General features: G+C 60.4%; 45 protein-coding genes, 1 tRNA gene and 2 pseudogenes (1 of these 48 only partly in view). 21 read left to right on the forward strand and 27 right to left on the reverse strand.

Annotation, left to right across the window (positions count from 1 at the left end; all coding sequences use genetic code 11):
• Window positions 1–313: the 5' portion of an START-like domain-containing protein gene (locus tag BEN47_RS11675; RefSeq protein WP_070728590.1), read on the reverse strand. It extends 101 nt beyond the left edge of the window; only the first 313 of its 414 coding nucleotides appear in the window; its start codon is at window positions 311–313; the stop codon falls past the left edge of the window.
• Between the two features lie 135 nt (window positions 314–448).
• Between BEN47_RS11675 and BEN47_RS11680 the strand changes: the two genes are divergently transcribed.
• A tRNA-Met gene (locus BEN47_RS11680) sits at window positions 449–522 on the forward strand.
• Between the two features lie 199 nt (window positions 523–721).
• On the opposite strand, the gene rplT is transcribed toward BEN47_RS11680, so the two are convergent.
• The 9 genes and pseudogenes from rplT to BEN47_RS11725 form a co-directional block, all read right to left on the reverse strand.
• The gene (rplT, locus tag BEN47_RS11685) at window positions 722–1,066 is read right to left on the reverse strand and encodes a 50S ribosomal protein L20 (protein WP_070728591.1); all 345 of its coding nucleotides are present in this window, start codon (window positions 1,064–1,066) and stop codon (window positions 722–724) included.
• A gap of 75 nt (window positions 1,067–1,141) precedes the next feature.
• On the reverse strand, window positions 1,142–1,336 hold the full coding sequence (gene rpmI, locus BEN47_RS11690) for a 50S ribosomal protein L35 (protein WP_070728592.1): 195 nt from the start codon (window positions 1,334–1,336) through the stop codon (window positions 1,142–1,144).
• 216 nt (window positions 1,337–1,552) lie between these two features.
• A pseudogene (gene infC, locus BEN47_RS11695) lies at window positions 1,553–2,110 on the reverse strand (translation initiation factor IF-3); the annotation flags it as partial.
• A gap of 282 nt (window positions 2,111–2,392) precedes the next feature.
• Complete coding sequence (thrS, locus tag BEN47_RS11700) at window positions 2,393–4,327, reverse strand: threonine--tRNA ligase (RefSeq protein WP_070728594.1); 1,935 nt, start codon at window positions 4,325–4,327, stop codon at window positions 2,393–2,395.
• A 99-nt stretch (window positions 4,328–4,426) separates the two neighbouring features.
• A complete protein-coding gene (locus tag BEN47_RS11705; protein WP_070728595.1) occupies window positions 4,427–5,527 on the reverse strand; it encodes a tetratricopeptide repeat protein in 1,101 nt (366 codons plus the stop codon).
• 156 nt (window positions 5,528–5,683) lie between these two features.
• Window positions 5,684–6,616: a tetratricopeptide repeat protein gene (locus BEN47_RS11710; RefSeq protein WP_070728596.1), complete on the reverse strand. Its 933-nt coding sequence runs from the start codon at window positions 6,614–6,616 to the stop codon at window positions 5,684–5,686.
• Window positions 6,617–6,959: 343 nt separating this feature from the next.
• Window positions 6,960–9,719 carry a DNA gyrase/topoisomerase IV subunit A gene (locus BEN47_RS11715; RefSeq protein WP_438830503.1) on the reverse strand — a complete coding sequence of 920 codons (2,760 nt, stop codon included), beginning with the start codon at window positions 9,717–9,719 and terminating at the stop codon, window positions 6,960–6,962.
• A 912-nt stretch (window positions 9,720–10,631) separates the two neighbouring features.
• A complete protein-coding gene (locus BEN47_RS11720; RefSeq protein WP_125921640.1) occupies window positions 10,632–12,455 on the reverse strand; it encodes a tetratricopeptide repeat-containing sensor histidine kinase in 1,824 nt (607 codons plus the stop codon).
• A 480-nt stretch (window positions 12,456–12,935) separates the two neighbouring features.
• Window positions 12,936–14,879 carry a DNA topoisomerase IV subunit B gene (locus BEN47_RS11725; protein WP_070728598.1) on the reverse strand — a complete coding sequence of 648 codons (1,944 nt, stop codon included), beginning with the start codon at window positions 14,877–14,879 and terminating at the stop codon, window positions 12,936–12,938.
• A gap of 182 nt (window positions 14,880–15,061) precedes the next feature.
• Between BEN47_RS11725 and BEN47_RS11730 the strand changes: the two genes are divergently transcribed.
• The 5 genes and pseudogenes from BEN47_RS11730 to BEN47_RS22070 all read left to right on the forward strand — a co-directional run bounded on the left by BEN47_RS11730 (window position 15,062) and on the right by BEN47_RS22070 (window position 18,589).
• Window positions 15,062–16,255 (forward strand): AI-2E family transporter, encoded by a 1,194-nt coding sequence (locus tag BEN47_RS11730; RefSeq protein ID WP_083322354.1) that lies wholly within the window; start codon window positions 15,062–15,064, stop codon window positions 16,253–16,255.
• Window positions 16,256–16,351: 96 nt separating this feature from the next.
• Window positions 16,352–16,825, forward strand: a complete 474-nt coding sequence (locus BEN47_RS11735; RefSeq protein WP_070728599.1) for a ferritin-like domain-containing protein — start codon at window positions 16,352–16,354, stop codon at window positions 16,823–16,825.
• Window positions 16,826–16,835: 10 nt separating this feature from the next.
• Window positions 16,836–17,063 (forward strand): hypothetical protein, encoded by a 228-nt coding sequence (locus tag BEN47_RS21465; RefSeq protein ID WP_125921641.1) that lies wholly within the window; start codon window positions 16,836–16,838, stop codon window positions 17,061–17,063.
• Window positions 17,064–17,105: 42 nt separating this feature from the next.
• Window positions 17,106–17,515 (forward strand): annotated as a pseudogene (locus BEN47_RS22065) (3'-5' exonuclease); the annotation flags it as partial.
• Window positions 17,516–17,722: 207 nt separating this feature from the next.
• Window positions 17,723–18,589, forward strand: a complete 867-nt coding sequence (locus BEN47_RS22070; protein WP_239691583.1) for a GIY-YIG nuclease family protein — start codon at window positions 17,723–17,725, stop codon at window positions 18,587–18,589.
• Window positions 18,590–18,677: 88 nt separating this feature from the next.
• On the opposite strand, the gene acs is transcribed toward BEN47_RS22070, so the two are convergent.
• The 9 genes from acs to BEN47_RS11780 form a co-directional block, all read right to left on the reverse strand.
• The gene (gene acs, locus BEN47_RS11745; protein ID WP_070728600.1) at window positions 18,678–20,606 is read right to left on the reverse strand and encodes an acetate--CoA ligase; all 1,929 of its coding nucleotides are present in this window, start codon (window positions 20,604–20,606) and stop codon (window positions 18,678–18,680) included.
• A gap of 46 nt (window positions 20,607–20,652) precedes the next feature.
• A complete protein-coding gene (locus BEN47_RS11750; RefSeq protein WP_317039512.1) occupies window positions 20,653–22,317 on the reverse strand; it encodes an AMP-binding protein in 1,665 nt (554 codons plus the stop codon).
• Window positions 22,305–22,595: an acetyl-coenzyme A synthetase N-terminal domain-containing protein gene (locus tag BEN47_RS22675; RefSeq protein ID WP_317039511.1), complete on the reverse strand. Its 291-nt coding sequence runs from the start codon at window positions 22,593–22,595 to the stop codon at window positions 22,305–22,307. Before BEN47_RS22675 ends, BEN47_RS11750 begins: the two co-directional genes overlap by 13 nt.
• A gap of 94 nt (window positions 22,596–22,689) precedes the next feature.
• The gene (locus tag BEN47_RS11755; protein WP_070728601.1) at window positions 22,690–23,073 is read right to left on the reverse strand and encodes a response regulator transcription factor; all 384 of its coding nucleotides are present in this window, start codon (window positions 23,071–23,073) and stop codon (window positions 22,690–22,692) included.
• 104 nt (window positions 23,074–23,177) lie between these two features.
• Window positions 23,178–25,982, reverse strand: a complete 2,805-nt coding sequence (locus BEN47_RS11760; RefSeq protein WP_070728602.1) for a sensor histidine kinase — start codon at window positions 25,980–25,982, stop codon at window positions 23,178–23,180.
• A 60-nt stretch (window positions 25,983–26,042) separates the two neighbouring features.
• Window positions 26,043–26,294 carry a hypothetical protein gene (locus BEN47_RS11765; protein ID WP_239691573.1) on the reverse strand — a complete coding sequence of 84 codons (252 nt, stop codon included), beginning with the start codon at window positions 26,292–26,294 and terminating at the stop codon, window positions 26,043–26,045.
• 108 nt (window positions 26,295–26,402) lie between these two features.
• Window positions 26,403–27,911 carry an MFS transporter gene (locus BEN47_RS11770; protein WP_083322355.1) on the reverse strand — a complete coding sequence of 503 codons (1,509 nt, stop codon included), beginning with the start codon at window positions 27,909–27,911 and terminating at the stop codon, window positions 26,403–26,405.
• Between the two features lie 51 nt (window positions 27,912–27,962).
• Window positions 27,963–29,510, reverse strand: a complete 1,548-nt coding sequence (locus tag BEN47_RS11775) for a hypothetical protein (RefSeq protein WP_239691574.1) — start codon at window positions 29,508–29,510, stop codon at window positions 27,963–27,965.
• Window positions 29,511–29,661: 151 nt separating this feature from the next.
• On the reverse strand, window positions 29,662–30,084 hold the full coding sequence (locus BEN47_RS11780) for an IS1/IS1595 family N-terminal zinc-binding domain-containing protein (protein WP_070728604.1): 423 nt from the start codon (window positions 30,082–30,084) through the stop codon (window positions 29,662–29,664).
• A gap of 329 nt (window positions 30,085–30,413) precedes the next feature.
• Here BEN47_RS11780 and BEN47_RS11785 point away from each other — a divergent pair, with 329 nt between their 5' ends.
• The 3 genes from BEN47_RS11785 to BEN47_RS11800 all read left to right on the forward strand — a co-directional run bounded on the left by BEN47_RS11785 (window position 30,414) and on the right by BEN47_RS11800 (window position 32,835).
• Complete coding sequence (locus BEN47_RS11785; protein WP_070728605.1) at window positions 30,414–31,346, forward strand: flavin reductase family protein; 933 nt, start codon at window positions 30,414–30,416, stop codon at window positions 31,344–31,346.
• A 143-nt stretch (window positions 31,347–31,489) separates the two neighbouring features.
• Complete coding sequence (locus BEN47_RS11790; protein ID WP_070728606.1) at window positions 31,490–31,801, forward strand: universal stress protein; 312 nt, start codon at window positions 31,490–31,492, stop codon at window positions 31,799–31,801.
• A 212-nt stretch (window positions 31,802–32,013) separates the two neighbouring features.
• Window positions 32,014–32,835: a universal stress protein gene (locus BEN47_RS11800; RefSeq protein ID WP_070728608.1), complete on the forward strand. Its 822-nt coding sequence runs from the start codon at window positions 32,014–32,016 to the stop codon at window positions 32,833–32,835.
• 262 nt (window positions 32,836–33,097) lie between these two features.
• Here the strand turns inward: BEN47_RS11800 and BEN47_RS11805 are convergent, their stop codons facing one another.
• On the reverse strand, window positions 33,098–33,730 hold the full coding sequence (locus BEN47_RS11805; RefSeq protein WP_070728609.1) for a F0F1 ATP synthase subunit gamma: 633 nt from the start codon (window positions 33,728–33,730) through the stop codon (window positions 33,098–33,100).
• A 188-nt stretch (window positions 33,731–33,918) separates the two neighbouring features.
• On the reverse strand, window positions 33,919–34,260 hold the full coding sequence (locus tag BEN47_RS11810) for a YbbN family protein (protein ID WP_070728610.1): 342 nt from the start codon (window positions 34,258–34,260) through the stop codon (window positions 33,919–33,921).
• A 306-nt stretch (window positions 34,261–34,566) separates the two neighbouring features.
• On the opposite strand from BEN47_RS11810, the gene BEN47_RS11815 reads away from it, so the two are divergent.
• The 4 genes from BEN47_RS11815 to BEN47_RS11825 all read left to right on the forward strand — a co-directional run bounded on the left by BEN47_RS11815 (window position 34,567) and on the right by BEN47_RS11825 (window position 38,000).
• Complete coding sequence (locus BEN47_RS11815; protein WP_239691575.1) at window positions 34,567–35,619, forward strand: PAS domain-containing protein; 1,053 nt, start codon at window positions 34,567–34,569, stop codon at window positions 35,617–35,619.
• 26 nt (window positions 35,620–35,645) lie between these two features.
• Entirely contained in the window at window positions 35,646–36,176 is a 531-nt protein-coding gene (locus tag BEN47_RS22075; protein WP_239691576.1) for a sensor histidine kinase, read from the forward strand.
• 85 nt (window positions 36,177–36,261) lie between these two features.
• Entirely contained in the window at window positions 36,262–37,320 is a 1,059-nt protein-coding gene (locus BEN47_RS11820) for a response regulator (protein ID WP_070728611.1), read from the forward strand.
• Window positions 37,321–37,550: 230 nt separating this feature from the next.
• Window positions 37,551–38,000: a hypothetical protein gene (locus BEN47_RS11825; RefSeq protein ID WP_070728612.1), complete on the forward strand. Its 450-nt coding sequence runs from the start codon at window positions 37,551–37,553 to the stop codon at window positions 37,998–38,000.
• 28 nt (window positions 38,001–38,028) lie between these two features.
• Here BEN47_RS11825 and nhaA read toward each other — a convergent pair whose 3' ends face one another.
• The 4 genes from nhaA to tsaE all read right to left on the reverse strand — a co-directional run bounded on the left by nhaA (window position 38,029) and on the right by tsaE (window position 44,442).
• The gene (gene nhaA / locus BEN47_RS11830; RefSeq protein WP_070728613.1) at window positions 38,029–39,342 is read right to left on the reverse strand and encodes a Na+/H+ antiporter NhaA; all 1,314 of its coding nucleotides are present in this window, start codon (window positions 39,340–39,342) and stop codon (window positions 38,029–38,031) included.
• Between the two features lie 72 nt (window positions 39,343–39,414).
• Window positions 39,415–42,045 (reverse strand): cation-translocating P-type ATPase, encoded by a 2,631-nt coding sequence (locus BEN47_RS11835; protein WP_070728614.1) that lies wholly within the window; start codon window positions 42,043–42,045, stop codon window positions 39,415–39,417.
• A 640-nt stretch (window positions 42,046–42,685) separates the two neighbouring features.
• Window positions 42,686–43,912, reverse strand: a complete 1,227-nt coding sequence (locus BEN47_RS11840; protein ID WP_070728615.1) for an alanine dehydrogenase — start codon at window positions 43,910–43,912, stop codon at window positions 42,686–42,688.
• 92 nt (window positions 43,913–44,004) lie between these two features.
• Complete coding sequence (gene tsaE / locus BEN47_RS11845) at window positions 44,005–44,442, reverse strand: tRNA (adenosine(37)-N6)-threonylcarbamoyltransferase complex ATPase subunit type 1 TsaE (protein ID WP_070728616.1); 438 nt, start codon at window positions 44,440–44,442, stop codon at window positions 44,005–44,007.
• Window positions 44,443–44,660: 218 nt separating this feature from the next.
• On the opposite strand from tsaE, the gene BEN47_RS11850 reads away from it, so the two are divergent.
• Both BEN47_RS11850 and BEN47_RS11855 read left to right on the forward strand, forming a co-directional pair.
• Window positions 44,661–47,129, forward strand: a complete 2,469-nt coding sequence (locus BEN47_RS11850; RefSeq protein WP_083322356.1) for a TonB-dependent receptor — start codon at window positions 44,661–44,663, stop codon at window positions 47,127–47,129.
• 107 nt (window positions 47,130–47,236) lie between these two features.
• The gene (locus BEN47_RS11855; protein ID WP_070728644.1) at window positions 47,237–48,493 is read left to right on the forward strand and encodes a pyridoxal phosphate-dependent aminotransferase; all 1,257 of its coding nucleotides are present in this window, start codon (window positions 47,237–47,239) and stop codon (window positions 48,491–48,493) included.
• A gap of 100 nt (window positions 48,494–48,593) precedes the next feature.
• Here BEN47_RS11855 and porX read toward each other — a convergent pair whose 3' ends face one another.
• On the reverse strand, window positions 48,594–50,162 hold the full coding sequence (gene porX, locus BEN47_RS11860; protein ID WP_070728617.1) for a T9SS response regulator signal transducer PorX: 1,569 nt from the start codon (window positions 50,160–50,162) through the stop codon (window positions 48,594–48,596).
• Window positions 50,163–50,523: 361 nt separating this feature from the next.
• Here porX and BEN47_RS11865 point away from each other — a divergent pair, with 361 nt between their 5' ends.
• The 6 genes from BEN47_RS11865 to BEN47_RS11890 all read left to right on the forward strand — a co-directional run bounded on the left by BEN47_RS11865 (window position 50,524) and on the right by BEN47_RS11890 (window position 56,573).
• Complete coding sequence (locus BEN47_RS11865; RefSeq protein ID WP_070728618.1) at window positions 50,524–51,753, forward strand: HD domain-containing protein; 1,230 nt, start codon at window positions 50,524–50,526, stop codon at window positions 51,751–51,753.
• A 156-nt stretch (window positions 51,754–51,909) separates the two neighbouring features.
• Window positions 51,910–52,950 (forward strand): UDP-3-O-(3-hydroxymyristoyl)glucosamine N-acyltransferase, encoded by a 1,041-nt coding sequence (lpxD, locus tag BEN47_RS11870; RefSeq protein WP_070728619.1) that lies wholly within the window; start codon window positions 51,910–51,912, stop codon window positions 52,948–52,950.
• Window positions 52,951–53,049: 99 nt separating this feature from the next.
• A complete protein-coding gene (locus BEN47_RS11875) occupies window positions 53,050–54,444 on the forward strand; it encodes a bifunctional UDP-3-O-[3-hydroxymyristoyl] N-acetylglucosamine deacetylase/3-hydroxyacyl-ACP dehydratase (RefSeq protein ID WP_070728620.1) in 1,395 nt (464 codons plus the stop codon).
• 106 nt (window positions 54,445–54,550) lie between these two features.
• Window positions 54,551–55,360: an acyl-ACP--UDP-N-acetylglucosamine O-acyltransferase gene (gene lpxA, locus BEN47_RS11880; RefSeq protein WP_070728621.1), complete on the forward strand. Its 810-nt coding sequence runs from the start codon at window positions 54,551–54,553 to the stop codon at window positions 55,358–55,360.
• A 12-nt stretch (window positions 55,361–55,372) separates the two neighbouring features.
• A complete protein-coding gene (locus tag BEN47_RS11885) occupies window positions 55,373–56,002 on the forward strand; it encodes an ABC transporter ATP-binding protein (protein ID WP_070728622.1) in 630 nt (209 codons plus the stop codon).
• Window positions 56,003–56,207: 205 nt separating this feature from the next.
• Complete coding sequence (locus tag BEN47_RS11890; protein WP_070728623.1) at window positions 56,208–56,573, forward strand: hypothetical protein; 366 nt, start codon at window positions 56,208–56,210, stop codon at window positions 56,571–56,573.
• A 176-nt stretch (window positions 56,574–56,749) separates the two neighbouring features.
• Here BEN47_RS11890 and BEN47_RS11895 read toward each other — a convergent pair whose 3' ends face one another.
• A complete protein-coding gene (locus BEN47_RS11895) occupies window positions 56,750–57,601 on the reverse strand; it encodes a DUF4197 domain-containing protein (protein ID WP_083322357.1) in 852 nt (283 codons plus the stop codon).
• Window positions 57,602–57,671 lie beyond the last annotated feature (70 nt).

Below are 57,671 nucleotides of genomic sequence, written 5' to 3' on the forward strand. Positions count from 1 at the left end.
ACACTTCGTCTGTTACTTGCGAGGAATCAAGCGTGAATTCCAAAAAGCTGGGGTCAGCCACCATTTGACGGTTTTCGCCAAGAAAAACAAAGCGCACGGCGCGGTTCAGGCGCTGACCCGAGATTTCGGCGTAATGATTTTCCTGGTCCCAGATAAAGTTGAGGCGTTGGCCTTCCACATACCGCACGTCGTCGCAAAACCATTGCGACAGGCCCGAAGCCGTGGCCAGATAAGGAAAAAGTATTTTGGGCGAAGCGTTGATGGGGAATTCCACCAAGAAGCGCGTTTTTGCTTGGATATCAGGCAGAGCCATAAGATTTAAAAACGAAGGGGCTTGGTCAAACCGCAGCTTGAACCGGCCACAAGGGAGAAATACAGCATTTTTTACCCCAGCACCTTGCGTCGGGGCTATTTGTAGCGTTACCTTTGCACCCACAAAAAATACCCCGGCGGGGTAGCTCAGTTGGTTAGAGCACAGGATTCATAACCCTGAGGTCACGAGTTCAACTCTCGTCCCCGCTACTTCGGAAACCGTTTCAGCTGCGTGCTGAAGCGGTTTTTTTGTATCTGGTGGGGTTAGAATTAGAAGAACAATCGTTATTCCAATCAACATGGAGGGGGCTGGCAACGCCCCCCTCCGAAGCGGGTAGGTTAAAAACCAAGAAAACGCTGGACCCTAAAAAAGGCCAGCGTTTTCTTGGTTTTTAACGAACAAAGGCAATTATTTTGCCTTTTCCACGATGCCTTTGAAAGCAGCAGGATGATTCAGAGCCAAGTCAGCCAGCACTTTGCGGTTGAGTTCAATGCCAGCCTTTTTCAGGCCGCCCATCAACTGCGAGTACGACAGGCCGTGCTCCCGAGCACCGGCGTTGATACGTTGAATCCAAAGAGCACGGAACTCGCGCTTCTTTACTTTACGGTCGCGGTAGGCATACAAGAGGCCTTTTTCAACGGCGTTCTTGGCTACGGTCCATACGTTTTTGCGACGGCCGTAATAGCCTTTCGCCAAACGCATGATTTTCTTGCGGCGGTGGCGCGAGGCCACATGGTTGACACTTCTTGGCATAACCTAGAGAGTTTTTGGCAGCCGGCGACGGGTTAAGTCTTAAAGCCGGAAGCCTGGTGAAATTTTTATGACAAATTAGAAATTCAACATCTGGCGCACGCGGTTCATGTCGGCGCTGCTCACAAGACCGGTGCGGGTCAAATTACGCTTCTGCTTGGTCGTCTTCTTGGTGAGGATGTGTGATTTGAAGGCGTGCTTCCGCTTCACCTTGCCCGTTCCGGTGAGCGCAAAGCGCTTCTTAGCACCGGATTTCGTCTTTACTTTCGGCATTGTAGTAAGTGTTGGAGGGTTGGTTGTTGATTGTTGATTGCTGACTGACCGGTGGTCGGGAAGCCATCTTCAACCGAGTAAAATCTATTCGGCGGCGTCGGCAGCGGGTGCTGGTGCCGTTTCGGCGTTCTGTTCAGTGGCTTCGGCTTTGGGCTCAGCAATAGGTTTTGAAGCTTTGGGCTTGGCATCTGCCGGGGCGGCAGGCTTGGCGGCGGCTTTGGCTACTACCGCAGCTTTGGGCGCGAGGTAGAGAAACATGCGTTTGCCTTCAAGCTTAGGCAACTGCTCTACTTTAGCCAGGTCCTCAAGAGCCTGGGCAAATTTGAGCAGCAGGATTTCGCCCCGCTCTTTGAACACGATGCTACGGCCCACAAAGTGCACGTAGCTCTTGATTTTGGCGCCTTCACGGAGAAATTCCTGGGCGTGCTTTACCTTGAAGGCAAAGTCATGCTCGTCGGTGTTAGGACCGAAACGAATTTCTTTGAGCACGACCTTGGTCTGCTTGGCCTTGAGCTCGCGGGTTTTCTTCTTCTGCTCGTACTTAAATTTCGAGTAGTCGATGACGCGGCAAACGGGGGGCGTGGCCGTGGGCGAAATCTCAACGAGGTCGAGATTCTGGTCCTGGGCCATTTTCCGGGCTTGGTCGGTGGGATACACACCTTGTTCGACGTTATCGCCAACAAGGCGGACTTCCCGCGCGAGGATTTTCTGGTTGATTTTGAACGGCTCTTCCACCTGCTGGCGGGGCACGTACCGACGATTCGGGGCTGCTATGGTATGGTCCTCCTCCTAAAAAAAGTGGCGGGAAATGAGATTCTGGGCGTTTTAGGCCGGGTAAGGCCTGGCAATCAGGGGGCAAATATCGGTATTTTTAATTGAAAAGGCAAGCGAGTTGCCCAATCTATTTGCCTGTCAGGGCAAAAAGGACGTCACGCTGGGCGAAGCCGTAGCACCTCTATTGTTCAACTATTCCAAGTCACATGAATTAGCATTGCGGTAGAGATGCTTCGGCTTTGCTCAGCATGACGACCTCTTTACCCTGACGGGAAAGCTTGGTTAATAGGCTTCTACTATCTGGCTTTGCACGCTTTTTACGAAGGCATCAAGTGGCATGGAGCCGAGGTCGCCTTCGCCGTGCTTGCGCACCGAAATGATGTTATCCTGGGCTTCCTTCTCCCCCACCACGAGTAGGTAAGGGATTTTGCCCATTTCGGCATCCCGGATTTTGCGGCCAATACGCTCGTCGCGGGCATCTACAGTGCCGCGCAGCTCGCGCTGCTCCAGTTGGGCTTTCACCTCGTTGGCGTAGTCGATGTACTTATCCGAGATGGGCAGCACAATGAACTGCTCGGGCGTGAGCCAGAGGGGGAAGTTGCCGGCACAATGCTCGATGAGCACGGCCACGAAGCGCTCCAGCGAACCGAAGGGCGCGCGGTGCAGCATCACGGGGCGCTGCTTGGTGTTGTCGGGGGCCACGTACTCGAGGTCGAACCGCTCGGGCAGGTTGTAGTCGACCTGGATGGTGCCGAGCTGCCAGCGGCGGCCCAGGGCGTCGCGCACCATGAAGTCGAGCTTAGGGCCGTAGAAGGCGGCCTCGCCCAGCTCGGTGGTGGTGCTGAGGCCTTTTTCGGCGGCAGCTTCCTGAATGGCGCTTTCGGCCAGAGCCCAGTTTTCGTCGGAACCGATGTACTTGGTTTTGTTCTCGGGGTCGCGCAGGCTGATTTGAGCCGTGTAGTCTTCAAAACCGAGGTTTTTGAAAACGTAGAGCACCAGGTCAATCACCTTCTTGAACTCGTCCTTCACTTGGTCGGGACGGCAGAAGATGTGGGCGTCGTCCTGCGTGAAGCCGCGCACGCGGGTGAGGCCGTGCAGCTCGCCCGACTGCTCGTAGCGGTACACGGTGCCGAATTCGGCGTAGCGCACGGGCAGGTCGCGGTAGCTGCGGGGCTCGGTTTTATAGATTTCGCAGTGGTGGGGGCAGTTCATCGGCTTGAGGAAGAATTCCTCGCCGGGGTTGGGTGTTTTGATGGGCTGGAAAGAATCAGCGCCGTATTTCTCGTAGTGGCCGCTGGTCACGTACAGCTCCTTAGAGCCGATATGGGGCGTGACGACGGGCTGGTAGCCAGCTTTCACCTGGGCTTTGCGCAGGAACTGCTCGAGGCGCTCGCGCAGGGCCGTGCCTTTGGGCAGCCACAGGGGTAGGCCCGCCCCTACTTTCTCGGAGAAAGCAAACAGCTTCAGCTCTTTGCCGAGCTTGCGGTGGTCGCGGCGCTTGGCTTCTTCAAGGCGTTCGAGGTATTCAGTGAGGTCCTTGGCCTTGGGGAAAGTGATGCCGTAGAGGCGCGTGAGCTGCTTGTTTTTCTCATCGCCGCGCCAGTAGGCCCCGGCCACGTTCATCAGCTTAGCGGCCTTGATGGTGCTGGTGTCGGGGATGTGCGGGCCGCGGCAGAGGTCGGTGAAGCCGCCCTGGGTGTAGAAGGTGATTTGGCCGTCTTCGAGGCCGTCAATCAGCTCCAGCTTGTAGGGGTCCTGCTTTTCGGTGAAGTAGGTAATGGCATCGGCTTTGGAAACGTCCTTGCGTTCGTAACGGCTTTTGTTTTTGGCCAGCTCCAGCATCTTTTTCTCGATTTCCGGGAAGTCCTCGCTGCTGATGCTGCGGCCTTCGCCGAGGTCCACATCGTAGTAGAAGCCGTTTTCGATAGCGGGGCCAATGGCCAGCTTCACGCCGGGGTACAGCGCCTCCAGGGCTTCGGCCATGAGATGAGCCGAGGAGTGCCAGTAGGTTGATTTGCCAGCGGTGTCGTTCCAGGTCAGGATTTCGACGGTGGCATCATCGGTAAAGGGGCGGTGGAGGTCGCGGACTTCGCCGTTGACGCGTACGGCGAGGGCATTGCGGGCGAGGCCTTCGCTGATGCTGCTGGCCAAGGCGTGGCCCGTAGAGCCGGACTCGACCTGGCGAACCGAGCCGTCGGGGAGGGTGATGTTGAGCATAAGAATGGGAGTGATGCGCCCAGGGGGCAAAGCAGGGCGCAAGTTAGCACCCCTGAATGGAGTGGCCCTATTTTCGGAACGGAAGAAAGTAGTACGCGACTATCTGGCCTCAGGGCGCAGCGGGGGCAACGGACTGATGGGCAGGAGTCTGGTGGGCGCAGCCGGCCGGCGGTAGTACCGCGGGGAGGTGCGGAGGCTGTCGGGGAGCTGCGCCTGGACGCGGTCTGCGGTTTTCCATACTTTATACGTCCAGTGCTGGTTGCCGGGGTTTTCGGCTACCAGCCGGCGGAACTGCACCAGGGCTTCGGGCAGGCGGTTCTGGGATTCCAGGGCCTCGGCAAGTAAGGCGCGGGCCTGGGGCAGGCGGGGATTGCGACGCAGGGCCCGCTGGAAGTGCTGAATAAGAGCGGCGGGCTTGCGCTCCCGGGCGGCGGCCAGGCCCAGGCGGTAGTCGGCCCGGTACACGGTGCTGTCGAGAACCAAGGCCTGGCGGTAATACCATAGGGCACTATCCGGGCGGCCCTGCAGTTCCAGTTGCCGGCCGTAATCGTACTTTAAGAGCCCGGAAGTGGTGTCGAGCCGCATGCCCAATGCCGCGAAACGGGCGGCATCGGTGGGCATGCGCCAAGCGTTGAGCAGAAAGGCCAGCTGGTGCAGAATTTCGGGTTGGCGCGGGTCGCGGGCTAAAGCATCCTGCAGGTACTGAACGGCCGTTGAGGTATCGGCAATGGCGGCATAGGCCAATCCTTTGTAGAAAAGAGCGGCAGGCTGGTCGGGGTCGAGGCGCAGGGTGCGGTCTAAGTTGTCGAGCGCGGCCGTGTAGTTGCGGGAGGCTAGCTGGGTTTCGCCCACGAGCAGCGGCAGCTCGGGACCCGAAAACCCGCGCTGCGCGGCCTGGCGAGCAGCAGCTAGTGCCGTTGGGAGCTGGCCCAGGGCGCGCAAAACCCGGGCCTGCAGAAAGTACAGGCTCCCGTCCGAATCATCAATTTCGAGCGCGGCAGCTACGTCGCGCAGGGCAGCTTGCGGCTGGCCGGCCGCCAACAGCAGCGAGGCCCGACGCGCCAGCAGCGCCGTATTGCGCGGCTCACGGGCAATGGCGCCGTTGAGCTCTTCGGCCTGAACCCGGGGCCCGCTTTGCACCGTCGCCAAATCGACGAGAGTATCGGGCCGCTCACTGGGCTCATTGGAGCACGCAGTCATTATCGAGACCGACAAAAGGCCCAGAATACACTTAAATAGCCGCAATTTAATCATGTGAGTAACCGGAATTGCTGCCTTGACATAAGCTGGTAGTTGTCGCTGTTCCTCTGGCGAAAAAGCGAACAGCACGAGTGGTTGAAGTGTCTCAATCTTGCGCTATTCTTTTTGGCTAACGCTGGGCGTGGGCGTCCGCAAGGTATCCAGGGTTGAGCCCCTGGGAACTGAAGGGACTGAATTTTGCCGCTTCTGCCGCCGCGCATCGGCCCGAAGCAGCGGAGGGAGCATTTGACGGCATAGCCTACTCACAACGAGTTCTTCGCTGGTGATGGGAGGAATCTTTTCGGCGGCGCGCAGTACTTCAATGGCCCGCCGGCGTCTGCCCTGGTACCGGCACATGCGGGCCAAGTCGTAGCACACCTGCAGGTTGCCGGGGGCAATTTTATGGGCTTGTTCGAGGGATTCAATGGCTTGACGGCTACTGCCCCCTTCGGGCACGCCCCCCAGCACCAGCTTACTATACAGACGTTCGAGCAGGTTGTAGTGTGCTACCCGGTACTGCCAGCGGCCAAGCAGCTGCCAGGTTTCCGCCAGGTCGGGCCGGTGCTCGGTGGCGAGGTACACGTTTGAGCGGAGGTCGCGGAAAGCCGCCAGGCGAGCCCCGGCTTTGTACAGAGTGGCTTGATTGAACAGCGCCAGGGCAACAGCGTAGTTGCTTTCGCCGCCCTCCGGCCGCAGCAGCAGGGCGCGGTCGGCGTAGGAACGGGCCGCGTTGAAGTAGGCCGTTTTGCGCGTTTCGTCCGAGTACCGAGCCCCAATTTTTACACTCAGCACGGCCGCCTGGCAGAGCGAAAGGTAATGAGTGGGCGCCGTTTTCAGGATTTCCTGGTACACGGCCAGAGCTTCGGACTCTTTGAAGCTTGTGGTGAGGCTGGCAGCCTGCAGCAACTGCTGCTGAATAGCCGGCGGGTCGGCGAGGGCTGGGGTTTCAGGGCGTTTGGAAAGCGTAGGCGCGGGCTTGCGCGTCGGTACTAGAAACTGCGCCTCAGCCGCTGGCGCGGCGGCCAGGCACAGCAAACCTACCCCCAGCATCCAAACCCGAAATAGGCTGAAAAACTGGGCTAAGCAGACTTGAAAAGGGACTGGCGCACGCATGAGGGCAAAGAAACGTCGCATCGGCAAGTAGGAGCTGCTTGCCTACTCCTACATTAAATCCTGGTTGAATTGGTGCGAATGCGCGAACTGCAAAATACGCCTTATCATTCACGGCATCATTTTGGATGCTGAATTACCTGGCGTTACGCAGCGCTGTTTTTGGGACCCTGGCACACGCCGTTCACCGGCGAGATTCACGCCCAAAGCCAGTCGGGATGGTGTCGCAATCGCGAGCCAGCCAACAACTACCAAGCACTACCGGATAATTATAGGACCCAGCCTAAAATAACCCAAGCTGCGCTTTGGGCCGCTTGAGCAGCTCACGCGCTTGGGCTACTTCTTCGGCCGTCACGTCAACGGGGCCGGTGGCCTCGGGGCGGGGAGCGGCCGTTTCGGCGGGCGCATCGGTGCTTTTGGGGGCAACGGGAGCTATTCGCTTCTTGGCTACTTCCCGGCGCTGGGGCTCGGGGCCTTCGTCGGTAAGCAGGCCCAGGCCGTGGATTTTGTAGTAGTTGAGCTTATTGCCCATGGCCTTCCAGCCTTTCACGTCGATGAACTCGTGCAAGCTGATTTTTTCCGTTTCCTTGTCGGCCTTTTTGTCTTTCTGAATTTTCAGTTCCACCAGCGGCTCCGGGTTGGCCGTGACGGCCAGCAGCTTCGAGCCTTTGGTTTCGGAGATAAACAGGAAGCGCTTTTCAAGCGTGCTGGTTTCAATCTTGAACCGCTTCACGTAGTGGATTTTGGTTTCACCCTCCATGTACACCGCCGAGAGCACCGTTTCGGGCTCGTACTTACGCAACAGCAGGATATTGGGCACGTCGTAGTGGTTGGTGGGGTTGGGCGCAGTCAGCTCGTAGCTGCCGTCCTTAAACACCACCAGCACGTGGTTTTCGGTATCGAAAGTACCCAGGTAGCGGCCGTGGCCGGCGGTGTTGAGGCGGCCCACCACACTATCGAAAAACACTTCGCGGCCGCCCAGCGTGGAGTCGCCCAGGGCCTGACGCTTGATGTTTTTGATGGGCTGCTTCGTGACAATGTTGCCCATCGAGCCTTTCCCCTTAATGCCCAACTCAGCAAAGTCAAAGTCGAACTGCTTCACACGGGCCGGGGCTTTGTCGCTGAGCTGAATGCTCACAATTTCCGACTCAGAGTTGGGGTTGGCCGTGAGGTACAGTGTTTTGGTACCCTTGGTGCCTTTGGTGAGGTCGTAGGTTTTGTCGCGGGTGATGCCCGACACCAGGAAGCGCTTGGCAAAGCTGATGCCCGAGGCCCCGTCCAGGTACACCATGTTGTACACCAGCCGGTCGTCGTTCTTGTTGTACACGCCCACGTGGAGCACGTCTTTGCCCACAAAGGTCTTCTCCGCGATTCTGCTCACCACAAACGTGCCGTCACGCTTGATGGCAATGATGTCGTCCAGGTCCGAGCAGTCGCAGATGGTCACTGCGTTTTCGTCTTTCTTCAGGCCGAAGCCCACAAAGCCGTCGGCGTAGTTCACATACAGCTTCTGGTTGGCCACGGCTACTTTCTGGGCCGTCACCACGTCGAAGGTGCGCAGCTGCGTTTTGCGCTCGCGGCCGGCGCCGTACTTCTTCAGCAGTCCCTCGAAATACGCAATGGCGTAGCGGGTGAGGTTGGCAAGGTGGTCGGCCACTTCGGCCAGTTCCACCTCCAGCTTTTGCAGGTATTCATCGGCCTTGAAACCGTCGAACTTCGAAATGCGCTTGATGCGAATTTCCGTCAGGCGGGTCAGGTCGTCTTCCACAATGGGCCGGCGGAGCAGAATCCGGGTATCGTCGGCCTTGACCTTCTCCCCTGCTATGCGCACAAATTTCTTCAGGCCCTTGTCGATGGTCTCCAAGATTTCGGCCCAGGTTTCGCATTCTTCAATGCGGCGATAGATGCGGTTTTCGATGAAAATCTTCTCCAGCGAAGCATTGTGCCACCGCTCCCACAGTTCGTCCTGCCGGATTTCCAGCTCGCGCTCCAGCAAGCGCACCGTGGCCTTGGTGCTCTGGCGCAACACGTCCTCCACGCCCACAAAACGGGGCTTGTCGTCGATGATAACGCAGGTGTTGGGCGAGATACTGATTTCACAATCCGTGAAAGCATAAAGCGCGTCCATGGTCAGGTCGGGCGAGACGCCGGTGGGCAGCTGCACCTGAATTTCCACGTTGGCGGCCGTGTTGTCGACCACCTTCTTAATCTTGATTTTATTCGCTTCCGAGGCCTTCACAATGCTCTCCATCAGCGCCGTGGTGGTGGAGCCGTAGGGAATGTCGCGAATAATGAGCAGGGTTTTGTCGACCTTCTCGATGGTGGCGCGCAGGCGGATTTTCGCGCCGCGCATGCCCGAGTTATAGTTGCTCACATCGCAGAGTCCGCCCGTCGAAAAGTCCGGAAACAGCTGCACCTCGCGGCCCCGCAGCACGTCGATGCTGGCCTTGCACAGCTCGCGGAAGTTGTGGGGCATAATCTTGGTGCTCAAGCCCACGGCAATGCCCTCCACGCCCTGCGCGAGCAGCAGCGGGAATTTCACGGGCAGCGTAGTAGGCTCGCGCTTGCGGCCGTCGTAGCTGAGCTGCCACTCGGTGGTGTCGGGGTTGAACACCACGTCAAGCGCAAACTTGCTCAGGCGCGCCTCGATGTAGCGGGCCGCGGCGGCGCCGTCGCCGGTGCGCACGTCGCCCCAGTTGCCCTGGGTCTCGATGAGCAGGTCTTTCTGGCCCAAGTTCACCATGGCATCGCCGATGCTGGCGTCGCCGTGCGGGTGGTACTGCATGGTCTGGCCAATGACGTTGGCCACCTTGTTGAAGCGGCCGTCGTCCATCTCCTTCATGGCGTGCAGAATACGCCGCTGCACGGGCTTCAGGCCGTCTTCAATGGCGGGCACGGCCCGTTCCAAAATTACGTAGGAGGCATAATCCAGAAACCAGTTCTGGTACATGCCCTTCACGGTAGCCACGTCGTGGATAGTTTCGCCGGGTGCGAACTTGGGCTCCTCCTCGGTCTCGGGCTCGGGAACGGTATCGGCGGCGATGTGCACCCCGGCCGTTTCCCCAAATAAACTATCGGCCCTGGCCGCTACGGCGGCGGCATCGGCAGCTAGCGCGGCGTCCTGCTCGGCAAAGCTGGCAGGCTCGGCCGCGTCCTCGGCAGCGGCGGGCGAAAAAGCAGCTAGGTCAAAATTAACCGAATCACCGGGCTGAAGAAAATCTTGGTCAGGGGCGTCGGAAGCAGGAATATCAGGTGTGGCCACAGAGGGAGAGAAAGAGGTCGGCGAAGTGCCATCAAAAATACCGTAATCGACGCGGAGCGCAACAATTTATAAGTAGCACAGGAAGCAAAAGGTTCCCAATTATTTTAGCTAAATAGTATAACTCCGAGTCAGGCTTGCAGCATTTTTATGGCGAATCTGCCCAAATTTAGGCAATCCGAAGCTTATTTACAAGCTAAACACAATAGTCATCAATAACCCGAACTGGCTTGCCAATGCTCGGCAATTAGCTGTAATTCTCCCAAACGAAAAAAGCCCGAACCAAAGGCGCGGGCTTTTCCGTGGAATGTGCCGACTAGTCTACCCCTAGGCGGCGATTCAAACCTACGAAAAAAAATATACAATGCAAAACCTTTAATGTTTTTAAACCGCTGATTTCTACAATTTCGGGGCCGTGAAAGCACTGTTACGGCCGACTCCTCTCCTATTTCCAATAGTGGGATTATGATTCACATTTTGGCTGCAGAAGCAGCTGAAGCAGCTTCAAAAGCGGAATTATAAGCTTAATAATATTGATTAAATTCGCTATCACTTTCTTTGTAAAAGGCAATAATAGATTACGCCCGGGTACTTGAACCAAGCCGGACCGTAGATTTTGGCAATTCGGTCTTGTTTTTCTTAAAGCCTGTGTAATTAGAACAGGTCATACTCATCCGGCGCGGAGTGGGTGAACCCTCAGGCAGATGGCAATGGAGCCGCAATCCTTACCCGGAATCCGGTGACTTTGCCTTCGGCGCTGATGATGGGGCCGGTAGTAGCCGCGCCCCCCATGGCAGCGGCGCGAACATCCACGTTCTCCAGGCCGTGCGTGGCGCGCCCGAGGGTGGCCTTGGCGGTGGCGGGGGAAGCGGGCTGGCCGTTGTCGATAACGTCGAGTAGCAGTTGAGGGCCTTCCAAGCGGACGCGCACCGTGGTGCGCGTGGCGCCGTGGGCATGATTGAGCACGTTTTGCAGGCACTCTTTGTAAATCAGGTACAGGTTGCGTCGCAGACGGGCGGGCAGGCGGAAAGTGGGCAGCTCATCGGGCACTTCAAAGCACAGAGCCACCCGGCGCGGGGTGAGAACTTCGTAACCGTAGTCGCGCATGCGGATAAACAGGTCCCCCATGTTGTCGTTTTGGGTGTCGAGGCTCCAGACCACGTCGTTGAGTTGGCGCACGGCATAGCGGCTGTTGTCCGACAAACGACTTATTTGCAGACGCTGGCCGGCGGCGTCGGCCAGGCCTTCCTGCAGCAGGTTGCTTTGCAGGCTGATTTGGCGGAGCAGCGTGCCCACGTCGTCGCGCAGGTCGGCGGCGAGCCGGGCGCGCAGGTCTTTTTCGCGTGAAAGATGGCGCTGGCGGTACTGCCAGAAAAAGAAACCCGCCACCATCGCGGCCAACACGCCCAGCCCGCCTAGGCCAATGAGCTGGTTTTGCTGGCGCAGGCGGCTCAGCTCGCGCTGCTGATTTTGGAGGCGCGCCTGCTGGGTGAGCACTTTAATCTGGGCTTGTTGCTTGCCGAGCTCGTAGTTCAGCTGCAGGGCGGCGGTGCGGCGGGTAGTGGCTTCGCTGAGCAGGCTGTCGTTGAATGCCTTGCGTCCGATGGAGGCAACGTAGGCCTGGGCAAAATTCTTTTGCTTGGCGTAAGCCAGCGCCAGCACTTCATTGGCCGCGCGGCTGCCCTCGATGTAGCGAACGCGCTGGCTGGAAGTGAGGCTGCGGTGGCCGTAAACAATAGCGCTATCGGTCTGGCCCTGGCGCAGGAAGACCCGCGCCAGCAGGCCCTCGGCCCGCGGAATATCCAGGAGCCGGCCCGTGGCCACCGATTGCCGCAGGGCTGGATGCCCCAGCGCAAAGGCTTCGGTGAGCTTGCCCTGCCGCTCGCTTATTTCGGCCAAGTTGAGCTGCATGGCCAGCGCCTCGGGGGCGTTGCCCAGCCGCTGGCTTACGGCCAGACTTTGCTGGTAGTATACGCGCGCCGCCACCCATTGCCGCTGGCTGCGGCACACATCGCCAAGGCCCCCCAGGGCCAGGTTGATGCGGTCGGGATAGTCCTGACGGTGCGCCACTTGGAGGGCATCGAGGAAGTAGTTTCTTGCGTGGGCGTAGTCGCCGAGCTTGTTGAAGGTATTGCCCGCCTGAATTTTCAGGCTGGTGTTGAAGCGCCGGGTGTTGCTGGTGACGGGAATGGCCAGGCCCTGCAGGCAGTGGGCCAGGCTGGCGGCGTATTGCCCCTGCTGCTCGGCTACCAGGGCCAGGCGGCCCAGGCACCGCACCTCCCCGCCCAGGTCTTGCGATGTGGCAAACTGCGCACGCGCTTCAGCCAGGCGCTCGGTAGCGGGCTGGTATTCGGCCAGCACAATGTGGTAGTCGGCCAGGTCCAGCAGGGTTTCCGCAATCAGCTTGTCGTTGTTGAGGCTGCGGGACAGGGCTACTGCTTCTTTGAGCACCGGCAGCGCAGCGTTCACATTCTGCAGTTTGATTTCGCTGGCCAGTTTTGTGAGGAGGACTACGCGCATGGAATCCCGCTGTGGGCTGGCGCTGAGGAGGGCTTTAATGCTGTCGATGCGGACCTGCTGGCGCCGCCACAGCCTGGTGGGCAGCTTAGGGGCCGATGCACCAAAGCTAGTCGAGGTAAGAAGGTCTTTGGGAGGAGGCTGGTTTTGCGCACCTGCGGGCGGCGGGCTCCACGCACAGAGCGCCGCCGCAACCAACATCTTCCGCATTATGGCCTCAATAGAATACCGCATTCAACTATGTGATTCAGCAGCTAAAACTACTACCGCTAAATTCAAATTTCTACATCAACACCGCTTCTATTCGGAAACACAGCAGGCTCTGGATTGAAATCGCAATAAAAAATATCAAAATATTCAATAACGGTATTATAAAGTTTAAGGCACTTAACCACAAGCTTTACAGCGAAAACAGATAAAAGCCAAAAGCCCCATCGGGCCAGAGCCAAACGGGGCTTTTTGTTGACAAATGAAAAAGCAAGGTTACGCCAAGTCCTCCCCTATTGCTTCAGCCACCGGGAGTACATCGCTGGTCACTAGGTCTTTTTCGAGGCGCAGGTTGTCGATGATGAAATTCTGGCGGTCGGGCGTGTTTTTGCCCATGTAGTAGGTGAGTACCTGCTGAATGCTGCGGTCTGATTGCAGAATAACCGGCTCCAGCTTGATGTTCTCGCCGATGAACTTGCCAAACTCCTCGGGCGAAATCTCGCCAAGACCCTTAAACCGCGTGATTTCGGGATTTTTGCCCAGCTTGCGCATGGCGGCCTGCTTCTCCTGCTCGTTGTAGCAGTAGATGGTTTCTTTCTTATTGCGGACGCGGAAGAGCGGCGTTTCGAGGATGAACACGTGGCCGTTGCGCACCAAATCGGGGAAGAACTGCAGGAAGAACGTGAGCAGCAGCAGGCGGATGTGCATGCCGTCCACGTCGGCATCGGTGGCTACTACCACGCGGTTGTAGCGCAGGTGCTCAATGCCTTCCTCAATATTGAGGGCGTGCTGCAGCAGGTTAAGCTCCTCGTTTTCGTACACAATCTTCTTCTTCAGCCCGAAGCAGTTCAGCGGCTTGCCCCGCAGGCTGAACACAGCCTCCAACTCCACATTGCGGCTCTTGGTGATGCTGCCGGAGGCCGAGTCGCCCTCCGTGATAAAGAGCGTGGTGAGCAACTCTTTTTCGGCGCCGTCCTTCGCATTTTCGCCCAGGTGGAAGCGGCAGTCGCGCAGCTTGCGGTTGTGCAGGTTGGCCTTTTTAGCGCGCTGGTTGGCCAGTTTTTTCACGCCAGCCATGTCCTTGCGCTCCCTTTCGCTCTGCATGATGCGCTTGAGCAGGGCATCGGCGGCGGCGGGGTTTTTGTGCAGGTAGTTGTCGAGGTGCTCCTTGACAAAGTCAACGATAAAGCCGCGCACCGAAGGGCCGTCCTCGCCCATGTTGATGGAGCCGAGCTTGGTTTTGGTCTGGCTCTCAAACACGGGCTCCTGCACCCGAATGGACACCGCGGCAATGATGGAGCCGCGCACGTCGGCGGCGTCAAAGTCCTTCTTGTAGAACTCGCGCACGGCCTTCACCACCGCCTCGCGGAACGCCGCCAGGTGGGTGCCGCCCTGGGTGGTGTACTGCCCGTTCACGAAGGAATAGTACTCTTCGCCGTAGTCGTTGCCGTGGGTCAGGGCCAACTCAATGTCGTCCCCTTTCAGGTGAATAATGGGGTATCGCAGGTGCTCCACATCGGCTTTGCGGGCCAGCAGGTCGAGCAGGCCGTTTTCGGAGTAGTACTTCTGGCCGTTGAAGTTGATGGTCAGCCCGGCGTTGAGGTAAACGTAGTTCCAGATTTGATTTTCGAGATATTCCGGGATGAAGCGGTAATTCTTGAAAATCGTGTCGTCGGGCTGGAACGTGACGAGCGTGCCGTTGCGCTGGCTGGTTTTCTGGGGCTTGGGGTCGCTCACGAGCTGGCCCTGGGCAAACTCGGCGGCCTTGAGGATGCCTTCGCGCACGCTTTGCACCAGGAAGTAACCGCTTAGCGCGTTAACGGCTTTGGTGCCCACGCCGTTGAGGCCCACCGACTTCTGGAATACTTTGGAGTCGTACTTGCCGCCGGTGTTGATTTTGCTCACCACGTCCACCACCTTGCCCAGGGGGATGCCGCGGCCGTAGTCGCGCACCTGCACCCGGGAGTCGGAAATCTTGATATCGATGGTGCGGCCGTGGCCCATTACGTGCTCGTCGATGCAATTATCGACCACTTCCTTCACCAATACGTAGATGCCGTCGTCGTAGGCGGAGCCGTCGCCCAGCTTGCCGATGTACATGCCGGGCCGCAACCGGATGTGCTCGCGCCAGTCCAGCGAGCGGATGCTGTCTTCGTTGTACCCGTGGTCGGGGGCTTTGGCCGTGGCTTCGGGGGCTTCCGTGAGGAGGTCTTCTTTCATTAGGACAACTGTTATCCAGTTTTTGGGTAAAATAACGCAGAAATTAGCAGCAGGGCAAGAAATATTGCCAGCTCTTTTAGTATCAACCGACTAATTTATTTAGTTTCCAACACCATCTACCCGCCTCGGGTTCACTCCCGTTTGTACGGCTTCCCGGCACTCACTTTCTTAATTCCCTTCGCATGTTTCCTTCTTTAATCAACCGCGGTTCGGCGCGCGCTAACGTGTCTCAACAAAGCGGCGCCACGCCCGAGGCTAAGCTGGCGCCGGTGGTCCACTACACTTTTTTACTGATAGGGCTGTCGTTACTGGTTTTCGTGCTGCACAAGCTCGATGGTATTTTGCTGCCGCTCTTCTTCTCGGCGCTCCTCTCCACCCTGCTTCTGCCCGTGGTCACCCGCCTCGAAAAGTTACGGTGGCCGCGGTCCCTCGCCATCCTCACGGCTATTTTGCTGCTGGTTGGGGGCATCGTGGGACTGGTCATTGTTTTTGGCGCCCAAATGCTGGACCTGAAGGCCGAGCTGCCGCTCATTCAAAAAAAGCTGGTGGTGATGTTTGACCAGGGCCAGGCGTGGCTGCACGACCGGTTTGGCATGCGGGTGATGAGCAAGGACGAAATCATCGACTCGTCGCTCAGCTCGGCCAAGAAGTCGGCCGGGGGCTTTCTGGGCAGTACGCTCAGCACCACCGCCGGCGTGCTGAGCGTGCTAACGCTGGTGCCCATCTACATTTTTTGCTTTCTCTACTACCGGGACCACATGCGGCAGTTCATGTTCCGGTTTGTGTCGCCGGACAAGCGCACGGCCGTGCTGCACACCATAGACAATATCCAAACGGTGGTTCAGGCCTACATTTCCGGCCTGCTCACGGTCATTGTCATCGTAGCAATTCTCAACGGCATCGGCTTGCTGGTATTGGGGGTCAAGTTTGCCATTTTCTTCGCCATTTTTGCTTCCGTGCTGGCCGTCATTCCCTACATCGGCATCCTGGTGGGAGCCACTATACCGGCCCTGATTACCTTGGTGGAAACCGGTTCGCCGGGCAAAGCGGCGGCGGTAGTGGGCGTGTTTGTGTTTGTGCAGTTTCTGGAAGGCAATTTCATTACGCCCATGATTACGGGCTCGAAAGTGAGCATAAACCCCATGGCCGCCATCATCGCCCTCATTTTGGGTGGGGAGCTTTGGGGAACGCCGGGCATGATTCTGAGCATTCCGCTGGTGGCGGTGCTCAAGGTGGTGTTCGACTCCAGCAAAAGCACGGAGCCCTGGGGATTTCTACTGGGCGACGTGACCGATGGCGAGGACACCGCCAAAACCAAACCCACCACCAAACCCGGCACGCTGGGCAAGTTCTGGCACATGTTGAAGCGCATCTAGCTGACCGGCCCGGCTGGGCACGCAACGCAACCCAGCGGGCCACTTCGCAGTATAGTTTTAAGAAACCTTTCCGTTTAACCAAACTCACCATAGTCCATGGCTACGACCACCGAAAACACCGCACGCGCATTTAATGACCTTGTTGAAATCAATAAAACGGGCGCCAAAGGCTACCAGGAAGCTGCTGAAGGCGTAACTAGCCCAGAGTTGAAATCGGAATTGAGCCGCTTCTCCCAGCAACGGGCCAAGTTTGCCGCCGAGCTATCTCAGCATGCCAGCAAGCTGGGGGTTAGTGTTGAGAACGAAACCACCGCGGAAGGCTTGCTAACGGACGCCGCCGCCGCCGTGCACCGGGGCTGGATTAACATCAAGTCGGTCGTAACCGGCCAAAACGACAACGCCATCCTCGGCGAGTGCGAAACCGGTGATTCTGTGGCATTGAAAGCTTACGAAACCGCTTTGAAGTCGGGTGACCTTCCCGCCGAAGCCAAATCGGTGCTTGAGCAGCAGCATAGCCAGGTGCTCGAAGCCAAGAACTGGGTAACCCAGCAGAAGGGCTCAGCCAACTAAAACCACTAGCATGCCCTTCAGCCACGTATTTGGCTGGACTAGATTAAGTAAAAAAGCCCCGTCGGCCGCAGATAATGCAGGTGATGGGGCTTTTTTGCTTGACAGCGGTTGGCTCAATTATTACGGCTACACCCGCTGGAAACCTGGCAGCAATACGGGTCACACACCTTTTGAACAGGCTTGGGCTGGGACGACTTCCGATGCAATCGAAAAAAACTGCAACCTAAAGCCTGACTAAATTTGTTAGTCTTTCCTCCGACCACCTTCCCGGCTCCGCGATTTGTACGCCATTATCGACCTTGAAACCACCGGCGGGCAGCCCACCCAGGACCGCATCACCGAAATAGCCATCTACATCCACGATGGCGAGAAAATTGTGGACGAGTACGCGACGCTACTCAATCCCGGCCGTTCCATTCCGCCGTTTATTACCCAACTCACGGGCATCACCAACGACATGGTGAGCGACGCTCCAAAGTTCCACGAAGTGCCCGCAAGGTGGTGGAAATGACCGAAGGCTGTGTTTTTGTGGCCCACAACGTCCGGTTCGATTATTCGTTTCTGAAGAAGGAATTTGCGGATTTGGGCTATAATTATTCGCGCAAAACGCTGTGCACCGTGCGCCTGAGCCGCTCCCTCATTCCCGGGCAGCCCAGCTACAGCCTGGGCAAGCTGTGCCAGAACATTGGCATTCCGCTGGAAAACCGCCACCGCGCCGCCGGCGATGCCCACGCCACGGCCGTGCTCTTTGGCCGCCTCCTCAAGATTACCCAGGAAAGCGAAAGCGTGCCCCACGGCACCGACACCAGCCACACGCTGGCCCGCGTGGATGCCCTGGCCCCGGCGGGCCGCCGCCCCGATGGCACCAAAGTTCCCTCGCCCAAGCGCGTAACGGCCATGCAGGAAGCCATTCGCACGGCGCTGATTCCGCCGCTGGTGTCGCCCGCGCTGGTGGCCAGCCTGCCGCAGGCCACGGGCGTCTATTATTTCCACAACGAGGCCGGGGAAGTGATTTATGTGGGCAAGAGCATCAACATCTACAAGCGAATTCAGCAGCACTTCGCGGTGGATGTGAAGTCCCGCAAAAGCCTGGAATTCAAGAATTCAATTGCTGACATTACCTGGGAGCTCACCGGCTCGGAGTTGGTGGCGCTGCTGTATGAATCGCACCTGATTAAGCAGTTGAAGCCGGCCTACAACCGCGCCCAGCGCCGCTCGGTGTTCCCGGCTGGCATCTACCTGCGCGTAGATGAGCAGGGCTACAAGCGCCTGGCCTACGGGCGCGCCGACGTGCGCAACGCCGAAATTCCCATCATTGCACTGGGCAATCAGTACAAGGCCCAGGGCTTTCTCTACCACAAAGTAGCCAAGTACAACCTGTGCCAGAAGCTCTGCGGCCTCTACAAAACCCAGGGCGCCTGCTTCGACTACCAGGTGCACCGCTGCCAAGGCGCCTGCGTGGGTCTGGAAGCCCCCGAAACCTACAACCTGCGGGTGGACGAGGCCATCGACAGCATCAGCTACGAACACGAAACCTTCGTGGTCATCGGGGCCGGGCGTACGGAGCTGGAAAAGAGCATCGTGCTCATTGAAAACGGCAGCTACCGGGGCTTCGCCTTCGTCGACGAGACTTTTTCGGCCCGCAAGCTGGCCGATTTCCGGGACGTTATCAAGCCCTACAATGATAACAAGGACACCCAGCAGATTATTCGGCTGCACCTGCGCACCAAGCACAAAGGGGAAAAGGTGAAGGTGTTCGGGTAGGCGAATGAGTATAGACCATTGCCAACACGCAAAAGCGGCCCTTCGAAATCATTCGAAGGGCGCTTTTGCGTGTTGAAATCAGGAAATCCTACTTCTTCCCCGCCACAATCTCATCTACCACCAGCGGGTCGAGCAAGGTCGTAACATCGCCGAGGTTGCTGGTTTCGCCTTCGGCGACTTTGCGGAGGATGCGGCGCATGATTTTGCCTGAGCGGGTTTTGGGCAGGCCCGATACCAGCTGGATTTTGTCGGGCTTGGCGATGCGGCCGATTTGGGCCACTACGGCTTCGATGATGCTGGCTTCGGTGCGCTGAATGTCGATGTCCGTGGTGGGGACGCCGTTTTGGCAAATGACGTAGGCGTAGATGCCCTGGCCTTTCACGTCGTGCGGGTAGCCCACCACGGCGCTTTCCACCACGAACTCGCTTTCGTTGATGGCATTCTCAATTTCGGCGGTGCCGAAGCGGTGGCCGCTCACGTTAATGACGTCATCGACGCGGCCGATGATACGGTAGAGGCCGTTTTCGTCGCGCCGGGCGCCGTCGCCGGTGAAATAGTAGCCGGGATAGGGCTGAAAATAGGTTTGGCGGGCGCGCTCGTGGTCGCCCCACGTGGTGCGGATGATGCCCGGCCAGCTGCCCTTAATGGCCAGGTAGCCTTCCTGGTCGTTGCCCGCAATCTCGCTGCCGTCCTGGTTGAGGAGCACGGGCTGCACGCCTGGCAGCGGCAGGCCCGCGCGGGCCGGCACCGAGGGCGTGATGCCCGCCATGGCCGAAATCATGATGCCGCCGGTTTCAGTCTGCCACCACGTATCCACGATGGGGCAACGGCCCTTGCCCACGTGCTGGTGGTACCAGTGCCAGGCTTCCTCGTTGATGGGCTCGCCCACCGAGCCCAGGATGCGCAGGCTGCTGAGGGAGTAGCTCAGCACGTTGTCGAGCGGCGTGGCCATGAGGCTGCGGATGGCCGTGGGTGCGGTGTAGAAAATGGTGACGTGGTGCTTGTCAATAACCTCCCAAAAACGGCCGGCGCTGGGGAAGGTGGGCACGCCTTCAAACAGCAGCGTGGTGCTGCCGGCCAGCAGCGGACCGTACAGGCCGTAGGTGTGGCCCGTGACCCAGCCGATGTCGGCGGTGCACCAGTATACGTCGTTTTCCTCCACCTGAAACACGTTGCGGAAGGTGTAATCGGCCCACACCATGTAGCCGGCTTGGCTGTGCACCACGCCCTTGGGCTTGCCGGTGCTGCCGCTGGTGTATAGGATAAAGAGCGGGTCTTCGGCCGCCATTTCTTCGGCGGGGCACTCTTTTTCCACGTCTTTTACTTCGTCGTGGTACCACACGTCCCGGCCTTCTTTCAACTGCACGGGCCAGTTGGTGTGCTCTATTACGATGACGCGGCGCACGCTGGGGCACTGTTCAAGGGCTTCGTCCACCACGCTTTTCACGGGAATTTGCTTGGCGCCGCGGTTCAGGCCGTCGGCGGTGAGGACAAAGGCCGCTTCCGCATCGTTGATGCGGTCGGCGATGGCGGTGGCCGAAAAGCCCGCGAAGATGACGCCGTGCACCGCCCCAATGCGGGCACAGGCCAGCACGGCAATGGCCAATTGCGGAATCATGGGCATGTAGAGCACCACCCGGTCGCCCTTCTGCACGCCGTTTTTCTTGAGCACGTTGGCAAACTGGCATACCTGCGTGTAGAGCTCGCGGTAGGTTAGGCGGAGGTGGCGCGTTTTGGGGTCGTTGGGCTCGAAGATGATGGCCAGCTTGTTGGCGCGCTGTTCGAGGTGGCGGTCCAGGCAGTTTTCGGTGATGTTGAGCCGCGCGCCTTCGTACCAGGTGCTTTGGCCTTCGGGCGAGAACTGCCCCCCCCGCACGGTGTCCCATCTCCGGCGCCAGGTGAAAGATTCGGCAGCGGCGGCCCAGAACGCGTCGGGGTGGGCTACCGACTGCTGGTAGGCGGCGTGGTATTCCTCTAGGGTGCGCACCCGGGCGGGAAGCGTGCTGATTTCTGACATGGGATTGGGCGAATGAATGTGGGCGAAATGAAAGGCGATGCGAATACTAGCGGGCAGTTTCAGGGGTGCTTTCGGCGGTGTTTTCGAACGCGGCACCCAGGCTTCGCCGCCGGAAAGCGCGGCTGATTTCTTCAATAATCAGCGGGTCATCGATGGTGGATGGGATGGCAAATCCTTCGCCGTCGGCGAGCTGGCGCAGGGTTTTGCGCAGGATTTTGCCGGAGCGGGTTTTGGGCAGGCGGGCTACCACCACAACCGTCCGGAAACAGGCCAGCGCGCCAATCTGGCCGCGCACACTACTCACCAGCTCCAGCTCTACCTGTTCTTCAGCCAGGGGGTGGCCGTCTTTGAGTACCACGAGGCCCACCGGCACCTGGCCCCGCAGGCTGTCGCTGATGCCCAGCACGGCGCACTCCGCAACGGCCGGGTGGCTGGCCAGGATTTCTTCCATCTCGCCGGTGCTCAGGCGGTGGCCGGCCACGTTGATAACGTCATCGACCCGGCCCATAATGTAGACGTAGCCCTCGCTGTCGCGGTAGCCCCCATCGCCACTGAAGTAGTATCCCGGAAAAGTGCTGAGGTAGCTTTCCCTAAATCGAGCGTCGTCGTTCCACAGCGTGGGGAAGCAGCCCGGGGGCAGCGGAAGCTTCACGGTTACCAGCCCGGTGGTGCCGGCGGGCACCGGCTGGCCGTCTTCGTCCAGAATCTGCACGTCGTAGCCGGGCACGGGATGGCCAGCGCTGCCGGCGCGCGGGGCCGGCATGCCTTCCAGGCCCACCAGCGTGGCCAGCATGGGCCAGCCTGACTCGGTTTGCCACCAATGGTCGATTACCGGCACGCCCAGCAATTCCTGCGCCCAGGTGTAGGTGGCGGAGTCGCAGCGCTCGCCGGCCACAAACAATTGGCGCAAAGAGCTCAGGTCGTATTGTTTGGCCAGTTTCCCTTCGGGGTCTTCCTTCTTGATGGCCCGAATGGCCGTGGGCGCGGTGAACATTGCTTGCACTTTGTGCTGGGCAATGAGCCGCCAGAAGGTGCCGGCGTCGGGAGTGCGCACGGGCTTGCCTTCAAACAAAACCGATGTGCAGCCCTGCAGCAGCGGCCCGTACACGATGTAGGAGTGGCCCACCGCCCAGCCAATATCAGAGCCGGAAAAAATGGTTTCGCCGGGCGCCAGCCCATACACGGCCTCCATGCTGAAGCGCAGGGCCACGGCGTGGCCGCCGTGGTCCCGCAGCACGCCTTTGGGCCGGCCGGTGGTGCCGCTGGTGTACAGAATGTAGAGCGGGTGCGTGGCGGGCACGGGCACGGCCGGCACGGCTTCTGCCTGCAGCAGCTCCTGGTAGTCAATATCACGGCCCGACTGCAGGGTACCCTGCACAAATTCGCGCTGAAACACGACTACTTTGGCCGTTTTATGGGCCGCTTTGACAAGGGCGTCGTCTACCAGGGGCTTGTAGGGCACCACGCGGTCGAATTCCATGCCGCCCGAAGCGCAGATAATCACGCGGGGCTGCGCATCGTCGATGCGCAGGGCCAGCTCGTGGGGCGCAAACCCGCCAAACACCACCGAATGCACCGCCCCGATGCGGGCACAGGCCAGCATTGCGACCACCGCTTCGGGCAGGTTGGGCATGTAGATGATAACCCGGTCGCCGAGGCCTACGCCGAGCTGCCGCAGGCCGCCCGCAAAGCGGGCGGTCAGGTCCAGCAGCTCGCGTAGGTGTAAGTGCGCAACGTGTTGGTGACGGGCGAATCATAAATCAGCGCCGGCTGCTGGCCCCGCCCCTGTTGCACGTGGTAGTCCAGGCACAGGAAAGACGTGTTCAGCTCCCCGCCCCGAAACCACCGGTAGAAGCCGTTGGCATCCTGCGTAAGCGCTTGCTGCGGGGGCGTGTCCCAGGGCAGCTGCTGGGCCTGGCGCAGCCAAAAGGCGGCCGGGTCGGCCAGGCTGGCGGCATGCGTGGCGGCATAAGAGCAGGCGTGTTTCATGGCGGGTGGGAATTGGGTGGGAAGGAAGGGTGACGAGCTGGCCGGCGCTGGACACAGGCGCCGGCTGATATACGCGGGCGTGCTGGTGGCGAGCCTATCGGCTCACGGGGGTTGCGAGGAGCTCGCGCACTTTTTCCATGAGTTGGCGGGTGCTGAACGGTTTGGAAATATAGAGGTCGGCCCCCACTTCGTAGCCTTTTTGCACATCGGCCTCCCGGCTTTTGGCCGACAGAAAGATGACTCTGGTATTCTCGTTCCCGGGGCGCTGCCGGAGCTCCCTGCACACCTGGTAGCCGTCCACATCGGGCATCATTACATCAAGCAGCACCAGGTCGTAGCTGATTTGCGCAATGGCGGCCAGGGCTTCGGCGCCGTTGCGGGCAATGCCCACTTGGTAGCCGTTTTTGCGCATCAGGAATTCCAGGGACATGACGATGTTGGGCTCGTCATCAACAATCAGAATGTGGGGTACTTTCATAGCAGGTGGGTGAAGTGGCAGAAAAGAAAGGAGTACTTGGTGGTTAATGATGAGCGGTTAATTATTTATTGTCAGCTATTTAGTTGGTATACCGTTAACCCCTGTTAATAACTGGTGAGTTCGGGGACGGGCTCCACGGGTAGCTCCACGTAGAACCTTGCGCCGTGGTCGGGCTGGCTTTCCACCCACAGGCGCCCGTGGTGGAGCTCCACAATCTTTTTGGTGATGGCCAGACCCAGACCGGTTCCTTCGGGCTTGCGGGTGGTTTGGTGGCGGGCCTGGAAAAATTTCTCAAAAATGTGTTCCTGCTCCGCCGTGGGGATGCCCTTGCCGTTGTCGGCGATAATGAGCGTTAGCATTGACGTCGCACCCTCGGCATTCAGACCATCAACAGGTGCGGTGTAGCTCACCGCAAGGCTGATGCGACCGGAGCCATCGGACCGGCAGGCTTTAATAGCGTTGGAAAGCAGGTTTACCAGCACCTGCATCAGGCGGTCGCGGTCGGCGGGCAGGTCGGGCAGGGCGGCGGGCACGGCCAGGTCAAGGGCAATATGCTTGTCGCGCAGGAGCTGCTCTACGGCCTCCACGGACTCGTGTAGCAAGTCGGCCACGGCCACCGGGGCGCGCTCCAGAATGGCCTGTCCGGATTCAAATTTCTCCAAATCCAGCACCAGCGAAATGAGGCGCGTCAGGCGCTCGGCTTCGCGGGTGATGGTGAGCTGAAAGCGCTGCCGCTCGGCTTCCTCCAGGTCGGGGTTGTCGGCCAGGATTTCGGCCAGCGCCCGGATGCTGGTGAGCGGCGTGCGCAGCTCGTGCGTCACGGTGTACAGGAACTCGTCTTTGCGCTGGTCCAGGGCCTGCAGCTGGCCGTAGGCGGCGCGCAGCTCATCGGTGAGGCGCTGCAGCTGGCGCGACTGTTTCTGGAGCTGCCGGTTGGCCTCCAGCAGCTGCTGGCTTTCCTTGAGAATGCCCACCACGTTGTCGTAGCTGATTTGCTCCACCCCCGCCACCGAGGCCAGCAGCAACCGGGCCGACGCCGGGCCCAGGCTGCCTGCCAGCAGTTTCTCGGCGTAAGTCAGCAAGCGCGGGTCGGCGGAGGTGAGGTCCGGGCCGGGGGCTTGTTCCGTGGGCAGCGGCAGGGCATCGGGGAAGCGCGCGGCGAAAGCGCGCAGGGCCTGGTTGGTCCGCTTCTTTCCCAGAAAGCCTAACAGCAGCGCCCGCACATCCGGAAACGGGGTCTGCCCCTGCCAGCCGGCTACTTCCTCGGCCAGGCTGCGGCGCTGGAATACGTCCACAAAGACGTCGGCCTGGCGCAGCTCCAGGGCCGTGGGTGGCACGGCCAGCGAGACGCCCACGTATAACCCAATGTTGAAAAACCAGCTCCAGAACAAGCCGTGTGACAGGTAATCGAGGCCATCGAGCCCAAAAAGCGCGAACGGGCGCAGCCATGCCACCCCCGCCACGCCCTCGGTGAGAATGGAAGCCGGTAGCTTGCCCGGCCCCACCATGGTGGGGAGCACCAGCGTAAAGAACCACACGCCGAACCCCACCAGCAGGCCCACCGTGGCCCCGCGCCGGGTGCCGCCTTTCCAGTACAGCCCCCCCAGCACGGCTGGCACAAACTGCGCTACCGCCGCAAACGACACCAGGCCCGTATTCACCAGCGGCAGCTCCTTGCCCACGCCCACGTAGTAGCCGTAGGCCAGCAGCAGCACCGCCACCACGGCCAGGCGCCGGCTTTGCAGCGCCACCCGGCCCAGGTAGGCAAACCAGCGGGTCTGGAGCGCGGGCTGGGCCGCGGGCACCCGCACCAGCACCGGCATGAGCAGGTGGTTGCTCATCATCACGCTCAGGGCAATGGTCTCGACGATAATCATGCTGCTGGCCGCCGATATGCCGCCCAGGTAAGTAAACAGCGCCAGCCCCGACTGACCCGCCGCCAGCGGCAGGGCCAGCACGTAGGTGTCGGCGTCGATGCCACTGGCCCCCAGCTTCAGCATGCCCCCAAAGGCCACGGGCAGCACAAACAGATTAATGATAATCAGGTACAGCGGAAACAGCCACATGGCCTTGCGCAGGTGGTTTTCGTCCACATTTTCCACCACTGATACCTGGAACTGCCGGGGCAGCAGCAGCACCGCCGACATGCTGAGCACCAGCAGCGTGAACCACTCCGCGCCGCTCGTGCCCGACCCCTGCAGGGTGAACAGCCGCCGCAGCGCCGGCACCGCCGCGGCTTGGTTAAAGACATCGGTGAAGCCATTAAAGAGCCCAAACGTGACGAAGATGCCGAGGGCCAAAAACGCCACCAGCTTGAGCACGCTCTCCGCGGCCACGGCCAGCACAATGCCCTCATGCCGCTCGGTGGCTTCTACCGAGCGCACCCCAAACAGAATGGTGAACACGGCCAGTGCGCCGGTGGTGTAGAGCGCCGTGCCCGCCGCCGGGCCGTCGGCCCCGGCCGGGCTGCCCGTCATGGTCACAAACGAGGCCGCAATAGCTTTGATTTGCAGCGCGATATACGGCACAATGCCCAGCACGCACACCACCGTGACCAATGCCCCAAGCGAAGCGCTTTTACCGTAGCGGGCCGAGATAAAATCGGCAATGGAAGTGAGGCGCTGCTGCCGGCATACCCGAATTATCTTGCGCAGCACCAGCCACCAGAGCGGGGCCATAAGCGTGGGCCCCAGGTAGATGCTCACAAACTCCAGCCCGTAGCTGGCCGCGCGGCCCACGCTGCCATAGTACGTCCAGGCGGTACAGTACACGGCCATGCTCAGGGCGTACACGTAGGGGTTGCTCACCAAGCTTTTGCGGGCGGCCGAGCGGCGCTCCGCCGCGTAGGCCACGCCGAAAAGCAGGGCCAGGTAGCCGAACGAAAAAGCTATAACGAGCAGCTTGGACATGGATGGATGTGAAAAGCAGCACAACCGGCTGGCTGAAACAAAACAGACGCTACAGCGAAGTCAGTCACCGGATGATTTGCGAACCAGAAACCCGGTGATGCCCACCAGCAGCACCCAGATGAGCAGGATGTAGAGATACAAGCCAGGCACGCCGCCCACCCGGGTTTCGTGGTCGAATACCCCAAGCAACGGAAAGCTGAGCAGCACCCCAAACAGAACCGATAAAAACAGGAGCCGCTGCCCCAGGCGGGGCTCGGTACGGGTGGCGCGCCGGCGGGTAGGCATGGGCTCGTGGGGCTTTAGGTCGGGCATGAGGCGGGCGCGCTGCCAGGGAGCAGCAGCCCTCCAATTTAATGCAAAAGCCGCTGGCCCAATGGACCAGCGGCTTTTTACCCGACCCAAAGTCGGTTGGATAGTCGGCTAGGCACCCGCCGATGGATTTTCGTCCATCAGCTTCACATTGCGAATGTCCTTCATATTGGCCGAGCCGTAAAGGAAGCAAATCGCGGCAATGACCACCGGGTACACCAGGCCAAAATAAATGCTGTTTTCCTTGAGAAACCCGCTGGGCTGGGAAGCCGCGTAAGCCACCATGGCGGTTGAAATAAGCGGCACCAGGCCACCAAAGATGCCGTTGCCAATGTGGTACGGCACCGAGAGCGAGGTGTAGCGAACTTTGGTTGGGAACAGCTCGACGAGGTAAGCCGCAATGGGGCCGTACACCATGGTCACGAACAGCACCAGGCAGAAAACCAGCGCTATCATGGGCAGCATCTGGTAGTCGTTGGCGACCATCACGGCGGGCACGGCCGCCACGGCGGTACCGGCTGCATCCACAGTGGCGGGGATGGCAGCGGTTTTTTCCACGGCTTGGCCCGCAAACTGCGTCAGACCGTAAAAAATCGGGAACGTAAACAGCACCCCGCACAGCATGCCGGTCATGATGATGCGCTTGCGGCCGATGCGGTCCGACAGGCTGCCGAAGTAGATGAAGAACGGGGTGGCGGCCAGCAAGGCCACGCACAGGATAATACTGGCCGGAATCTGCTCCAGCTTGAGCACCGTCTGCATGAAGAAGTAGGCGTAAAACTGCCCGGTGTACCAAATCACGCCCTGGCCCATGGTGGCCCCAAACAGGGCCAGCAACACCAAGCGGCGGTTCACAGGCTCCACGAAAGAGTCGCGCAGGGGCGACTTGCTCACGGTGCCTTCCTGCTTGGCTTTTTCAAACAAGGGCGATTCGTTCAGGCGCCGGCGGATAACGTAGGACGCTACCAGCAGCACCGAAGAAAGCAGGAACGGAATGCGCCAGCCCCATTCCTTAAACTCGGCATCGCCCACCGTGAGCCGGGTGCCCACAATCACGGCAATGCTGATGAAGAGGCCCACCGTAGCCGTGGTCTGAATGAAGCTTGTGTAGTAGCCGCGGCGGCTGTCGGGAGCGTGCTCCGCCACGTAGGTGGTGGCCCCGCCGTACTCGCCGCCCAGCGCCAGGCCCTGTACCACGCGCAGCAAAAAGATGAGAATGGGCGCAGCCACGCCAATGGTGGCGTAGTTTGGAACCAGGCCAATGGCAAACGTGGAGCCGCCCATCAGAATCAGCGTCAGCAGGAAGGTGTACTTGCGCCCCACCATGTCGCCGATGCGACCGAACACCACCGCACCAAACGGCCGCACCACAAAGCCCACCGCGAAGGCCGCCAGCGTGCTTAGCAAGGCCGCCAGCGGATTGGTTTTGGGGAAGAACTGCGTGGCAATGATGGTTGCCAACGAGCCAAAAATGTAAAAATCGTACCACTCAATGACCGTACCCACCGAAGAGGCCGTTATCACCTGCCATATTTTACTGGTAGGGGTGTTGTTGTTGTCGTGGATAACCGCGGTACCATCCGCAGGGGGCCCAAACGTGGAGGAAGTAGTTTTTTCCATTTTTCAAGCGAGAATGAATGATGCAGTGGATGAATCAGCTATGGTCAGGTCCTACAAAAACACCTGTGTCTGCATGGTGATTTCGGGGCGGTACTTAACGTTGTTGACGTTGGTAAAATCAGGCCGGGCGCGGTAGTTGATGGTGAATTTGGCGTTGTGGCTGTCGATGTAGAAGTTGGCACCCCCATCGAAAATGTTCACGTTCTTCTGGTCGCCGGAAGCAGTCTTCAGGCCCTCGTAGCCAGCCAGTTGGTAGGCAGCATAAGGCTGCACCCGCAACTTGGGGCCCAGCAGGTTTTTGGGCATAAGGAAGCCCGCCTGGGCATAGCCCACCTGGCCGGTACCCGACTGTGGCACGGCGTTGCCACGGCGCGAAGCATCACCCGACACAATGCCGTAGCCGGGGTTGGCCAGGCCGATGAAGCGCACATGGTTCGGGCCCATGTCGAAGTTGTAATACACCCCGTAGAAGGTGAAAGCCGTGCCCGCTTCCTTATTCACCGGCGTGTCATAGAAGGCATCAAGCGACCACAGGCCGATGTCGTGCTTCTGCACGCCGTTGGCTGCGTTGTTGAATGCGGCAATGCCCGTACCAGCCGCCGAAATACCGGCCGCGTCGAGCACGTTGTTGGTAGGCCGCGACACCATGCCGTCCTGGTTGTAGAAGAAGCCGCCGCCGAAATTCAGCACGCGCTTAGTGCCCAGGTAGGTGCCCACGTTGAAGGGCAACAGGTTGGACTCCTGGTCAAACAGCTCGTAGCTGAAGTAGCCCTGGTAGATATGGTTGGTACCCTGGGGACTGTATTGCGCGGTGTTGGTACCCCGGTTGGTGGCCGTGCTCCCTGTGCCGGTGGTAGCTCCCAGCCCCAGGGGCGTGCTGAATCCCCCCGTTTGGTTGGTCAGGAATGATTCGTTCACGCTCAGCGCGTAGTCGAGCTTGCCCACCCGGCCCTTGGCGTAGGCGCCTATGCCCCGGGCAAACTGGTCGATGGCCTCGATGGTGGGCCAGTTCGTGACCGGCGCGTCCATGGCCAGGTAGTTGAGGGTGCTCGACCGCGTCATGCGCGAAAGGCCGTTCTGGTAGTGCATGCCGGTGCCCAGGCTCAGGTACTTGTTCACCTTGAACTCCACTACCGCCTCGTGCACAAACAGCTGCGGTTTCTTGCCGTCGACGCCGGGCGCAACGCCGCCGCTCACGGCCGTCTGGTTGTTGATACCAAAGTGCGTGTATACTAGAAAACGCGGGTTGAGCTGGGCCAGAATGATGGCGCGCGAGCGGCGCAGTGCAAAGTCGAACTGGCTGTCCTGCGGCTTGCCGGCAGCCCGCGTGGTGCCGGTATTATTCTCCGTGTAGCGGGCGTACACCTGGTGCCAGGTAATGAAACGGAGGTACTTAGAGCCGTCGGCCGAGATGTTTACCTTCATGCCCGGCCCGTAGGGGACCGATTCGGTGGCAACTACCGGCGCGGATGGTGCGACCGGCTCGGCGGGTGGTGGTACCGGCTGGCTGCCGGCTGGCGGCGGCTGCACTTGCGCCGTAGCGGCGGTGGCGGCCAGCATCAGGCCGCTCAGGGCCAAAGCGTAGCGAGAAGTTCGCATAAGCGGAAAGAGGTTAGTTAGGGTGGGAACTGGCCAAATCAGGGAGGCGCACGCACCACCACCGATTTAGCAAGTCCTAAATAGCACCCGCCTTGCCCCGTAAGCTACCCGGCAGTGGTCGTTTTGCTAAACGCCTATAGCCCGCTACCTCCTACCCGGCCCGGAACCGCTCCCAGCGAATCACCATGAACTTGTCGCCCAGCTCCGTCACCACCATGCCGGCGCCTTTCAAATTGCTGGGCACCTGGAAAAACGCGGCCAGCTCGGCCTGGCTCATGATTTTATAGGTGGGGTGGTAATCGGTTTGGCGCGGCGCGCGCACCCCGTATTTCTTCACCCAGTTCATCACGCTCACGTGGCTCACGCCCAGCAGCCGCTCAATCTCGCGGTAGCTCACCCCTTCAATGTATAGCTGCAACGCCTTAATGACGTAGTAGGTATCTACTTCGCGGCCAATTTTGGCCACCGTGTAGTGGTAGCCACACGCCCGGCACTTGAACCGCTGCCGGTTGTTCACCACCCCACTTTTGGTGGCTTCCGATGATTCGCATTTGGGGCAGACCGGAGCAGTCATGAGGCGGTTATTAGCACGGGAGATGGGTAAAGCTACAGCTATTAAGCAAACATATACCTATTTAGCAAATAATCAGGTATTCGGAAAGATTAAAATATTCCAGCTTGGGCAGTAAAAGGCAGTTCTCGACCCGGCAAATCCTCATACCATATTGTAATTAATTGGTTAACGGAGTAGAGACGCACCCTTGCGTCTCGTCGTTGAACGATACATGCCAAACAGCGCAGACGATAAGACGCAAGGATGCATCTCTACTCCGGCCCCACGCCTGAACGACCAATGCCCTCTAGCTTTGACTATTCAAGCCGTTACCACGCCCCTAGCCCGTTATGTCAACTTCTGAGCCCACTTTTCACTCCATCACTCCCGCCGACCTCAAGCCCAGCGAGTGGCACCCCTTTATGGTGGGCGCGGTGGCCCCTCGGCCAGTGGCCTTTGCAAGCACCGTAGATGCCAACGGACGCGTGAACCTCAGCCCCTACAGTTTCTTCAACGCCTTTAGCTCCAACCCGCCCATCCTGGTGTTTTCGCCGGCCAACCGGGTGCGCGACAATACCCAAAAGCATACCCTGCAGAACGTGCGCGAGGTGGCCGAAGTCGTCATCAACATCTGCGACTTTGCCATGGTGGAGCAGATGTCATTGGCCAGCACCGAGTACGAGAAGGGTGTGAACGAATTCACCAAAGCGGGCCTCACAGAGCTGGCCTCGGAACTGGTGCGGCCGCCGCGCGTGGCCGAGGCTCCGGCCGCCTTTGAGTGCGTGGTGGAGCAGGTGATTGAGCTGGGCCAGAACAACGGCGCCGGCAACCTCATTATCTGCCGGGTGGTGCGGGCCCACTTCCGGCACGACATCCTGCTGCCCGACGCCACCGGCATCGACCCGTTCCGGCTCGACGCCGTGGCTCGCCTCGGCGGCGACTGGTACTGCCGGGCCAGCGGCGCCAGCCTCTTCGAAGTGCCCAAGCCCAACCGCCACATCGGTATCGGCATCGACCAGCTGCCCGAGCACCTCCGCAACAGCGACGTGCTCACCGGCAACGAGCTGGGCCGCCTGGCCAACATCGAGCGTAGCGCCCTCCCCACACCAGCGCAAGTCGAGGAATTCAACACCGAGCCGATGGTGGCCTACCTCCGCAATAAACACCGCGACGATGCCCCGGAACTGAAGGAGCAGCTGCTGCAGTTGGGCCGCCAGTTTCTGGCCGAAGGGCGCTTGGTAGAGGCATGGAAGGTACTGCTTAACAATGAAATAGAGCGGTAACACCTAGAAGCTGTTTGCGTTAGCAAAATGGTCGGGCTGAGCCCAGTAACCCTACCGCCTGCATGGTGCTGGAACTTCTTTTGGTAAAAATCAAAGATTAGGATAATTTCCGTTATGCCATTGGGGGCGGCGCGTGACGAACCTTGGGCCGAGCCGGTTACGTTCGCAAGGCGTCGGCCGGAGTTAGCAGCCCGGCCGGTCCGCGCAACTCCGCGGACCGCTGCGGAAGCTGTTGCCCCAGGCCGCGCCGGGGGGCACTCTACGGCGATGCCGACCACGACCCGGCCGCCGTAGTGCTGCGCGCCGTGGCCGAGGAGCAGCCCGATTTGCTGATTCTCATTGCCCGGCCCCGCAGCTTTTTGGGCCGGCTGTTTCATCGCAGCGTCACGGCGCAGGTGCTGCTGCTGCCCGCCAACGCCCCGAACCAGCCCGACTACATGCCGCCGATGAGCTAACTAACCGGGCCGCCATGCTGGCCGGGCAGCGCAGTGCTCTCAGTGCGTTATTCCAACCTAGCGTCACGGCCCAGCGCCTGTCATCCTGCCCCGTACCGGTGCTGGTGGTGCCCACGGCGGCGGCAGTTACCTTTACCGAAACGCTTGGCTTCGGTGCCGTCGCCGGCTATGCCACCACCGCACTCACCGGCCACACGCCGGCTTCCTGACGCATGACGCCCCTGAAACCCCTGACATTTGTTGCCTTTGCCGAGGATTCGGCGGCACCGAACCCCTGCCTGTGCTATGCCAGCACCCTGGCCCAAAGCGTGAACGGCCAGGTACTACAGTTGCGCGTGAGCGGACAATCGGGGACGACGCCCGGTACGCTGACGGCATTTCCCTTCGTGCCCGATAACCAGCAGTGCCAAACCAAGGCTGCCGAACCAGCCAGGGCCGCCCATGTGCTTCCGGAACTGCTGCCTGCCCTGGTGCAGGAATTGGCCGACCGGCACCACCCGCTTATGTTTGTGGTAAGCCAAGGTCTCCCTGAAAATGCCGGGGACGAGCAAGTAGTTGACACTTGTGCCGACCTGCTGCAGACTACTTACCCCGTGCTGGTACTCCCCCTGGCAACCCCCACAGACCAGGTGCCGCGCCGCATCCTGATTGCCGCCGACCGCGAACCGTTCCGACTGGCAGCCAATAGCTTGCCCCTACGTCAGCTACTGGCCCTGCCCCGTACCAAAACCATGATTGTGCACGTGGAGGGCGTGCTCGAAGACGGCCTGGGCTACGGCCTGGCCGAGAAAGCTGTGCTAAGCAGCCGCCTTCTCGATGGCTTGCCCGCTCCGGAGCTACACAAATATGAATACGGCAATTATGCCCATGGCCTGCTGGCCGCCGTGCAAGACACCCGCGCCGACCTGATAGTGTTGCTGGCCCGGCAGCGCAGCTACTTCAGTGAGTTGTTTCACCGCAGCGTCACAGCGCGGCTCCTGCAAACTTGCCCCGTACCGGTGCTGGTGCTGCCTACGGACCCCCGCCGCATCTGAATAATCGCCCGGCAACCACTTCATGCGCACTTTCGCAGTGCTTTTGAGAACGTTGGCATTGCTCAAAACAGCGGGCTCCACCGAGTGCCTCAATCTAAACAGGAACAACCCGGCCGGGCATCTTCATGATTTATAAATAGTTATTGACACGCAATTGGTCTGCCAGCAGAAACCTTATCAGCCACGCCTTTTGCCCTTGCCCGACACACTGCCCCCGCCGGGCTATACTGAAGCTGCCGTAACAGCCGCCCACGCCTGCCTCCTAGTTCTCCTTGGGGTGGTCAGCATTCAGGGCTTCGAAGCCGGATGCAACGGCGAATAGCTTCTCGTCGATGGCGCTTTGATGCCTGCGGTGGTACTGGTGGGCCAGCTCGCCCAATAGCCCGTCGATGCTTTTTTCGGCCCGTTGCATGGCTCGTAGGCGGCTGGCGGTTTCGCTGGCCAGCGACTCGGCGCAGGCCCGGAACAGGGAAACAAACAGAAACTCCCCGACAAGGGCCCACAGCGTAAAAACCTGCCCGCCGGCTACCTGAGGCTGCGATTTCGTAGGCCAGTGCAAGGCCTGCGGCTCCTGTTTCCATTGCGCATCCAGCGGCAACAGGCGCTGACACACCGGCGCGTACCCCGTGGCCTCCCGGGGCCGATTGTGGAAGATGTAGGAGGCAGTCAGGCTCCCGTTATCAAGGGCTTCCTGCGATTTCAGCAGAATCTGCGCTACCAACGGCGTGGTGGCCGTGATGGCCGTGGGCACCAGAAAATGCGTGGTTACGGGCAGGCCCACGTCGGTTAGCAGGTGCCGCACCCGTTCGCCTACGGTCCAGAGCTGCCCACTGCCCGGCAGGGCGCCGCCGGTGACGCAGTGCGCGGCCCACAGAAATTGCAGGGAGCTGTCCATAGAATTAGCAGAAGTACTGGCCCGAATAAAGCCCACCACAAGAGTACGGCCCTCCCAGCCCCGCAGCCTTGACGAAAGTCATCCCGATGGCTTGTCGTTGGACAAGGTTCTTGCTGTTGCTGGGCATTGGACGTGTGCCTGGCAACCCGGGCTAGTCAGGCCGGGTGTGGCCCTACTTGCCGGCACGGCTATTTCCCGGCCTCCTCCAGCTTACTGAGCAGCAGAGCCGCCATCAACTCGCCTTCGGGCAGGCCCTGCTGGCGCCACAGCTCGGCACCCTCGCGCAGGAGCACGAAGGCGGGCACGCCCTGCCCCTCGAAGGCATGCACCACGGCGGGGTGGCTGCCTTCGTCCACTTTCAGGACGTGAATAGCCGAGCCGAGCCGGAGTTGCAAGCCGTGCAGCAGCCGGTTGGTGGCCGTGCGCGCGAGCTGGCTTTCCTGCTGGACGCCGGAACCCACGGTGGGCAGCAACACCAGCAACATGGCGGGGTGCGCGGGCAGCAGGGGAAAAATGGCGGGGAGGAACATGAGCCAGTGGTGAGCGGCACAGTGACAGACAGCAAACTCATCGGATAAGTAGCTGTAAAATTACCTGCCTTCCCCACCGGCTCTTATGATGCACGTCAGGAAGCTGGGGTGACGTTTGTCAAGTCCGGTGGCGTAAGTTCGCGGTGCCTGCTGTCTTGAGGGCTTTCGCACCGCGACGTAACCGGCCGTCCTTAATTACACAACGGTTTAGGCCCAATAAGCTGAATGTGAAGAAGAAAGCCAAGGTCCGGCTGAAGGCCCACGCTAATGGCTGAAAGCCAGTGGCTTATTACTTAACACGTCCCCATGCCTATACTTCCGGTTGCCTACACGGCCGTACTCTCCGAGTTACTGTATGCCCATTCCGGGGAGATGGCGGGCATCTACGACCTTGACCTGCGCTGGTTTACGCACGTTAACCCAGCCGGCGTGGAGTTGCTGGGCTATCCCTCGGAAGAAGCGCTGCTCGCCGACCCCAACCACTCGCTCCGCATACCGCCCTTGACGCCCGAGCAGTGGCAGCACCTGTGCGACATCACCCGCCGCGAGGGCCACCACGAGCTGGAAGCCGACGTTCGCCGCCACGTGGGCGAGCCGTTCCGCGCCTATGTGAAACTGACGTACTTTGAAATAGAGGGCCGGTCCCTGTTTCTGGTCAGCATCACCGAGCACAGCCGGCTGCAACGGGCCGAGCGTGCCCTGGCCCACAGCGTGCGCCGCTTCGAGGCCGTGTTTACCAACGCCACGCTGGGCATTATCGTCTGCGACCAGCCGGGCCGCATCCTATCCGTGAATGCGCATGCCGAGCAGCTGTTTGGCTACGCCCCGGCCGAGCTGCTGGGCCAGCAGATTGAAGTGCTGGTGCCCGATGCCGCCGGCCGGCACCACGCCCAGCTGCGCCAGTCCTACAACGGCGACCCACAAGTGCGCCCCATGGGCCACAACCGCCCGCTGGCCGGCCAGCGCCGCGACGGCTCCGTGTTTCCCGTGGAGGCCAGCCTGAGCTATTTCTACCTCGATGAGGAGCTTTACGTGGTGGCCTACCTCGTGGACCTGACCGCCAAGCAAGCCGCCGAGCAGGAGCTGCTCGCCCAGCACCAGCGCGTAGCCCGCCTCAACGCCGAGCTGGAGCAAAAAGTGGTGGACCGCACCAATGCCCTGATGCTGACCCTGGAGCAGCTGGAAAACCGCAGCGAAGAGCTGGCCCTGGCCCTGCAGGCTGAGCAGACGCTGGGCGAGCTAAAGTCGCGCTTTGTGAGCATGGCCTCGCACGAGTTCCGCACGCCCCTCACGGCCGTGCTCTCCTCCGCCGATTTAATTGAGGAGTTTCCGGGCAGCCACCAGCAGGCCCAGCGCTGAAGTACGTCAACCACATCCGCACCTCGGTGCAGCACCTCAATACCATTTTGGAAGAGTTTTTGTCGGTGGGCCGCATCGAGGAAGGCAAAATTGAGGCCCACCCCGGCAACCTGAACCTGACCAGCCTGGTGCACGACACCGTGGCCGATATGCAGAGCCTGCTCAAGGCCGGCCAAGTCATCGACTGGCAGGTAGATTGTCCCATTCCGGTGCGGCTGGATGCTTCGCTGCTGCGCAAAATCCTGATGAACCTGCTCTCCAACTCGCTCAAGTACTCGGGCGAAAACTCCGTGATTACAGTGCGGGCCAGCTGCTTGCTGCAGGAGTTGACTATTACTGTAATGGACCAGGGCGTGGGCATATCCACCGAAGACCAGGCCCACCTGTTCGAGCAGTTTTTCCGCGCTCCCACTGTAGTCAGCGTGCCCGGCACCGGCCTGGGGCTGTATATTATTGCCAAATACCTGGAGCTGATGGGGGGCACCATCGACCTGCACAGCGTCCTTGATGAGGGCACTTTCGTCACCGTCAAGCTGCCCCTCGCTACGCCCGACTAGGGCGGTGCAGCACAATAAATGACCAGCCAGGGGTGAGGCGAACCGTAGAACGAGCCCCTAAACCGACCTTTCCAAACACCCTGTCATGGCCATCATCCTACTCATTGAAGACCACCAAATCATTCGGGAAAATACTGCCCAGCTATTGGAGCTGGCCGGCTACACCACGCTCACGGCCGAAAACGGTGAGCTGGGCGTGCAGCTGGCTCTGAGCACCCGGCCCGACCTGGTCATCTGCGACATTATGATGCCCGTGCTGGACGGCTACGGCGTGCTTCAGATTTTCAACCAGCACCCGCAGCTTACGGGCGTACCGTTCATCTTCCTCACCGCCAAAACCGACCGGGAAGACCGGCGGCGCGGCATGGCCCTGGGGGCCGATGACTACCTGAGCAAGCCGTTCGAAAAAGCGGATTTGCTCAGCGCTGTGAGCGGGCGGCTCAGCCGCTTTCAGCACCTAAAACCCGACTCTAACCCCGACGGGGAGCGCCTGGGCAAGTTCTTGGACGAAGCGCAGCAGACCGGCGACCTGGCCAGCCTCTCCCTGGACCGCAAACCCCATCTCATTCGCAAAAAACAGAATATTTACCTCGAAGGCGACGAATCGACTCGGCTCTACTACGTGCAGAGCGGCCGGGTGAAAACCGTGAAAACCACCGACAGCGGCAAGGAGCTGATTGTGGGTCTCTACGGCCCAGGCGAATTCTTCGGCTACCTGCCCCTGCTGCAGCTCACGCCCCACTGCGACTCGGCCATTGCCGTGGACGAGTCGGAGCTGCTCTACATTCCGAAGGACGATTTCACGGCGCTGCTGCTGCGCAACCCCGAGGTGGGCCAGCAGTTTGTGCGCCTGCTGGCCGGCCAGGTCAGCGGGCAGGCCGAGCTGCTGCTGGCCATGGCCTACAGCTCCATTCGGCGGCGCGTGGCCGGCACGCTGGTGCAGCTGCACCAGCAGCAGGTGGGCACCGACGCCGCCGAAACGGGCATCCAGCTTACCCGCGACGACATGGCCGCCATGGTGGGCACCGCCCCGGAGTCGCTGAGCCGCACGCTCAACGAGTTCAAGCAAGCCGGCTTCATCGCCCTCACTCCCAACACCATTCGGGTGCTGGAACCCGAGAAGCTGCGCCGGGCGCATTGGTAGCGTCGCGCCGGCCGGCGCTGGCTTCCGCAAGCTAATTCATACTCGGTGGTCGGGCACCGGTGCTCCGTCCACTTGACAAAACTCATCCTTCGGGGGTGAGTTTTGTCAAGCGTGGACGGAGCCGTTGTACTCAACTTTGAGTAGTGAAGCCAGGGAGCGCAGAGCAAAGCGCTACGCAGGCCCACACACTCTCACCACCAGTCGGGCTACCCGGCCTGATTAGGGCACCTATGAAATCTTCGCTCCTTTTGCTGCTTGTATTTCTCCTGTGGGGGCCGGCAGGGCGCGCGCAGGCCATTCCCGGAGACGAGGTGCCCCCACTGACCTTCGTGGCTCTGCAGCAGTTGTATCCGGAGGCCCGGCAGGTGAAGTGGAAACGTACCCAAGGCTGGTACCAGGCCAGCTACACCCAAAACCAGACACAGCACCTGGTCCGGTTCGATGCCAATGGCGACGTGCAGGCAACCGGCGACAATATCCCCATCGAAGCGCTGCCGGAACCTGTGCGCTACACCCTCACCAATCACTTTCCGAGCCGGAAATTTTGCCAGGCCAACAAGGTGGTGAACACCCACACTGAAGTCATTACCTACGAAATAGCCACTTGCGAGAGCTACCTCAGCCGGACCGTCACTCTCACGCCCAACGGCCAGAAAGCACCCCGCACGCACAGGTGGTGAAAAAGGGGCGCGTACCAGGCGCAAGCCCTCATTTTGGCGCGGCCAGCGTACTGCGCAGCAGCAGATAACCCAGCGCACTGGCGCAGGTAGACCCCACCAGCACAGCCAGCTTGGCCGTGTCGGTATCGGACGAGTAGTGGCCCAAGGCCAGCAGGGTGATGAAGATGGACATGGTGAACCCGATGCCCGCCAGAACGCCTACCGCCCACACCTGCCGCCAGCTCACGCCGGGCGGCAGCGCGGCCCAGCCCAGGCGCACGGTCAGCCAGCACAGGGTTCCAATGCCCAGGGGCTTGCCCACCACCAGTCCCACCAGAATACCCAGCCCCAACGGCGTAAACAAGCCCTGCACCGCCGTGGGCGCAATCACCAGGCTGCTGTTGGCGAAGGCAAACAGGGGAACAACGAAGAAGGCCACCAGCTTGTGCAGCTGGCCCTCCAGGCGCTGGGCCGGGGAGCTGCTGAGGCGGCCCAGCACCTCCATCTCGGCGCTGATGCGGTGCGGGTCGGCGTCTTTCCAGTGCGTTTTGTTGCGTAGCCGGCTTAGCTGCTGGTTCAGTCGTTGCAGCATGTCGGGGCGCGGCCGGGTGGCCCGGTAAGGAATAGCCACGGCCAGCAGAACGCCCGCCAGGGTGGTATGAATGCCCGATTCGAGCATGAAGTACGTGAGCACTACGCCCAGCGGCAGAAAGGCCCACAAGCTTCGGAAGCGCAGATAATTAAAGAACAGCAACAGGCTCCAGGTGCCAAAGGCCAGGTAGAAGTAGTGCAGGTGCAGGGTTTTGGTGTAGAAGACGGCGATGACGATGACGGCCCCCAAATCATCGACGATGGCCAGGGCCATGAGAAACACCTTGAGGCCCAACGGCACGCGCGGCCCCAGCAGCTGCAGCATGGCCAGGGCAAAGGCAATGTCGGTGGCAATGGGAATGCCCCAGCCGCCGGCCGTGGGCGTGCCATAATTCAGGAGCGTGAACAGCAGCGCCGGCACCAGCATGCCGCCCAGCGCCCCGGCTATGGGCAGGGCCGCCTGGTGCAGCGAGGCCAGTTCGCCCCCCAGCACTTCGCGCTTGATTTCCAGGCCCACCATCAGAAAAAACAGGGTCATCAGCCCGTCGTTCAGCCAGTCCAGCAGCGTATGGTCCAGCACCACGTGGTGCAGGGTAATGCGCAGGTGCTCGTTCCACACGCCCGGGAAATACTTAGCCGGGCCCCAGTTGGTGTTGGCCAGCAGCAGGGCCAGCGCGGCACTGCCCAGCAGCAAGAGGCAGCTGGCCGCCTGGCTCCGGAAGAAATAGGCGAAAGGCCGTATCAGCGGACGGAAGAATCGGATATTCGGCATGGCAGTCGGGTGGTAAGCAGCGCCTGTCAGCCCATTGGCACAACGCGCTGAGCACGGCGAAAGAAACGCTATTTAGTTGGCATGGCCAGTTGGCAAGGAAGGGCGTGGGAACTGATGTTGCGGCACCGGAGCCACCCCGCGCCGGCGAATGATGAGCTTCTGGATTTCTACCACCCAGAACACCACACTGGCCACGGCCACGGTAATGCCCAGCTCGGCCAAGGTGAGCGGCTGCGTGCTGAATAGCTCGTTGCAGAAAGGCACGTACAGGATGACCAGGTGCAGGCCCGCGGTGAGCACCACCGCCCCCAGCATGGCCTTGTTGGAGAGCAGGCCAAGGCTGAAAATGGACTCGCGCCGCGAGCGGATGGCCAGCGACATGCCCAGCTGGCTAAAGCAGAGCACCGTGAAAGCCATGGTTTGCCAGTGCGGCAGGCCCTGCCCAATGGCCCAGGCCTGCGTGGCAATGGTGAGGCCGCCCACCAACAGCCCGATGAGCAGAATAAACCAGCCCAGGCCATCGGCGAAAATGGTCTGGCGCGGGTCGATGGGCGGGCGCCGCATGCTGTTTCGCTCCGATGGCTCGTAGGCCAAGACCAGGCCGGGCAGGCCGTCGGTTATCAGGTTAATCCACAGCACGTGAATGGCCAGCAGCGGCACGGGCAAGCCGAAAAACGGCGCGCAAAACAAGGCAAATATTTCCCCCGCACTGCCAGCCAGAATGTAGCGGATGAACTTGAGGATGTTGTCGTAAATGCGCCGCCCGTGCCGCACGGCCTCCACAATGGTCGCAAAGTCGTCGTCGAGCAGAATCATGGCCGCTGCCTCTTTAGCTACCTCCGTGCCGTTGATGCCCATGGCAATGCCAATGTCGGCATTTTTAAGGGCCGGGGCGTCGTTCACGCCGTCGCCGGTCATGGCCACAAACTGGTTCCGGGCCTGCAGGGCACTGATGATGCGCAGCTTCTGGGCCGGGTCGACGCGAGCGTACACGCGCACCTTTTCCACGATGGCCGCAAAGCCGGGCTCGTCCAGGGCCGTCAGCTCGGGGCCGGTCATCACCAGCTCAGCTTCGGAAGAAACGATGCCTAGCTTCTCGGCAATGGCCTTGGCCGTGAGCTTGTGGTCGCCGGTAATCATAACGGGGATGATGCCGGCCGTTTTGCACTCGGCCACGGCCTGGCGGGCCTCCTCGCGGGGCGGGTCCAGCAGGCTGGCGAAGCCCAGGAAGGTGAGGCCGGTTTCCACGGTGGCCGAGGAGAGGTCAGCGGGCAGCTCAGGCAGCATCTTGGCGCCGTAGGCCAGCACCCGATAGCCCTGCGCGGCCTGCGCATCCACGCGCTGCTGCAGGTCGGAAATGCCGGCCTGCTGGCTGTTGGTGAGCTGTGTATACAGGGAGCCGGCGGCCCCTTTGGTGAGCACCAGCACGCCCTGGGCGGTTTGGTGCAGCGTGGTCATGCATTTGCGGTCCGAGTCGAAAGGCAGCTCGGCCACGCGCTCAAACTGCTCTTCCAGCGCGGGTCGGGCGTAGTCTTGCTCGGCCGCGTACCGGGCCAGGGCCACTTCGGTGGAGTCGCCCAGCCACTGGTTTTCAGAGTCGCAGGCGGCATCGGTGTTCAGGGCCATGGCCGTGAGCAGGGCATTAAGGTCGCCCAGGCCGGGCAGCGCTACCTCGGGCACCTCGTAGAAGTCCTGCACCGTCATCTGGTTAAGGGTGAGCGTGCCGGTTTTATCGGTGCAGATGTAGGTAACCGAGCCCAGCGTTTCCACGGCCGGCAGCTTGCGGATGAGGGCGTGGCTTTGCATGAGCCGGCCGGCCCCCAGCGCCAGCGATACCGTAACCAGTGCCGGCAGCGCCTCGGGCAGCGCCGCAATGGCCAGCGAAATGGACACCAGCAGCAACTCTTCCCACCCATCACCCCGCAGCCAGCCCACCCCAAAAAACAGCCCCCCCACCACCAGCGCCACCACCGACAGGCGCTTGCCCAGCGTGCCCAGCCGCTTCTGCAGCGGCGTCACTACCTCGGCGGTCTGGATGAGGGCGGCAATCTTGCCCAGCTCGGTGTGCATGCCGGTGGCCACCACGTAGGCCGTGGCCCGTCCGTTGGTCACGAACGTGCCCTTGTAGCCCAGGTTCAGCCGGTCGCCGAGGGGATATTCGCCGGGCGGCAGCGCCTCCATGGTTTTTTCCACGTTGGTCGATTCGCCGGTCAGCGACGACTCGTCCACTTTCAGCGCGTGGGTTTCCAGAAAGCGCACGTCGGCCGGAATCACATTGCCGGCTTCGAGCAGGACCACGTCGCCGGGCACCAGCTCGGCGGTGGGCACTTGCTGCGGCTGGCCGTCGCGCAGCACCAGCGCGTGGCTGGCGGCCATTTTTTGCAGGGCCTCCATGGCCTTGTCGGCCCGGTATTCCTGCACAAACCCGATGAAGGCGTTCAGCACCACAATGGCCAGGATGACGTAGGCCGACTTGGCTTCGCCAATGAGCACCGATACCCCAGCCGCGGCCAGCAGTACCAGAATCATCACATCGGCCAGTTGGTGCAGCAGCAATTGCCAAATGGTCTTTTCCTGCGCGTCTTCCAGCCGGTTGGGGCCGTGCTCGGCCAGGCGCTGCTTAGCCGTAGCCGCATCGAGGCCGGCTGGCGAAGCCGCCAGCGCAGCAGCTACATCGGCTACGGAGGTCAGGTAATACTCCATAAAGGAGGCGTTGATTGAAAGATTTAGGCAACCACGCCCGCGCCGCAAGGGCGCCGTGCATGGCCGGCTGCAACGCGGCCAGCGGCCCTACGCCGCTCGTTGTCGGGTATACGCAGGCCGGGGTGCTAAAGTCGGGCGTGGCGCCAAGAACGGCGAGTTGGTCATTACCCCCCGCTTTCTCGATACACCAAGCTGCCGGGGATGAGGCATGTCACTGGTTCGCGCTATCGGTCAGATTTCGCAGCCGGCGCAGGTGAAAAGGGTTGGCCTTGTAGCTTCAGGCAATGATGGGGAGCACCAGCACGGGCACCGGGCTATGCAGCAGCACTTCGGCCGTCACGCTACTATGAAACAGCTTGCCCCAGAAGCTGCGGGGCCGGTGTAAACTTCCCCCTAAGAAGCTGTTTGAGTTAGCGTAGAGTGGTTGTAGAGACGCAAATATGCGTCTCGTCGGCCGCGCCGTCAGGGCCGTTCACGTGGCATTGTTCAAGCGTCCTAGTTCAACGACGAGACGCAAAGATGCGTCTCTACGCTGCACCAGCGGCCTTAAATACTAAGTCAAACAGCTTCTAAAGTGAGCCTGTCAAAACCAGAGTCCGTCTAAAAAATCAAGCACTTCAAAAAACGCTGCCCCACTACCCTAATTGCGCACGGCAATCAGCAGGCCCAACTCCTTGTACCGCATGTTGAATTTCTTCGCAATCATGGCGTTGGTCAGTGAGCCGCGGTAGATATAGACGCCGCTGCGGAAATGCTCATTAGTGAAGAGCACCTCGTTGATGCCCCCGTGTTGGCTGATTTCCTGCAGGATGGGCGTGAAAATATTGCTCAGCGCGTTGGTGGCGGTGCGGGGCACGCGCGAGGCGATGTTGGGTACGCAGTAGTGCACCACGTCGTACTTGCGGAATACGGGCTTGCTGTGGCTCGTCATCTCGCTCGTCTCGAAGCAGCCGCCCTGGTCGATGCTCACGTCGATGATGATGGAGCCGGGGGCCATGCTGGCCACCATTTCCTCGCTCACCATGAAGGGAATGCGGCCGTCCTCCACGGATAGCGCCCCGATAACCACGTCGGCCCGGCGGATTTGCTGGCTCAGGGCAAACGTGTCCAGCGTGCTGGTGTAGAGCTGCATGCCCAGGTTGTGCTTGAGGCGCCGCAGCTTATAAAGGTGGTTGTCGAACACCTTCACCTCGGCCCCCAGGCCGGTGGCGGCGCGGGCGGCGTACTCGGCCACCGTGCCCGCCCCCAGAATGACCACCTGCGACGGCGGCACGCCCGTGATGCCTCCCAGGATAATGCCCTTGCCCTCGTTGGAGCGGGCCAGGTACTCGGCCGCAATCAGCATGACCGTGGAGCCGGCTATTTCGCTCATGGCGCGCACCACGGGGCGGGCGCCGCTCGGGTCCTTCATCAGCTCGAAGCCGATGGCGTTGATTTTTTTGCGGGCCAGGGCCATGATGTATTCCTGGGTCATGGAGCCCATCTGCAGGGCCGAAATCAGGGTTTGGCCTGGGTGCAGCAGCTCGATTTCTTCGAGCGTGGGCGGGGCCACTTTTAGCAGCACGTCGGCCTTGAACACCTCCTCGGGCGAGTAGGCAATCTGGGCGCCGGCTTCGGAAAAAGCGTGGTCGGCGTACTTGCTGGGCTCGCCGGCACCGGCTTCCATAACTACTTCGTGGCCTTCGGTCACGAGGTGCTGCACGGCTTCGGGCGTCAGGCCAATACGGTTTTCCTGCAGGGAAGTCTCCCGCGGCAAGCCGATGAACAGCTTGCGCTTACGCGTTTCCACGGCCAGCATCGATTCCTGGGTGAAATAGGCGCGGCTCGTGGCCAAAGACTCAAAACCGGAAGGTAGCTGTTCGGCCATAACATGAATAGAATTAAAAATTATAAATTAATGATTCAAAATCAGTGATTTACACACCGGTTCTCAACCTTTAATTAACCAATTTCTGATTCTTAATTTATAATTTTCAAGTGAATCTCACGGGCTTCGGCGCTCAGCACGTCAATGCGGACTTCGAGTCGGGGCGTGGGCAATAACGCCGCCACCCGGGCGGGCCATTCCACCAAACAAAGATACCCGGAATCGAGGTACTCGGAAGCACCGATTCGCACTGCTTCGTCGATGGAATCAATCCGATAGAAATCAAAGTGATAAACGGGCTTATTGTTGCCGTCGCGGTATTCGTTGACCAGGGCAAACGTGGGGCTGCTCACTTCGTCGGTCACGCCCAGGTAGCAGGCCAAAGCCCGGATGAGGGTGGTTTTGCCAGCGCCCATCTCCCCTTCCAGGGCTATTACGCAGCAGTCGGCGGCGGCAATGGCCGCGTGCAGCTGCCGGGCGGCCGCCGGAAGCTGGGCCAGGGTGGGCACAAGGATGGTTTGGGGGAACATGCAGCGAAATTACCCGCTACGGCCGAGATGCCCGCCGGCGCTCTTGGATTATCAACGCCAATCCAGCACCTTTACACTTTAGGGCCGGGCTTAACGTGTTCAGTTCAAGAGGCAATCACTGCTTTGGGAGTTCCCTCCCGGGGAGTCCGGCCGTCGCCTTTTCATTCACCGCAGCCCGGTTCTATTTGCGCTTTCTACTTCTACCCAGTTCTTCTTTCATGCCCTACGTTGCCCCGGCCCGGCCTGGCTTTGCGCCTCCTTCTTATTTACGTTGGTCGTTGCTGAGCGTGGTGCTCGCTGCGCCGCTCTCGCTGCTGGCCCAGTCGCGGCCCGCCCTCACGGGCACCGTGGGCGGCACCACCGGCGCCCCCATTGAATACGCCACCGTCACCCTGCACCGGGCCGCGGATTCTGCGGTTGTCAAAACGGAGTTCAGCGATGGGCAGGGCGCTTTTCGCCTTGAAGCCGCGAGCGGCCGCTACCTGGTTTCGGCGGCCCAGGTGGGTTTTGAGCGGTACTGGAGCCCGGTGCTGGCGCTGCCCGCCGAGGGCCTGACGCTGGGGGTCCTAAAGCTGACCGCCAGCCAGGCCACGGCCCTCAGGGAAGTGACCGTGAAGAGCCGCAAGCCGCAGTTTGAGCGCCTGGCCGACCGCACCATTGTGAACGTGGCCGACAGCCCTCTATCGGCCGGGGCCACTACCCTGGACGTGCTGGGCCGCTCGCCGGGCGTGACGCTGGACGCGGGCGACAACCTGAGCCTGCGGGGCCGGCAGGGCGTGCTGGTGGTCATCGATGGCAAGCGCCAGCCCATGACTGGCGCCGAGCTGGCCGACTACCTGCGGGCCCTCCCCGCCGAGCAGCTCCAGAGCATTGAGCTCATCACCAACCCACCCGTGCAGTACGACGCTCAGGGCGGGGCCGGGGTCATTGCCATCAACCTCAAAAAAGACCAGCGCCTGGGCACCAACGGCAGCGCCAACGCCAGCTACGGCCGCGGCGAATACGGCAAGTTCACGAGCGGCCTATCCCTGAATCACCGCACCAAAAAGGTGAATGTGTACAGCACCTACGCCTACACCAACCGAAACGGCTTTGTACGCCTCTATGCAAATCGGCGCTTTCTGGCGGAGCCGCAACGACTAGTGGCCAGCGGAATTATTGACAACGAGCAGCTAACGGAGCTGCAGTCGCACACCGGCCGGCTGGGGCTGGACTATGCCCCTTCTAAAAGAACCACGCTGGGCATATCGGTGTCCGGGCTGGCTAGCCAGACGGATACCCGCATCGACAGCAAAGCGCAGTTTTTCGGGGCAGCCAGTGAGCCCACCGACCGGTACACCTCCCTCGGCGACCAGGATATTCGCCGGCCCAACGGCGCGGCCAACCTGAACCTGCGCCACGCCTTTGCCGACTCCGCCACGGCCCGCTCGCTGGCCGCCGACGCCGATTATGCCCGCTACCGCACCACCCGGCTGCTAGCCCTCAACACCACCTTCGAACAGCCCTTCCGCCCCGCGGCCCTGCTGGACGGGGACCAGCGCAGCCGCCTCACTATTCAGTCCGTGAAGGTGGATTTCAGCGAGCCTCTGCCCTACCGCGCCCGCCTGGAAGCCGGAGCCAAAGTAACGCAGGTAACCTCCGACAACGACGTGGCATTCGTGCGAACCACGAACGGCGTGGCGGTATTAGACGCTAACATCTCGAATCGGTTTCGCTACGATGAAAACGTGAACGCGGCCTACCTGAACCTCAAGGGCAAGCTGGCCAGCAATGCCCTGCAAGTGGGCGTGCGGGCCGAACAAACCAATACCCTGGCGGAGGTGGAAGGCGGCACTTCGCGGGAGCGGCACTACCTGCAGCTGTTTCCGAGTGCTTCGCTGCAGCGCAAGCTCAGCGAGCGGCACGCGCTGACCCTGTCTATTGCCCGGCGCATCGACCGGCCCAGCTACGCGCAGGTGAATCCGCTGCGCGCCTACTTTGATGCCACTTCCTACCGGGCCGGCAACCCCGACCTAGTGCCCCAAACCAGCTACAACTTTGAGGTTTCGCACACCTACCGCCAAAAGTTTACCACGGCCCTGGCCTACGCCCGCACCGACCGGCCCTTCGTGAACGCAGTGCAGCCCTCCGACGACGGTGGGCGCGTGGTGGTGAACCGCGACGTAAACCTGAGCACCCAGCACCTCTACACGCTAACTCTGACTGCTCCGTTGGAGCTCACAAAATGGTGGACGCTGTACGCCAACGGCTTTTTCTACTACAACCGCTACCAGGGCCAGCTCTCCAACACCCGCCTCAACCGCGGCCAGGCGGCCTGCAACCTCACCACGAACAACAGCTTCACGCTGCCCAACGGCTGGTCGGCGGACCTGAATGCCTTTTACGAATCGCGCGAAGTGTACGGGTTCCAGCTGGTCAGGCCCCGGGGCCAGGTAGCAGCCGGCGTGCAAAAAAACCTCTGGAAAAAGCAGGGCACCTTCCGGCTGAACGTGGCCGACATCTTTTACACCACGCCCGTCACGGCCACCTCCACTTTTACCAATTTCACCGAAACCTTCACCTCGGCCCAGGACAACCGCGTGGTGACGGCCGCCTTCACCTACCGCTTCGGCAACAGCAAAGTAGCCAGCGCCCGCCGCCGAGCCGCTGGCGCCGAAGAAGAGCTGCGCCGCGCCGCCGGGCAGTGATATCTCGCAGTTACAGCCGGGTAGAGACACGACATCTTCAGGGTACTTCGTGCACGGTCTAATTACCTTCGTGGGCCGAGGTGGCAATTCATTTTCTGTTTTCCTTCATGCAAGTATCCCAGATGGCGGCCGGCCTAAGCGGCTCCGAGATTATCCGAATCGGCAACCAGGTAAGCGAGCAGGTGCGCCAGGGGGCCAACATCTGCAATCTGACCATTGGCGATTTCGACCCCAGCATTTTTGCCATTCCCGCCGAGCTGAACCTGGGCATCACGGAAGCTTACCGGGCCGGCCACACCAACTACCCGCCCGCCGCGGGCATCGTGGAGCTGCGCCAGGCGGTTTCAGCGTTCCTGAAAACCCGCCAGGGCCTGGACTACGGCCTCAACGACATCCTCGTGGCCGGCGGCTCACGGCCGCTCATCTACGCCACCTACCGGGCCCTCGTCGACCCCGGCGACCGGGTGGTGTTCCCCCTGCCCAGCTGGAACAACAACCACTACTGCCACCTCACCGGGGCCACACCCGTGGCCGTGCCCACCCGCCCCGAAAACAACTTCATGCCCACCGCGGCCGACCTGGCCCCGCACCTGGCCGGCGCCACGCTCCTGGCCCTGTGTTCCCCGCTCAACCCCACCGGCACGGTGTTCACCAAAGCCGGCCTGCAGGAAATCTGCGACCTGGTGCTGGCCGAAAACCAGCGCCGCGGCCCCGATGAGAAGCCGCTCTACCTCCTCTACGACCAGATTTACTGGCTGCTCACCTTCGGCGAAACTCAGCACCACGACCCTGTGAGCCTGCGCCCCGAGCTCCGGCCGTATGTGGTTTACATCGATGGAATCTCGAAGTGCTTTGCCGCTACCGGCGTGCGGGTAGGCTACGGATTCGGCCCCACGGCCATCATCGAAAAGATGAAATCCATCCTGGGCCACGTAGGTGCCTGGGCGCCCAAGGCCGAGCAGGTAGCCACCGCCCACTACCTCCCCGACGCCGCTACCGTGGATGCTTTCATTGCCGATATGAAAACCAAGCTGCAAAACTCCTTGCAGACATTTTTCGCGGGCTTAAAGGAGTTGCAGGCCCAGGGCTACCCGGTAGATGCCGTAGTGCCGGCCGGCGCCATCTACCTCACCGCCAAAATCGACGTGCTGGGCCGTACCGCGCCCGACGGCACCGTGCTCACCACCACCGCCGAGCTTACTTCCTACCTCATCTCCGAAGCCAAGCTGGCGCTGGTGCCGTTCAGCGCGTTCGGCTCGCCCGCCACGGAGCCCTGGTTCCGTGCTTCCGTGGGCGCCGAAACGGTGGAGTCGATTCAGGCCGCCCTGCCCCGGTTGCGGGCAGCGCTGGATAACTTGAAGTAGCGCGCCAAGTTTCGCGAAGTAAAAAAGGGAAGTCTCGCTAAGAATGGTAATGCACCAACTTAGCGAGACTTCCCTTTTTTGCTTCGCGAAACTTGGCGCGTTAGCCCTTGGCAGTCAATGTCACATAAGGAATAATGCATTCCTCCAGCGAGATACCGCCGTGCTGGAACGTGTCCTTGTAGTAGTTCACGTAGTAGTTGTAGTTGTTGGGGTAGGCGAAGAAGTAGTCGCCAATTGTGAATACATAGGCCGTACTCACGTTCTCGCGCGGCAGGAAAATGCTTTCCGGCTTGCGCACTACGTACACGTCGCGGGAATCTTCGAAGCCCAGGTTTTTGCCGTGCTTGTAGCGCAGGTTGGTGTTGGTGTTTCGGTCGCCCACAATCTTGTAGGGGCGCTTGCAGCGGATGGTGCCGTGGTCAGTGGTGATGATGAGCTTGCCTTTTTTCTCAGCAATCTGCTGCATCATCTCATACAGCGGCGAGTGCAGGAACCAAGAGCGGGTGATGCTGCGGTAGGCCGACTCGTCGGCGGCCAGCTCCCGAATCATGGCCATGTCGGTGCGGGCGTGCGAGAGCATGTCCACGAAGTTGTACACGATGACGTTGCACTTGTAGTTGTTGTGCAGGTTGCTCATCTTGCCCAGCAGGTCCTTGCCGGCCTGCAGGTTGGTCACCTTGTGGTAGCTGTATTTGGCCTTTTGGTTGTTCTTCTGGAAATTGATTTCCATGAACTCGGCCTCGTGCAAGTTTTTGCCCTCGTCGTCCTGGTCGTCCACCCATAGGTTGGGGTATTTTTTCTGGATTTCCGACGGCATCATGCCCGAGAAAATGGCGTTGCGCGCATACGCCGTGGTGGTCGGCAGAATGGCGTAGTACATCTCTTCGCTGTCCACGGTAAACATTTCGGTGATGATGGGCTCCAGCACCTTCCACTGGTCGTAGCGCAGGTTGTCAATCAGCACGAAGTACACGGGCGTGTCGCCGGTGGCCTTCATGGTGGGGAACACCCGCTCCTTAAACAGCTGGTGCGACATGAGCGGCGCGTTCTTGTCGTCGCCGTTCACCCAATCTTCGTAATCTTCGGTAATGAAGCGGCCGAAGTAGGTATTGGCTTCATCCTTCTGCATGTTGAAGACTTCGGCCATGCTCTTGCCTTCCGTTTCGTTGATTTCCAGCTCCCAGTACACCAGCTTCTTGTACACATCAGCCCACTCGGCGGGCGTGAGGCGGTCGGAGAGCTGCATGCCCAGCTGGCGGAAGTCGCGCTGGTAGCCGCTGTTGGTGGCCTCGCTCACCAGACGCTTGTTGTCGAGCACCTTTTTCACCGACAGCAGTATCTGACTGGGGTTCACGGGCTTGATGAGGTAATCAGCAATCTTGGCACCAATGGCGGACTCCATAATGTGCTCTTCCTCGCTCTTGGTAATCATCACCACGGGCACCGTGGGCCGAATGGCCTTGATTTCGGTGAGGGTTTGCAGGCCCGTCAGGCCGGGCATGTTCTCATCCAGAAACACGAGGTCGTAGCTCTTCTCCTGAATCTCCTCAATGGCATCGGCGCCGCTGTTCACGGGCGTCACATCGTAGCCTTTTTCTTTCAAAAACAGCAAATGGGGCTTGAGCAAGTCGATTTCGTCGTCGGCCCAAAGGATGGTGGTTTGTTGCATGGAATAGCGCCAGTAGTAAAAAGGCGATTGGGCGTAACGCGCCGAGAGGGGCGTTCGCGGGTGAATTGTTGCCGGATAAAGGTCCAGCTTAGGGGTAGAACGGTGAAATGCGGGTCCTTAGTGCCCGGCCCACCGGTCACGCCATAATGCTTTACCGTAAACCTGGCGGTTTGGTTATTGATTTATAGGCAGCTCAACAGTGGCGAAGCCAGTTGGCTCCAAAGGTCACACTTCGCTGGGTTTTGGCCGGGCGATTGCCCGCCACGGCGGCCCACGCCGGCCAAACCCCACGCGGCTGTCGTTCTTTTGCAGCACGATTCCATCGCTACCCCGTCCTGCTGGCGAGCCGCTGGCGCCCCCTATGAATAAAAAGAAAATTTTCAACGACCCGGTGTACGGTTTCGTCACCATCCCGACGGAATTCTTGTTTGACCTCATCGAGCACCGCTATTTCCAGCGACTGCGCCGGATTCAGCAGTTGGGCCTCACCGGGTTTGTGTATCCGGGGGCGCTGCACACCCGGTTTCATCATGCGCTGGGCGCCATGCACCTCATGTCGCTGGCCCTGCGCACGCTCAAAGACAAGGGCGTGAAGATTTCGGCGGTGGAAGGTGAAGCGGCGCTGGCCGCCATTCTGCTGCACGACGTGGGCCACGGCCCGCTCTCCCACGCCTTGGAAACCGCTATTTTTCAGGACGTGCCGCACGAGCAGCTGTCCCTGTTTCTAATGGAACGGCTCAACATGGAGTTTGATGGCAAGCTGGCGCTGGCCATCGAAATGTTCAAAGGCACCTACGAGCGGCCCTTTTTTCATCAACTGGTGAGCAGTCAGCTCGACATGGACCGGCTCGACTACCTGAACCGCGACTCCTTTTATACCGGTGTGGAGGAAGGCCGGCCCGGCGCCGACCGCCTCATCAAAATGCTGCGCGTGCACGAGGAGCGGCTGGTGCTGGAAGAAAAAGCCGTGTATTCGGTGGAGAATTTCCTGGTAAGCCGCCGGCTAATGTACTGGCAGGTGTACCTGCACAAAACCGTGACCAGCGCCGAGCAAATGGTGATACGGGTGGTGCAACGGGCTCGCGACCTGGCCCGGCGCGGCGTGGAAGTGCCCGCCAACTCCTGCCTGGGCTACTTCCTGGGCCGCGCCGTGAGCCTGGCGGAGTTCGAGAAGGACGAGAAAATCCTTAGCCACTTCGTGGAGCTTGACGACTACGACATCTGGTCGGCCATCAAGGCCTGGGCCGGGCACCCGGATGTGGTCCTCAGCTACCTCGCCAAAAGCATTTTGCACCGCAACCTGCTCAAAATCGTGCTCGCGCCCGAACCGTTTGACGAGGAATTCCGACTGGGAATTCAGGAGCTGATTGAAGAAAAATTCAACCTGCCGCCCGCAGAAGCCGCCCTGCTCATGATTCCCGGCCGCCTGAGCAACAGCGCCTACAACGCCGAAAGCCAGGAGCCCATCGAAATCCTGACCAAAAGAGGCGACGTGGTGAACGTGATGGAAGCCTCCGATTTGCCCAACATCCGGGCCCTCAGCCAGCGAGTGGAAAAGTTCTACATCTGCTACCCCAAGGAGATTGTGTAGCAAGAACGTCATGCTGAGCGCAGCCGAAGCATCTCTACCGCAGCAGTAAAATTGATTACTTGCGCGGTAGAGATGCTTCGGCTGCGCTCAGCATGACGTTCCGCTACCTACCTCCTATCCCAAACCGAAAACAGAACCTGCCGCTTAATTTCGCCCATGGAATTCACTATTCAGCAAATCGCCGAAGTCCTCAACGGCAGCGTGGAGGGCGACGCCACCCAACGCATCAGCAGCCTAGCCAAGATTGAGGAAGCCCAGGCCGGTTCCCTCACCTTTCTCTCCAACGCCAAGTACGAGTCGTTTTTGTACGAAACCAGCGCGTCGGTGGTCATTGTGGCCCGCACGCTGGAGCTGCGGCAGGCCATTGGCCCCGCCCTTATTCGGGTCGACGACCCGTACTCGGCATTTAGCCAGCTGCTCGAATTCTATGCCCAGGCCACCCGCACGGGCAAGCGCGGCGTAGAGCAGCCTTCCTTCATTGCCGAAACCTCGGAAATTGGCCCCGGCCATTACCGCGGCGCGTTTTCTTACATCGGCGAGAATTGCAAGCTGGGCGAAAACGTTCTCATTTTCCCTCAGGCCTACATCGGCGACCGGGTCACGATTGGGGCGGGCAGCATCATTCACGCCGGTGCCAAAATTTACGCCGACACGGTCATCGGCCAGTTTTGCGTGGTGAAGGCGGGGGCCGTCGTCGGCTCCGATGGCTTCGGTTTCGCTCCCCAGCCCGACGGCTCCTACAAAGCCATTCCCCAGATTGGCAACGTGGTGCTGGAAGACTTCGTGAGCATTGGGGCCAACGCCACCATCGACTGCGCCACCCTGGGCTCTACGCGCATCGGCCGGGGCAGCAAGATTGACAACCTAGTGCAGCTGGCGCACAACGTCGAAATTGGCCAGCACACCGTCATTGCCTCGCAAAGCGGCATCGCCGGCTCGGCCAAAATTGGCAACCACTGCGTGCTGGCCGGGCAGGTGGGCATGGCCGGCCACGTCACGCTGGCCAACAGAACCACGGTCACGGCCCAATCGGGCGTGGGCAAAAACGTGAAGCAGGAAGGCCTGATTCTGCAGGGCTCCACGGCCTTCGATTTCAAGCAAAACCAGCGCGCCCAAATCGTTTTCCGGCGCCTGCCCGAGCTGGAGCAGCGCGTCGAACGCCTGGAGAAGGCAAAAAGCACGACGGAAAAGCCCTAGCTTTGCAGCCTATTAGTTGTCAGTTGCTCGTTGTTAGTTGTTAGCTCCTTGTGGCTTTTCATACTGACAACCGACAACTAACAACTGACAACCAACCTGATGAACGACAAGCAGCATACTATCCAGGCGCCCGTTACGGTGCGCGGCATTGGTCTCCACACCGGCGTAGAAGCCACCATGACGTTTTGCCCCGCGCCGGTGGGCCACGGCTTCAAGTTTCAGCGCGTGGATTTGCCCGGCCAGCCCGTGGTGGATGCCGATGTGGACAATGTGGTGGACCTGAGCCGCGGCACTACCATTGAGCAAAACGGCGCCCGCATCAACACCGTGGAGCACACGCTGGCCGCGCTGGTGGGCATGCAGCTCGACAACGTGCTGATTCAGCTCTCAGGCCCAGAGCCGCCCATCATGGACGGCTCGTCGGCTGAGTTCATCAAGGCGCTGGAATCGGTAGGACTAGAAGAACAGAATGCCCTGCGCAACTACTACGAAATCCCGGAGAGCATTCGGTACGTCGACAACGCCCGGGGCGTCGAAATCGCCGCACTGCCCCTGTCCGACTACCGCCTCACGGTGATGGTGGACTATAACTCGCCCGTGCTGGGCTCCCAGCACGCCACCCTGGCCGACATCGGCCAGTTTGGGGCCGAGATTGCCTCGTCGCGCACGTTCTGCTTTTTGCACGAGCTGGAAATGCTCTACAAAAACAACCTCATTCGCGGCGGCGATTTGAGCAATGCCATTGTGGTGGTCGACCGCGTGGTGACCGACGACGAGCTCAACGACCTGGCTAAAATGCTGGGCAAGCCCCGCGTCTCGGTTAAAAAAGAAGGCATTCTGAACAACGTGGACCTGCGCCACAAAAACGAGCCCGCCCGCCACAAGCTGCTCGACCTCGTGGGCGACCTCGCCCTGGTGGGCCGGCCGCTGAAAGGTCAGATTCTGGCCGCCCGCCCCGGCCACGCCGCCAACGTGGCCTTTGCCAAGCGCATCAAGAAAAAGATGCTGGAGGCGCACAGCAACCCCGTGCCGCAGTACGACCCCAGCCGCGAGCCGGTGATGGACATCAACCGCATCATGCAGGTGCTGCCCCACCGCTACCCGTTCCTGCTGATTGACAAAATCATTCACCTCGACGACCAGATGGTGACTTCGGTGAAAAACGTGACCATGAACGAGCCGTTCTTTCAGGGCCACTTCCCCGGCAACCCCATCATGCCCGGCGTGCTGCAGGTAGAGGCCATGGCCCAGACCGGCGGCATTCTGGTGATGAACACCGTGCCCGACCCCGAGAACTACTGGCAGTATTTCCTAGGCATTGAAAATTGCCGGTTCCGCAAAAAAGTATTGCCCGGCGACACCATCCTGTTTCACTGCCAGCTGCTGGCTCCCATTAAGCGCGGCATCGCCAAAATGCGCGGCCAGGCCTTTGTGAACGGCAAAGTGGTGATGGATGCCGAAATGAGCGCCGCCATCGTTCGCAAAGACGCTTAATTTTCAATTATGAATGATGAATAATGAGTTATGAATGACTTGTCTACTTGAGTCCATTTGCAATTCATAACTCATAATTTATAATTTATAATTTTCTGAAAGAAGAATGATTTCCCCCCTCGCCTACATCCATCCTTCAGCTCGCATTGCGCCGGGCGTAACCGTTGAACCGTTTACGACCATCGCCGCCGATGTCGAAATTGGGGAAGGCAGCTGGATTGGGCCGAACGTGACCATCATGGACGGGGCCCGCATCGGGAAGCACTGCCAGATATTTCCCGGCGCCGTGGTGAGTGCCGTGCCCCAGGACCTGAAATTTGCCGGGGAGCAAACCACCGCCTTAATCGGGGACTACACCGTGTTGCGCGAGTGCGTGACGGTGAACCGCGGCACCGTGGACCGGGGCCGGACCGTAGTGGGCAGCCATTGCCTGCTCCAGGCCTACGTGCACGTAGCGCACGACTGCACCATCGGCGACCATTGCGTGGTTTCCAATTCGGTGCAGATTGCTGGGCACGTCACGGTGGGCGACTGGGCCATTCTGGGTGGCACCTCGGCCATTCATCAGTTCGTCACGATTGGGGCACACGCTTTTCTGGGGGGCGGCTCTTTGGTGCGCAAAGACATTCCGCCCTTTGTGAAGGCAGCCCGCGAGCCGTTGACCTACGCCGGTATAAATTCGGTGGGCCTGCGCCGGCGCGGCTTTTCCGAAGAGCAGGTAAACGAGCTGCACAACCTGTACCGCCTGCTGTTTTTGGGCGGCATGAATACGCAGGATGCCCTGGCCCGCATCGAGGCGGAAATCCGTCCTTCGGCCGAGCGCGACCTGGCGCTGGACTTTGTGCGGGCCGCCACCCGGGGCATTATCAAAGGCCCGAAGCGCGAACGGACCGACCTCGACGGCGACGCCGATTAGCTCCGGCCCACCATGCAGATTACCGCCGCAGACCTGGGCAAGCGCTTCCAGCGCGACTGGATTTTCCGGGGCCTCACGCGCACGTTCCGGCCCGGTAGCGCCACCGCCGTGCTGGGGCCTAACGGTGCCGGCAAAAGCACGCTGCTCAACACCCTGTCGGGCCAGCTCCTACCTACAAATGGCACGTTAACCTACGCCGTGGCGGGCCGGGCCGTGGCCGTAGAGGACGTGCCGCGGCACCTGGCCTACGCGGCCCCCTACCTGGAACTGCTCGAAGAGCTGACGCTGCTGGAGCTACTGCAGTTTCATACCCGCTTCAAGCCCCTGCGGCCCCTGGTCACGCTCGATAAGCTGATTGGTTTGATGTACCTGGAAAAAGGGCGCCACCAACTGGTGCGCGAATTTTCCTCGGGCATGAAGCAACGCCTCAAGTTGGGTCTGGCGCTGTACGCTGACGCGCCCCTGCTCCTGCTCGACGAGCCCACCACCAACCTGGACACCACCGGCGTGGCGTGGTACCAGGAGCACGTGCAAGCCACGAAAACCGGCCGCACCCTCCTGCTAAGCTCCAACGTGCCGGCGGAATATGCTTTTTGCGACGAGCAATTATTGGTGACAGACTACCAAAAAACCACAGCGTAACGCAGCCTTGCGACGGCGCCCAAGTGGCTAATTTATTGGAGTAATCGAGCACTACTCCTCAGTAATAAAGTGGCCTGGGCTGGCGGCACGGTTCTTTTTGTAGCGCAATGCCACGCCTGAAAATTCAATCGGAAATGAGCCTGCGCCGTATCTTCGCCTTCACAATAGGTGCATTTATTCACTTCAACTATTATCCGCCCCGGCCATGATTGATAACGACGACTTGGACGACAACTTGCTCGACGACGACGATAACCTGGACTCCTATGCCTCGAAGGGCGGCGCGGCCGCGTTGGGCAATTTGGAAGACCGGCTTTCGGCTAAGTACGCCGACTACCTGATGTGGACGGATACGGGCTCCACGCACGACGAAGCGCTGGACCTAGCCAACATGACAGAGGAGGAATTTGTGGAAGCCGAGCGGGCCGAAAATTCCGACCGCGGCGGTTTCACCAGCCTTGATGATGACGACGATGACCTCGCCGATGACGACGACGACGATGCCGACGAAGGCTACAGCAGTGGCCGGCGCAATAGCCGCGGCGCCAGCTTCGACAGCGACGATTACTAGACTACACGCCACAACATACCCGGACAATAAACCAAAAAGTCCCACCTGCGGCTGCGGGTGGGACTTTTTGGTTTCGTATTCGGAATACACAGGGCGTGACTAGAAGTTAATTGGATGCCAGATAGCCAACGAGGTATTGACTGTCTCCCGGCAACTGCCAACGCGCACCCTACCTTTTATTTCCTGCCGAAAACCTGCCTAAGCAAATCGGTGGTGCGGGCAGCGGGATTTTTCCGAATTTTGCCTTCCTCTTTGGCCAGCAGGATAAACAGGCCGTCTACCGCTTTCTGGGTGGTATAGGCCGTGAGGTCGGTCTGCACAGGTGTCATGAGCGGAATGCGGTTGTACTGGCTGGTCATTTTAGCGTAGGCCTTGCCAGCTCCTACCTGGTCGATAGCGGCGCTAATGTCTGGCTGGAACGCGGCAATGAGCTGCGCCTCGGTGGACTTGCGCAGAAACTGGGTGGCCGCATCCGTGGAGCTGCTGGTAACCAAGGTCAGGGCATCGGTAATGCTGATGTTGGCCAGGGCATTGAGGAAAATATCCTTGGCCTTGGGCGCGGCGGCTTCGGCGGCCCGGTTGAGCTGGGTTTCAAAGGTGCCAATCAGCGTGTTCATGCCCGGAAACCTACTCAGGGTGGTTTTCATCAGGATGGCATCCTCGGGGAAGGGAATGTGGATGTCGTCGTTGGTATTGAAGCCATCGGGCTCGGAGGCGAACTCCACCGCCTTCAAAATGCCCTTGTTTAGGGCCTCTTTGATGCCGGCACTGGCCTGCGACTCAGTGAGGGGCGCAGGTGGCGGCGTGGCGGCAGCAGCGGCAGCGGCTTTGGCGGCGGCGGCATTGGCAGCAGCCGTTTTAGCGGCGGCGGCTTTGGTGGCAGCGGCTTTTTTGGCGGCGGCGGTCCTGGCCGCTGCGGCTTTGGCGGCGGCGGCTTTCTTAGCGGCGGTGGTTTGGGCGTGGGCGGCGGGGGCCGCCGTGGCCAGCAGGCCAGCTACCAGCAGGGCGCTGGCAATTCGAATTAGCATGGAATAAACTACTGCGACGGGAAAACCGGATGGCCCCTGTGGCTGTCCTTGGACCGCCGCGTATGCAAAT

It is taken from the genome of Hymenobacter lapidarius, assembly GCF_001816145.1.
Classification (GTDB): Bacteria; Bacteroidota; Bacteroidia; order Cytophagales; family Hymenobacteraceae; genus Hymenobacter; species Hymenobacter lapidarius.

Bases quoted from the DNA above. Each gene is read 5' to 3' on its own strand.
- BEN47_RS11720 (WP_125921640.1), bottom strand. From the start codon at position 12,455: ATGCGCGTAGTCCTCCTCACAAAACTGGCCAGCGAAATCAAACTGCAG.
- BEN47_RS11835 (WP_070728614.1), bottom strand. From the start codon at position 42,045: ATGGAGTATTACCTGACCTCCGTAGCCGATGTAGCTGCTGCGCTGGCG.
- thrS (WP_070728594.1), bottom strand. From the start codon at position 4,327: ATGCTCAACATCACCCTCCCCGACGGCTCGGTTCGCCAGGTCGAGTCC.
- BEN47_RS21465 (WP_125921641.1), top strand. From the start codon at position 16,836: ATGCCCTTCAGCCACGTATTTGGCTGGACTAGATTAAGTAAAAAAGCC.
- BEN47_RS11855 (WP_070728644.1), top strand. From the start codon at position 47,237: ATGCAAGTATCCCAGATGGCGGCCGGCCTAAGCGGCTCCGAGATTATC.
- BEN47_RS11850 (WP_083322356.1), top strand. From the start codon at position 44,661: ATGCCCTACGTTGCCCCGGCCCGGCCTGGCTTTGCGCCTCCTTCTTAT.
- porX (WP_070728617.1), bottom strand. From the start codon at position 50,162: ATGCAACAAACCACCATCCTTTGGGCCGACGACGAAATCGACTTGCTC.
- BEN47_RS11780 (WP_070728604.1), bottom strand. From the start codon at position 30,084: ATGACTGCTCCGGTCTGCCCCAAATGCGAATCATCGGAAGCCACCAAA.
- BEN47_RS11725 (WP_070728598.1), bottom strand. From the start codon at position 14,879: ATGAAAGAAGACCTCCTCACGGAAGCCCCCGAAGCCACGGCCAAAGCC.
- BEN47_RS11755 (WP_070728601.1), bottom strand. From the start codon at position 23,073: ATGAAAGTACCCCACATTCTGATTGTTGATGACGAGCCCAACATCGTC.
- BEN47_RS11730 (WP_083322354.1), top strand. From the start codon at position 15,062: ATGTTTCCTTCTTTAATCAACCGCGGTTCGGCGCGCGCTAACGTGTCT.
- BEN47_RS11890 (WP_070728623.1), top strand. From the start codon at position 56,208: ATGATTGATAACGACGACTTGGACGACAACTTGCTCGACGACGACGAT.
- BEN47_RS11820 (WP_070728611.1), top strand. From the start codon at position 36,262: ATGGCCATCATCCTACTCATTGAAGACCACCAAATCATTCGGGAAAAT.
- BEN47_RS11760 (WP_070728602.1), bottom strand. From the start codon at position 25,982: ATGTCCAAGCTGCTCGTTATAGCTTTTTCGTTCGGCTACCTGGCCCTG.
- BEN47_RS11785 (WP_070728605.1), top strand. From the start codon at position 30,414: ATGTCAACTTCTGAGCCCACTTTTCACTCCATCACTCCCGCCGACCTC.
- BEN47_RS22070 (WP_239691583.1), top strand. From the start codon at position 17,723: ATGCAGGAAGCCATTCGCACGGCGCTGATTCCGCCGCTGGTGTCGCCC.
- BEN47_RS11710 (WP_070728596.1), bottom strand. From the start codon at position 6,616: ATGCTGGGGGTAGGTTTGCTGTGCCTGGCCGCCGCGCCAGCGGCTGAG.
- BEN47_RS11770 (WP_083322355.1), bottom strand. From the start codon at position 27,911: ATGGAAAAAACTACTTCCTCCACGTTTGGGCCCCCTGCGGATGGTACC.
- BEN47_RS22675 (WP_317039511.1), bottom strand. From the start codon at position 22,595: ATGAAACACGCCTGCTCTTATGCCGCCACGCATGCCGCCAGCCTGGCC.
- BEN47_RS11805 (WP_070728609.1), bottom strand. From the start codon at position 33,730: ATGGACAGCTCCCTGCAATTTCTGTGGGCCGCGCACTGCGTCACCGGC.
- nhaA (WP_070728613.1), bottom strand. From the start codon at position 39,342: ATGCCGAATATCCGATTCTTCCGTCCGCTGATACGGCCTTTCGCCTAT.
- acs (WP_070728600.1), bottom strand. From the start codon at position 20,606: ATGTCAGAAATCAGCACGCTTCCCGCCCGGGTGCGCACCCTAGAGGAA.
- BEN47_RS11815 (WP_239691575.1), top strand. From the start codon at position 34,567: ATGCCTATACTTCCGGTTGCCTACACGGCCGTACTCTCCGAGTTACTG.
- tsaE (WP_070728616.1), bottom strand. From the start codon at position 44,442: ATGTTCCCCCAAACCATCCTTGTGCCCACCCTGGCCCAGCTTCCGGCG.
- BEN47_RS11875 (WP_070728620.1), top strand. From the start codon at position 53,050: ATGAACGACAAGCAGCATACTATCCAGGCGCCCGTTACGGTGCGCGGC.
- BEN47_RS11810 (WP_070728610.1), bottom strand. From the start codon at position 34,260: ATGTTCCTCCCCGCCATTTTTCCCCTGCTGCCCGCGCACCCCGCCATG.
- BEN47_RS11800 (WP_070728608.1), top strand. From the start codon at position 32,014: ATGACGCCCCTGAAACCCCTGACATTTGTTGCCTTTGCCGAGGATTCG.
- BEN47_RS11705 (WP_070728595.1), bottom strand. From the start codon at position 5,527: ATGACTGCGTGCTCCAATGAGCCCAGTGAGCGGCCCGATACTCTCGTC.
- rpmI (WP_070728592.1), bottom strand. From the start codon at position 1,336: ATGCCGAAAGTAAAGACGAAATCCGGTGCTAAGAAGCGCTTTGCGCTC.
- BEN47_RS11775 (WP_239691574.1), bottom strand. From the start codon at position 29,510: ATGCGAACTTCTCGCTACGCTTTGGCCCTGAGCGGCCTGATGCTGGCC.
- BEN47_RS11865 (WP_070728618.1), top strand. From the start codon at position 50,524: ATGAATAAAAAGAAAATTTTCAACGACCCGGTGTACGGTTTCGTCACC.
- lpxD (WP_070728619.1), top strand. From the start codon at position 51,910: ATGGAATTCACTATTCAGCAAATCGCCGAAGTCCTCAACGGCAGCGTG.
- BEN47_RS11825 (WP_070728612.1), top strand. From the start codon at position 37,551: ATGAAATCTTCGCTCCTTTTGCTGCTTGTATTTCTCCTGTGGGGGCCG.
- BEN47_RS11895 (WP_083322357.1), bottom strand. From the start codon at position 57,601: ATGCTAATTCGAATTGCCAGCGCCCTGCTGGTAGCTGGCCTGCTGGCC.
- BEN47_RS11765 (WP_239691573.1), bottom strand. From the start codon at position 26,294: ATGCCCGACCTAAAGCCCCACGAGCCCATGCCTACCCGCCGGCGCGCC.
- BEN47_RS11840 (WP_070728615.1), bottom strand. From the start codon at position 43,912: ATGGCCGAACAGCTACCTTCCGGTTTTGAGTCTTTGGCCACGAGCCGC.
- rplT (WP_070728591.1), bottom strand. From the start codon at position 1,066: ATGCCAAGAAGTGTCAACCATGTGGCCTCGCGCCACCGCCGCAAGAAA.
- BEN47_RS11885 (WP_070728622.1), top strand. From the start codon at position 55,373: ATGCAGATTACCGCCGCAGACCTGGGCAAGCGCTTCCAGCGCGACTGG.
- lpxA (WP_070728621.1), top strand. From the start codon at position 54,551: ATGATTTCCCCCCTCGCCTACATCCATCCTTCAGCTCGCATTGCGCCG.
- BEN47_RS11735 (WP_070728599.1), top strand. From the start codon at position 16,352: ATGGCTACGACCACCGAAAACACCGCACGCGCATTTAATGACCTTGTT.